Annotated in this window: 43 protein-coding genes and 1 pseudogene; 26 read left to right on the top strand and 18 right to left on the bottom strand. The window is 71.9% G+C overall.

From position 1 onward, the window contains the following. On the top strand, positions 1 to 743 hold a 743-nt coding region (locus FAF44_RS25145), incomplete at its 5' end, for a hypothetical protein (RefSeq protein WP_237105711.1). A gap of 24 nt (positions 744 to 767) precedes the next feature. Here the strand turns inward: FAF44_RS25145 and FAF44_RS25140 are convergent. Then, positions 768 to 1,841, bottom strand: coding sequence for a spore photoproduct lyase family protein (locus FAF44_RS25140; RefSeq protein ID WP_237105710.1), 1,074 nt, complete (start codon positions 1,839 to 1,841; stop codon positions 768 to 770). 58 nt (positions 1,842 to 1,899) lie between these two features. Next, the gene (locus FAF44_RS25135) at positions 1,900 to 2,598 is read right to left on the bottom strand and encodes a TetR/AcrR family transcriptional regulator (RefSeq protein ID WP_237105709.1); all 699 of its coding nucleotides are present in this window, start codon (positions 2,596 to 2,598) and stop codon (positions 1,900 to 1,902) included. 99 nt (positions 2,599 to 2,697) lie between these two features. Here FAF44_RS25135 and FAF44_RS25130 point away from each other — a divergent pair, with 99 nt between their 5' ends. Both FAF44_RS25130 and ilvD read left to right on the top strand, forming a co-directional pair. Beyond that, on the top strand, positions 2,698 to 3,918 hold the full coding sequence (locus FAF44_RS25130) for a saccharopine dehydrogenase family protein (RefSeq protein WP_237105708.1): 1,221 nt from the start codon (positions 2,698 to 2,700) through the stop codon (positions 3,916 to 3,918). A gap of 74 nt (positions 3,919 to 3,992) precedes the next feature. After that, the gene (ilvD, locus tag FAF44_RS25125; RefSeq protein WP_237105707.1) at positions 3,993 to 5,642 is read left to right on the top strand and encodes a dihydroxy-acid dehydratase; all 1,650 of its coding nucleotides are present in this window, start codon (positions 3,993 to 3,995) and stop codon (positions 5,640 to 5,642) included. 215 nt (positions 5,643 to 5,857) lie between these two features. Here ilvD and FAF44_RS25120 read toward each other — a convergent pair whose 3' ends face one another. The 6 genes from FAF44_RS25120 to FAF44_RS25095 all read right to left on the bottom strand — a co-directional run bounded on the left by FAF44_RS25120 (position 5,858) and on the right by FAF44_RS25095 (position 10,501). Next, positions 5,858 to 6,235 (bottom strand): hypothetical protein, encoded by a 378-nt coding sequence (locus FAF44_RS25120; RefSeq protein WP_237105706.1) that lies wholly within the window; start codon positions 6,233 to 6,235, stop codon positions 5,858 to 5,860. A gap of 227 nt (positions 6,236 to 6,462) precedes the next feature. Beyond that, complete coding sequence (locus FAF44_RS25115) at positions 6,463 to 6,849, bottom strand: STAS domain-containing protein (protein ID WP_237105705.1); 387 nt, start codon at positions 6,847 to 6,849, stop codon at positions 6,463 to 6,465. Positions 6,850 to 6,891: 42 nt separating this feature from the next. Continuing rightward, positions 6,892 to 7,869, bottom strand: coding sequence for a phosphotriesterase (locus FAF44_RS25110; protein WP_237105704.1), 978 nt, complete (start codon positions 7,867 to 7,869; stop codon positions 6,892 to 6,894). A 58-nt stretch (positions 7,870 to 7,927) separates the two neighbouring features. Next, positions 7,928 to 9,202 carry an APC family permease gene (locus FAF44_RS25105; protein ID WP_308193370.1) on the bottom strand — a complete coding sequence of 425 codons (1,275 nt, stop codon included), beginning with the start codon at positions 9,200 to 9,202 and terminating at the stop codon, positions 7,928 to 7,930. A 152-nt stretch (positions 9,203 to 9,354) separates the two neighbouring features. Continuing rightward, on the bottom strand, positions 9,355 to 9,816 hold the full coding sequence (locus FAF44_RS25100) for a universal stress protein (RefSeq protein WP_237105703.1): 462 nt from the start codon (positions 9,814 to 9,816) through the stop codon (positions 9,355 to 9,357). 64 nt (positions 9,817 to 9,880) lie between these two features. After that, positions 9,881 to 10,501, bottom strand: coding sequence for a DUF998 domain-containing protein (locus FAF44_RS25095; RefSeq protein WP_237105702.1), 621 nt, complete (start codon positions 10,499 to 10,501; stop codon positions 9,881 to 9,883). Positions 10,502 to 10,716: 215 nt separating this feature from the next. Here FAF44_RS25095 and FAF44_RS25090 point away from each other — a divergent pair, with 215 nt between their 5' ends. Both FAF44_RS25090 and FAF44_RS25085 read left to right on the top strand, forming a co-directional pair. Continuing rightward, positions 10,717 to 11,073, top strand: coding sequence for a MerR family transcriptional regulator (locus tag FAF44_RS25090; protein ID WP_237105701.1), 357 nt, complete (start codon positions 10,717 to 10,719; stop codon positions 11,071 to 11,073). Beyond that, positions 11,070 to 12,044, top strand: a complete 975-nt coding sequence (locus FAF44_RS25085; RefSeq protein WP_237105700.1) for an aldo/keto reductase — start codon at positions 11,070 to 11,072, stop codon at positions 12,042 to 12,044. Before FAF44_RS25090 ends, FAF44_RS25085 begins: the two co-directional genes overlap by 4 nt. Before the next feature lie 4 nt (positions 12,045 to 12,048). On the opposite strand, the gene FAF44_RS25080 is transcribed toward FAF44_RS25085, so the two are convergent. Beyond that, positions 12,049 to 12,969, bottom strand: coding sequence for a sensor histidine kinase (locus FAF44_RS25080; protein ID WP_237105699.1), 921 nt, complete (start codon positions 12,967 to 12,969; stop codon positions 12,049 to 12,051). A 182-nt stretch (positions 12,970 to 13,151) separates the two neighbouring features. On the opposite strand from FAF44_RS25080, the gene FAF44_RS25075 reads away from it, so the two are divergent. After that, the gene (locus tag FAF44_RS25075) at positions 13,152 to 13,706 is read left to right on the top strand and encodes a DUF1707 domain-containing protein (protein ID WP_237105698.1); all 555 of its coding nucleotides are present in this window, start codon (positions 13,152 to 13,154) and stop codon (positions 13,704 to 13,706) included. On the opposite strand, the gene FAF44_RS25070 is transcribed toward FAF44_RS25075, so the two are convergent. Both FAF44_RS25070 and FAF44_RS25065 read right to left on the bottom strand, forming a co-directional pair. Beyond that, the gene (locus tag FAF44_RS25070; RefSeq protein WP_237105697.1) at positions 13,676 to 14,788 is read right to left on the bottom strand and encodes an SRPBCC family protein; all 1,113 of its coding nucleotides are present in this window, start codon (positions 14,786 to 14,788) and stop codon (positions 13,676 to 13,678) included. The genes FAF44_RS25075 and FAF44_RS25070 overlap by 31 nt on opposite strands. 62 nt (positions 14,789 to 14,850) lie before the next feature. Next, positions 14,851 to 15,942 (bottom strand): NAD(P)/FAD-dependent oxidoreductase, encoded by a 1,092-nt coding sequence (locus tag FAF44_RS25065; RefSeq protein WP_237105696.1) that lies wholly within the window; start codon positions 15,940 to 15,942, stop codon positions 14,851 to 14,853. A gap of 50 nt (positions 15,943 to 15,992) precedes the next feature. Here FAF44_RS25065 and FAF44_RS25060 point away from each other — a divergent pair, with 50 nt between their 5' ends. From FAF44_RS25060 to FAF44_RS25050, 3 genes are all read left to right on the top strand, one after another. Then, entirely contained in the window at positions 15,993 to 16,556 is a 564-nt protein-coding gene (locus FAF44_RS25060; RefSeq protein WP_237105695.1) for a TetR/AcrR family transcriptional regulator, read from the top strand. 89 nt (positions 16,557 to 16,645) lie between these two features. Next, complete coding sequence (locus FAF44_RS25055) at positions 16,646 to 17,008, top strand: hypothetical protein (protein WP_237105694.1); 363 nt, start codon at positions 16,646 to 16,648, stop codon at positions 17,006 to 17,008. A gap of 176 nt (positions 17,009 to 17,184) precedes the next feature. Next, positions 17,185 to 18,573, top strand: a complete 1,389-nt coding sequence (locus FAF44_RS25050; RefSeq protein ID WP_237105693.1) for a DUF2079 domain-containing protein — start codon at positions 17,185 to 17,187, stop codon at positions 18,571 to 18,573. On the opposite strand, the gene FAF44_RS25045 is transcribed toward FAF44_RS25050, so the two are convergent. Beyond that, positions 18,549 to 19,655: a glycosyltransferase family 4 protein gene (locus FAF44_RS25045; protein WP_237105692.1), complete on the bottom strand. Its 1,107-nt coding sequence runs from the start codon at positions 19,653 to 19,655 to the stop codon at positions 18,549 to 18,551. The two genes, FAF44_RS25050 and FAF44_RS25045, sit on opposite strands and share 25 nt — an antisense overlap. A gap of 38 nt (positions 19,656 to 19,693) precedes the next feature. Between FAF44_RS25045 and FAF44_RS25040 the strand changes: the two genes are divergently transcribed. The 3 genes from FAF44_RS25040 to FAF44_RS25030 all read left to right on the top strand — a co-directional run bounded on the left by FAF44_RS25040 (position 19,694) and on the right by FAF44_RS25030 (position 25,104). Continuing rightward, a complete protein-coding gene (locus tag FAF44_RS25040) occupies positions 19,694 to 20,512 on the top strand; it encodes a PIG-L deacetylase family protein (protein WP_237105691.1) in 819 nt (272 codons plus the stop codon). Positions 20,513 to 20,562: 50 nt separating this feature from the next. Next, complete coding sequence (locus FAF44_RS25035; RefSeq protein WP_237105690.1) at positions 20,563 to 21,624, top strand: lysylphosphatidylglycerol synthase domain-containing protein; 1,062 nt, start codon at positions 20,563 to 20,565, stop codon at positions 21,622 to 21,624. A 78-nt stretch (positions 21,625 to 21,702) separates the two neighbouring features. Next, positions 21,703 to 25,104, top strand: coding sequence for a BTAD domain-containing putative transcriptional regulator (locus FAF44_RS25030; protein WP_237105689.1), 3,402 nt, complete (start codon positions 21,703 to 21,705; stop codon positions 25,102 to 25,104). On the opposite strand, the gene FAF44_RS25025 is transcribed toward FAF44_RS25030, so the two are convergent. Beyond that, positions 25,073 to 25,585 (bottom strand): hypothetical protein, encoded by a 513-nt coding sequence (locus tag FAF44_RS25025; protein WP_237105688.1) that lies wholly within the window; start codon positions 25,583 to 25,585, stop codon positions 25,073 to 25,075. The genes FAF44_RS25030 and FAF44_RS25025 overlap by 32 nt on opposite strands. Before the next feature lie 166 nt (positions 25,586 to 25,751). On the opposite strand from FAF44_RS25025, the gene FAF44_RS25020 reads away from it, so the two are divergent. Continuing rightward, positions 25,752 to 26,279, top strand: a complete 528-nt coding sequence (locus FAF44_RS25020; RefSeq protein WP_237105687.1) for a DedA family protein — start codon at positions 25,752 to 25,754, stop codon at positions 26,277 to 26,279. Here the strand turns inward: FAF44_RS25020 and FAF44_RS25015 are convergent. Next, positions 26,276 to 26,476: a DUF1508 domain-containing protein gene (locus FAF44_RS25015; RefSeq protein WP_237105686.1), complete on the bottom strand. Its 201-nt coding sequence runs from the start codon at positions 26,474 to 26,476 to the stop codon at positions 26,276 to 26,278. The genes FAF44_RS25020 and FAF44_RS25015 overlap by 4 nt on opposite strands. 110 nt (positions 26,477 to 26,586) lie before the next feature. Between FAF44_RS25015 and FAF44_RS25010 the strand changes: the two genes are divergently transcribed. Next, on the top strand, positions 26,587 to 27,420 hold the full coding sequence (locus tag FAF44_RS25010; protein ID WP_237105685.1) for a D-alanyl-D-alanine carboxypeptidase family protein: 834 nt from the start codon (positions 26,587 to 26,589) through the stop codon (positions 27,418 to 27,420). A 22-nt stretch (positions 27,421 to 27,442) separates the two neighbouring features. Here FAF44_RS25010 and FAF44_RS25005 read toward each other — a convergent pair whose 3' ends face one another. After that, positions 27,443 to 28,018 (bottom strand): hypothetical protein, encoded by a 576-nt coding sequence (locus FAF44_RS25005; protein WP_237105684.1) that lies wholly within the window; start codon positions 28,016 to 28,018, stop codon positions 27,443 to 27,445. A 48-nt stretch (positions 28,019 to 28,066) separates the two neighbouring features. After that, the gene (locus FAF44_RS25000; protein WP_237105683.1) at positions 28,067 to 28,249 is read right to left on the bottom strand and encodes a hypothetical protein; all 183 of its coding nucleotides are present in this window, start codon (positions 28,247 to 28,249) and stop codon (positions 28,067 to 28,069) included. Positions 28,250 to 28,322: 73 nt separating this feature from the next. On the opposite strand from FAF44_RS25000, the gene FAF44_RS24995 reads away from it, so the two are divergent. Together FAF44_RS24995 and FAF44_RS24990 are read left to right on the top strand one after the other, a co-directional pair. Further along, the gene (locus FAF44_RS24995) at positions 28,323 to 29,381 is read left to right on the top strand and encodes a LacI family DNA-binding transcriptional regulator (RefSeq protein ID WP_237105682.1); all 1,059 of its coding nucleotides are present in this window, start codon (positions 28,323 to 28,325) and stop codon (positions 29,379 to 29,381) included. Positions 29,382 to 29,473: 92 nt separating this feature from the next. After that, complete coding sequence (locus FAF44_RS24990) at positions 29,474 to 29,770, top strand: hypothetical protein (protein WP_237105681.1); 297 nt, start codon at positions 29,474 to 29,476, stop codon at positions 29,768 to 29,770. 15 nt (positions 29,771 to 29,785) lie between these two features. Here the strand turns inward: FAF44_RS24990 and FAF44_RS24985 are convergent, their stop codons facing one another. Together FAF44_RS24985 and FAF44_RS24980 are read right to left on the bottom strand one after the other, a co-directional pair. Further along, positions 29,786 to 30,601, bottom strand: a complete 816-nt coding sequence (locus FAF44_RS24985) for an RNA methyltransferase (RefSeq protein ID WP_237105680.1) — start codon at positions 30,599 to 30,601, stop codon at positions 29,786 to 29,788. Beyond that, positions 30,594 to 31,364 (bottom strand): DUF4184 family protein, encoded by a 771-nt coding sequence (locus FAF44_RS24980; RefSeq protein ID WP_237105679.1) that lies wholly within the window; start codon positions 31,362 to 31,364, stop codon positions 30,594 to 30,596. The genes FAF44_RS24985 and FAF44_RS24980 overlap by 8 nt, the downstream gene beginning before the upstream one ends. A 148-nt stretch (positions 31,365 to 31,512) precedes the next feature. Between FAF44_RS24980 and FAF44_RS24975 the strand changes: the two genes are divergently transcribed. The 10 genes and pseudogenes from FAF44_RS24975 to FAF44_RS24930 all read left to right on the top strand — a co-directional run. Then, positions 31,513 to 32,151, top strand: coding sequence for a hypothetical protein (locus tag FAF44_RS24975; RefSeq protein ID WP_237105678.1), 639 nt, complete (start codon positions 31,513 to 31,515; stop codon positions 32,149 to 32,151). 277 nt (positions 32,152 to 32,428) lie between these two features. Further along, entirely contained in the window at positions 32,429 to 34,111 is a 1,683-nt protein-coding gene (locus FAF44_RS24970) for a substrate-binding domain-containing protein (RefSeq protein WP_237105677.1), read from the top strand. Between the two features lie 118 nt (positions 34,112 to 34,229). Beyond that, positions 34,230 to 35,780 carry a sigma factor-like helix-turn-helix DNA-binding protein gene (locus tag FAF44_RS24965; RefSeq protein WP_237105676.1) on the top strand — a complete coding sequence of 517 codons (1,551 nt, stop codon included), beginning with the start codon at positions 34,230 to 34,232 and terminating at the stop codon, positions 35,778 to 35,780. A gap of 266 nt (positions 35,781 to 36,046) precedes the next feature. Then, complete coding sequence (locus tag FAF44_RS24960; protein ID WP_237105675.1) at positions 36,047 to 36,418, top strand: hypothetical protein; 372 nt, start codon at positions 36,047 to 36,049, stop codon at positions 36,416 to 36,418. Continuing rightward, positions 36,415 to 37,545: a GNAT family N-acetyltransferase gene (locus FAF44_RS24955; protein ID WP_237105674.1), complete on the top strand. Its 1,131-nt coding sequence runs from the start codon at positions 36,415 to 36,417 to the stop codon at positions 37,543 to 37,545. Before FAF44_RS24960 ends, FAF44_RS24955 begins: the two co-directional genes overlap by 4 nt. A 154-nt stretch (positions 37,546 to 37,699) precedes the next feature. Beyond that, a complete protein-coding gene (locus tag FAF44_RS24950) occupies positions 37,700 to 38,533 on the top strand; it encodes a glycosyltransferase family 2 protein (RefSeq protein WP_237105673.1) in 834 nt (277 codons plus the stop codon). Positions 38,534 to 38,544: 11 nt separating this feature from the next. Further along, entirely contained in the window at positions 38,545 to 39,486 is a 942-nt protein-coding gene (locus tag FAF44_RS24945) for a glycosyltransferase family 2 protein (RefSeq protein WP_237105672.1), read from the top strand. After that, positions 39,483 to 40,286 carry a polysaccharide deacetylase family protein gene (locus tag FAF44_RS24940; protein WP_237105671.1) on the top strand — a complete coding sequence of 268 codons (804 nt, stop codon included), beginning with the start codon at positions 39,483 to 39,485 and terminating at the stop codon, positions 40,284 to 40,286. Before FAF44_RS24945 ends, FAF44_RS24940 begins: the two co-directional genes overlap by 4 nt. After that, entirely contained in the window at positions 40,279 to 41,595 is a 1,317-nt protein-coding gene (locus tag FAF44_RS24935) for a lipopolysaccharide biosynthesis protein (RefSeq protein ID WP_237105670.1), read from the top strand. The genes FAF44_RS24940 and FAF44_RS24935 overlap by 8 nt, the downstream gene beginning before the upstream one ends. Positions 41,596 to 41,684: 89 nt before the next feature. Then, a pseudogene (locus FAF44_RS24930) lies at positions 41,685 to 42,564 on the top strand (hypothetical protein); the annotation flags it as partial.

Raw genomic sequence — 42,564 nt, 5'->3', positions numbered from 1 at the left:
GGATGGCGGGGAGCCTGGCCGGGTGGGTGCGCCGGATGGGACGGGTGACCTGCGACGGCGCCTGGTACGGCAAGGCCGACCCCTACGGCGAGCAGGTCCTCGCGGTCCTGGCCTTCCGCTACGACAACGGCAAGGAGCCGCACGTCCTCGTCGTCGGCATCGACCAGCCCAACGGCCCTCTGGCCGTGGACGCGCTGGTGGAGGAGGCGAAGTTCCTCGACGACCTGGGGTTGCGGGAGGCGTCCCCCGGGGTGGTCGCGGGCCGGATCCTCGACGCGTTCGAGCTGGGCGACCGGATCATGGGGGCGGCCGTCGCCGGCACGCTGTCCGGCGTGCGGCCGTTCGCCCTGGCCCGCGCGCTGGCCGTGCCCGGCGCGGTACGAGGGGCGGCCGACGACACCGTGGCCGGGTTCCAGGAGTTGCCCGACCTGCCGGGCGCGGAGGAGGCGTTCGGGGCGCTGGCCGAGTTCGTCGGCGACCGGCCGTTGTGGTGGAGCCCGGCGAGGGCGTCGAGGTTCCTCACCCGGTGGCTGCCCAGGGAGGCGCTGCTCACCGACGAGGCGATCGCGGCGATGCCGGAGGTGGTGCGGGCCTGGAGCCGGTACCACGGCGACCTGCCGGAGGTGCTGCGGCAGGTCGACGCGGACGCCCCGGGCCTGCCGCTGCTGATGGCCGACGACTCCCTGGCGTCTCTGAACAAACGCCTGGCCCGCGCCGCCCGGACGCGACCCGGCCACGACTGACCGCACTCGGCAGCCCCGAGGCGGTCAGAACGCGTACCGAACCCGGCAGTACGGCAGCCGCTCGGCGATCAGCCCCGTCAGCGCGGCGACGTACCGCCCCTTGTGGCCGGTGCGGTAGCGCACGTTCCATCCGCCGTTCTCCGACCGTTTGGCCTGCTGCAGCTCAGGCCGCCACAGCACCTCCTCCGCCTTGGGATGCCAGCCGAGGTTGACCTGGTGCAGCCGGTCGTTGTGGGTCAGGAAGACGACCTCGGCGGCGAGCTGCCGGCGGGCCTCGGCACTCAGGGCGTCGTCGAGGCAGCCGAGCAGTTCGGCCCAGTCGCGCAGCCAGCCGTCACGCACGACCACGGGGCTGAGGTTGACGTGCACCTCGTATCCGGCCGCCACGAAGTCGTTGATCGCCTCGATCCTGGCCGCGATGGGCGAGGTGCGGATGTCGAGCAGCTTCGAGTCGGCCGCCGGCATGAGGCTGAACCGCACCCGGGTGCGCCCTCGCGGCTCCCAGGAGAGCAGCTCCCGGTTGACGTACTTGGTGGCGAAGCTGGCCTTGGCGTTGGGCAGCCGGGCGAACAGCTCCACCAGGTCCCGGACGTTGCCGGACACCGTGGCGTCGAGGGAGCAGTCGGAGTTCTCCCCGATGTCGTAGACCCAGGCAGCGGGGTCGGTCTGGCTGGGCTCGGGCTTGACGCCCTGCCGGGCGGCGTGCCGCTCGACGTAGCCGAGGATGCGCTCGATGTTGGCGAAGACCGTGATCGGGTTGCTGTAGCCCTTGCGGCGCGGGACGTAGCAGTAGGCGCACGCCATCGCGCAGCCGTTGGCCGTGGAGGGCGCGATGAAGTCGGCGGAGCGGCCGTTGGGCCGCGCGGTCAGCGACTTCTTGACGCCGAGCACGAGGGCCTCGTTCTTGATGCGCACCCAGCGGGCCACGTTCGCCTCGTCGCCGTACAGCTCGGGGATGCGGTGGTGGCTCTCGATCTCGACGCGTTCGGCGGCGGGGAAGCGGGCGAGGATCTCGCGCCCGCGCGGCAGCTCGGCGGCGGCTGGCTCGACGTAGACGCGGCGGATGTCGAGCGGCGGGTCACTGTTCGTAGTCGTCATGTCACTCCGCCGCCCATGCTACCGGGGACGGGCACCACAACAGCCGGGACGCGACGATCTACCCGGGGAGCTGGGTCGCCGCGCTCGACAGGAGCATGTCGAGCGCCGTCGGGTACGCGCTGTCGTTCATCCTGGCGACCAGCAGCGGCGCGGTGGCCGCGATGTGGGGATGGGTGCCGGCCGGCAGCCGCGCGTACGTGTCGCGCCACACCTCCTCGTCGGCCTCCCGCGCCGCCTTCGGCAGGGCGAGCGTGGCGGCGTCGAGGATGGCGAAGGCGAGGCTCTGGTCGATGAAGGCGTGGTAGATGCGCACCGCGTCCGCGTCCGCGAAGCCGGCCCCGCGCAGGATCCCGAGGATGGCCTCGTCGCCGGCGACCTCGTTCGGCCGGCCGGTGACGCGGCTGGCGGTGAGCACGGCGGCCTGCGGATGCGCCAGGTAGGCGTGGTGGATGCGCGATCCCAGTTCGCGCAGGTCGGCCCGCCAGTCGCCGGTGGGCGTGAAGGAGGCGATGGCGTGGCCGAAGAGTTCGTCGGCGATCGCGAGGACCAGGTCGTCCATGCCGCGGAAGTACCGGTAGACGGTGCTGGCGTCGGCGCCGAGGGCCAGGCCCAGGCGGCGTACGGTGAGCCCGGCGGCCCCGTGCTCGCGCAGCATGCGCAGCGCGGTCCTGACGATGAGCGCGTGCGTGAGCACCTGCCCCTGCTTGGTGGGACGCCGCCGCCGGCGCGCCGCCTCCGGCACCACCCGCTTGGCCATCAGGGACTCCTTATGCCAACACCATTGACGTTGACAACCCTACAAGCGTTTGATGTACGACACACACCCCGAAAACGCCATAAAAGGGGATTTATCGACATGCGTATCCTTCTTGTGGGAGCCGGCGGCGTGGGAACCGCCATCACCCGGATAGCCGCACGCCGCCCGTTCTTCGACCACATGGTGGTCGCCGACTACGACCTCCCCCGCGCCGAGGCCGCCGTCGCCGCCCTCGGCGAGCGGGCCGCCAGGTTCACCCCGGCCCGGATCGACGCCGCCGACGCCGCGGCCGTCACCGCGCTGCTGGCGGAGCACCGGTGCGACGTCCTGCTCAACGCCACCGACCCGCGTTACGTGCTGCCGCTCTTCGACGCCGCCCTCGCCGCCGGGGCGGACTACCTCGACATGGCCATGTCGATGTCCACGCCGCACCCCGACCGCCCGTACGAGGAGGTCGGGGTCAAACTGGGCGACGAGCAGTTCGCCCGCGCGCCCGAGTGGGCCGAGAAGGGCGGGCTGGCCCTGGTCGGCATGGGCGTCGAGCCCGGCCTGGCCGACGTCTTCGCCCGCTACGCCGCCGACGAACTGTTCGACGAGATCGAGGAGATCGGCATCAGGGACGGCGCGAACCTGACCGTGGACGGCTACGACTTCGCCCCCTCCTTCTCCATCTGGACCACGATCGAGGAGTGCCTCAACCCCCCGCTCATCTATGAGAAGGAGCGCGGCTGGTACACCACGGAGCCGTTCAGCGAGCCCGAGATCTTCGACTTCCCCGCCGGGATCGGCCCCGTGGAGTGCGTGAACGTCGAGCACGAGGAGGTGGTGCTGGTCCCGAGGTGGATCCCGGCGCAGCGGGTGACGTTCAAGTACGGCCTGGGCGAGGAGTTCATCGGCACGCTCAAGACCCTGCACGCGCTCGGCGTGGACCGCACCGAGCCGGTCGCCGTCCGGACCGACCGGGGCACCGCCCGCGTGTCCCCGCGTGACGTGGTCGCCGCCGTGCTGCCCGACCCGGCCGGGCTGGGCGCCCGCATGCGCGGCAAGACCTGCGCCGGCACCTGGGTCAAGGGCGTCAAGGACGGCCGGCCCCGCGAGGTGTACCTCTACCACGTGGTGGACAACCAGTGGTCGATGCGCGAGTACGGCTCGCAGGCCGTCGTCTGGCAGACCGCGGTCAACCCGGTCATCGCCCTGGAGCTGCTGGCCGGCGGGGTGTGGCAGGGCACGGGCGTGCTGGGCCCGGAGGCGTTCGAGCCGCGCCCGTTCCTCGATCTGCTCGTCGAGTACGACTCGCCGTGGGGCATGCGCGAGCAGTGAGGGGGCCGGGGGCCGCCGGCAGATCCGGACATTGGATCATTGAGGTGCTTCAACCCGTACATCGGAGGATTCCCTTGAGCATCGCCGACGACCCGGACCGCGCACCCGCCCGCTCCCACCTGTACGCCATGGGACTGTCGGAGGAGGAGATGCGCCGCCCCGTGGTCGGCATCGCCTCCACCTGGACCGGCACCATGCCGTGCAACCTCACCCACCGTGAGCTGGCCGCCGAGGTGGCCGAGGGGGTGCGCGCGGCGGGCGGGCTGCCGATGGAGTTCAACACCATCGCGGTCTCCGACAACCTCACCATGCACACGCCCGGCATGCGCACCTCGCTGATCAGCCGGGAGGTCATCGCCGACTCGATCGAGCTGATGGGCCGGGCGCACGAGTTCGACGCGCTGGTGGCCATCGTGGGCTGCGACAAGACCGTGCCGGCCGCGATCATGGCGCTGGCCCGGCTGGACGTGCCGTCGGTGGTGCTCTACAGCGGCAGCATGATGCCGGGCCGCTGGCGCGGGCGCGACGTCACCATCCAGGACATGTGGGAGGCGCTCGGCGAGCGCGAGGTCGGCCGGATGGACCAGGCCGACCTCGACGACCTGGCCAGGCACGCCTGCCCGGGAGCGGGCACCTGCGCCGCCCAGTACACCGCCAACACCATGGGCACGGTCGCCGAGTTCCTCGGCCTGGCGCCGTTCGGCATCGGCGACATCCCGGCGGTGGCCGGAGAGAAGGCCGGCGCGGCCCGCCGGGCCGGGGAGATCGCGATGGACGCGCTAGCCCGCGACGCCCGCCCCTCGCGGGTGCTCACCGAGGACGCCCTGCACAACGCGATCGTGTCGGTGGCGGCCATGGGCGGCTCGACGAACGCGGTCCTGCACCTGCTGGCCATCGCCCGCGAGGCCGGGCTGCCGCTGGAGATCGACCGGATCGGCGAGGTGTGCCGCCAGGTCCCGATCATCACCGGGCTCAAGCCGAGCGGCGGCGACGCCACGGCGCTCGACCTGTGGCGGGCCGGCGGCACCTCGCTGGTGGTGCGCCGCCTGCTGGAGGCGGGGCTGCTGCGCGAGAGCGTCACGCTGGTGGACGGCCGCACGCTCGCCGACGTGGCCGGCCAGGCCGAGGAGCGGCCGGGCCAGGAGGTGGTGGCGAGCGCGGCCAAGCCGTTCAAGCGGCGCGGCGCGCTGGCCGTCCTGCGCGGCTCGCTGGCGCCCGACGGGTGCGTGCTCAAACTGGGTGGCAAGGACGACTTCCGCCACGAGGGCCCGGCGAAGGTGTTCGACTCGGAGAACGACTGCTACGCCGCCATCCAGGAGGGCCGCATCGTGGCCGGGGACGTCATCGTGGTCCGTTACGAGGGCCCGGCGGGCGGTCCCGGCATGCGCGAGATGCTCTCGATCACCGGTCCCCTGGTCGGCCGGGGGCTCGGCACGTCGGTGGCGCTGGTCACCGACGGCCGCTTCAGCGGCGTCTCGCACGGGCTGGTGATCGGGCACGTGGCGCCGGAGGCGTACCACGGCGGGCCGATCGCGCTGGTGCGCGACGGCGACACGGTGCTGATCGACAGCGCCGCCGGCACCCTCGACCTGCTGGTGCCCGAGAGCGAGCTGGCCGCGCGGCGGGCCTCGTGGACGCGGCCGGAGCGGGCGGTCGAACGGGGCGTGCTGACCAAGTACGTGGCCACGGTCGGCTCCGCCTCCGACGGCGCCGTCACGGCCTGAGGCCGCGGACCGAGCAGCGGGCGGGGACGGCTATGCTGCGCATTGACGCAATCCCCGCCCCCTGACGCAAGGAGACTTACGCGATGTACAAGGAGTTCGCGGTCGAGGCCGTGATGTGGGTCGTCCCGGTCGTGGTGCTGATCGGAGTCGCGCTCCTCGTCACCGCGTGAGCCCTCAGGGGCCGCGCCGCCCGGCCCGGCCCCTGCCGCTCGTCCTCAGCGGTAGTACTTGTACGACACGTAGGTGTTGGCGTACGGCCGGAACGAGGTGCGTCCGTCGAGGTAGGCGTTCCACATGTCCGACAGCCGCTCGGTGCGGACGGTGCAGGAGGCCCACTTGACCTTGCGCGCCCTGATGCTGCCGACGCTGTCGTAGCAGGAGCCGACCTTGCGGCCGTTCACCTTCAGCCGCGCGTTGAGCTTGACGTAGTAGAGGTTCTTGCGAGAGATGTTCGTGATCTTGACGCGGATGCGGCAGGTGTCCTCGCAGTGACCGGAGTAGATCTTGGTGCGGATGAGCTTCGCACTCGTGCTCGCGGCGGCCTGCGCGGGCGTGGCCATGAGCGAGGTCGCGGTGGCGGCCACTAAGGCCACGGCGGCAAGGCTTTTCAACATTTCGCCCCCAAGTCGAGACTGTCGCTCCCCCCTGTCGGCAGCGACACGTACGTGTCCGACTACTACCAGGCAGCACACTCGCTCGGGTTCGGCGTCGATGATCCGATATTAAACGGTTATCCCTTTATTTCGGACTTATCCGCCCACGCCACAACCCTGATCACGACGTCCACTCCGGTGGCCGGAGAGCGCCCCCGCACCCGGCACTACCCGGTGAACGGCGGTGCACCGCCCTCCTCGTTGAGCTCCGCGATGGCGAGCTCCGCCGTGCTGCGGATGTCGAAGAACTTGTCCAGGGCGGTGATCGCGAACAGGTGCTTGCACCTGCCGTTGAGCCCCGACAGCAGCAGCCGGCCGCCCGAGGCCGTGACCGCCTTGTGCAGGTAGACCAGCACCGAAAGGCCCGAGGAGTCGCAGACGCTGACCGCCTGCATGTCGATGACGAGCAACGGGGGTTGCGTGAGATCGAGGGCCTTGGTGACGCGGTCGCGCACCTCGGCCGCGGACCCGAAGTCGAAATCACCCGTCAGCCGCGCGATGACGCAGGGGCCTTGGAGTCCGAGGCTTATCGACAAGGCCTGCTCCGAAGTCACCCAGCTCCACCTACCCGCGTCGCTCTCCCGATCCACCCCACTTTACGAGAAGTAGCGCTTCGGGTTGAACACCAGCATCTGCTCAATCTGGTCATCGGTCACACCCGAGCCAAGCAGTGCGGCCAAGACGTCGTCGTGTATGTGATCGTAGCGCCAGTTCGGCGCCAGCGTACGGCGGGCCTCGTCCCAGGCGTCGCCGAAGTAGTCCATGAAGCAGGCCGCGTCGTGGCTGAGGACCATGCGATCGGCGTATCCCCGCTGGCAGAGGGCCGCGATCGTGGCCACGCGCTGCGGCGTCGGGTTGTAGACGTCCAAGCCGAAGCGGTCCATGCCCAGGATCGCTCCGGTGTCGGCCAGCCGCATGAGGTAGTCGAGGTCGTTGCTGTCGCCCGCGTGCCCCACGACGACCTTCTCCAGGTTCACGCCCTCCTTGGCGGACAGGTCGAGCGCGATCAGTCCGCTCTGCGTGAACGCGTTCGTGTGCACGGTGATCGGCGCTCCGGTGAGCACGTGGGCCCGCGCGACCGCCCGGCAGATGCGCTCGACGCCCGGCGTGAGCCCCTTGGCCTCGACCACGCACTTGAGGAAGGCCGCCTTCACCCCCGTGTCGGCGATGCCCACGGTCAGGTCGCGGACGAAGTCGTCGATCATCGGGTCGGGGCAGTCGATGAACAGGCCGGGGCCGCGGTGCTCGTACTGGTGGGGCAGTTCCTCGAAGGCGTAGATGCCGGTGGCCACGATGATCCGCAACCCGGGCACCTGCTCGGCGATCCGCTGGACGCGCGGGACGTAACGGCCCAGCCCCCACACGGTCGGGTCCACGATCGTGCGCACGCCCTTGGCGGCGACCGCGTTGAGCTTGGTGACGGCGTCCGCCACCCGGAACTCCTCGTCCCACCAGGCGCCCCTGCCGTAGTTGTCGAGGTGCTCGGTGGCCACCACGAAGACGTGCTCGTGCATCAGGGTCTGCCCGAGGTCGCCGACGTCCACGGGGCCGCGCAGGGTTTCGACGGTGGGCATCGCGCCTCCATACCGGCTGGTCGGTGTGGCGCCAAACTAGGCTCTCCTCAGACCCCCGTCAACAGACCCGCCGGTGGCGTACCGCGTAGATCGCCAGGCCGGCCGCGAAGACCGCCAGCCCTGACAGCACCGAGGCGGCCGGCAGCGTGGCCGCCAGGAGCACGCACAACGCCAGCCCCAGCACGGGCACGGCGCGGGGCGGGGCGCCCTCGTCGCGGCGCAGCGTGAGCGCGCACGCGTTGGCGACTGCGTAGTAGACCAGCACGCCGAACGAGGAGAACCCGATCGCCTCCCGCAGGTCGGCCACGAGCAGCAGCACGATCACCGCGCCGCCGACGGCCAGCTCGGCCCGCCTCGGCGTCTGCCGTACCGGGTCCACAGCGGACAGCGCGGCCGGCAGGTCGCGCTCGCGCGCCATGGCCAGCACCGTGCGCGAGACGCCCAGCAGCAGCGCCAGCAGCGCGCCCAGGGCCGCCACCGCCGCCCCGGCCCGCACCACCGGGGCCAGCCCGCCGAAGCCCGCCGCCACGACCAGGTCGGCGAGCGGCGCCCTGGACGCGGCCAGCGACTCGGCCGGCAGCGTGCGCAGCGCGGCCAGGGTGACCAGCGCGTACACGGCGAGTGTGACGCCCAGCGCGATGCCGACGGCCCGGGGGATGGTGCGGGCGGGGTCGCGCACCTCCTCGCCGAGGGTGGCGATCCTGGCGTACCCGGCGAACGCGAAGAACAGCAGCCCGGCCCCCTGCAGCACGCCCCACCCGTCGGCCGCGACGTGCGCGGACGCCGGCGCGGGGGCGACCGGGCCGCCGCCCGCCAGCCCGGCCACGATCACCAGGGCCAGCACGGCCAGCACGAACGCCACGATGACGCGCGCCACGCCCGCCGAGCGGCGCACGCCGTACAGGTTGAGCAGGGTCAGCACGGCCACCGCGACGATCGCCAGCGGCCTTTCGAGGCCGGGCAGGACGTACGAGCCGAACGTGAGCGCCATGGCCGCGCAGGAGGCGGTCTTGCCGACCGTGAACCCCCAGCCCGCCAGGTAGCCCCACAGCGGGCCGAGGCGACGCCGGCCGTAGACGTAGGTGCCGCCGGACTCGGGGTGGCGGGCGGCCAGGCGGGCCGAGGAGGTGGCGTTGCAGTAGGCCACGACGGCGGCCAGCGCGAGCGAGGCCGGCAACCAGGGGCCGGCGGAGGCGGCGGCGGGCGCGAAGGCGGAGAACACGCCCGCGCCGATCATCGCGCTCAGGCCGACGACCACCGCGTCGGTGGTGCCGAGCCGCCGTGCCAGCTCGCCGGGCAACGCCCGCCCCTCTCGCCGTCTCCAGGAGGTCACCACTCTGCCGTATCGCGCCGACGCCGGCGTGAACGCCCGGCGGCGGGCTCGCGGCGAGAGGGACGCGCCCTGCCGCCGGAACCCGGCACCACCGTCGTGGCCGGGCCAACCACTCTCCCCGTCGGAGCCCGGCACCACCGTCGCGGCCCGGGTCAGCCGCTCCTGCCGTCGGGGCCCGGCACCACCAGCACGGGACGGTGCGCGTGGTGCAGCACCCGGTCGGACGTGCTGCCCAGCAGCAGCGATCGCACCCCGCCCAGCCCTCTGGTGCCGGTCACGATGAGCTGGGCGTCCAGTTCGTCGGCCACGTCCACGATGGTCGACCAGACGGCGACGGAGTCGGCGTCGCACCGCGGCGTCGCGTCCAGCCCCGCCTGCCTGGCCAGTTCCGCGCCGTGCTCGGCCAGCTCGCTCATCGCCTGCCTGATCGCCTCGTCCTCCGCGCCGGACTGGTCGAAGGCCACCATGAGCCCGGCCGACGCCCTGGCCGAGGTCATCGCCAGCCGCTCCCACACCGTCAGCACGACCGTCTGCTGCCCGGGGAACAGCGCGCCCGCGAAGGTGATGGCGGCCTTCGCGTCGTCGGACCCGTCGTACGCGATCAAAATCGTCATCTCGGTCACTCCCAGGAACTAGTTTCGGGGCCTTACCCCTTACCCGGGCCGTGCGATTCAAGCGTCAGGCCATGATCGGCGACACGCGGCGCCGGACGGCGGGATTCAGCATCGACAGCCCCGCCAGCGCCAGCACCCCCAGCTCGGTGACGACCACGGCCCGCTGGGTGAGCCCCGCCGGGATGTCGTCGTTGCTGAGCGGGATGCCGAGCATGCGCACCACGTACGGGATCACGACCAGCACCAGCACGCCCAGCGCCAGCCCGCTGAGCAGCCGCAGCGCCCTGGCGTAGCGGATCTGGGCCCTGGCCAGCAACATCCCGGCCACCGGCATCACCAGGAAGGCGACGAAGGCGGCGTACCGGTGGATGCCGCCCGACAGTGACAGCGGCACGCCCGGCCGGTCGGTCGGGAAGGCTCCGATGAGGAACATGCTCGCCCCCCAGGCCAGCAGCAGCGCGACGGCCCAGCGGCTCGCCCCGGCCCGCCGCAGCGCCTCGGCGATCAGCGCGGAGCCCGCGGCGAACAACGTCAGCGAGGCGGGCAGCAGCCAGCCGGCCGGCTGCCAGACGTACTCGCTGATCACACTGTGCAACGGGTCGAGCGCGGATCCGGCGTGCAGGGTGAGCATCGCGCCGCTCCCGGCGGCGATGGCCGCGAAACCACTGACAAGCAATCCCTTCATGCCTCTAACCTGGCGGGACGCCGACTTTCCGAACATCGGAGAAAAACCCGAACGTGCCCTGACACATCCCTTAAGACGTTGGTCGGGGGCACCCTGGGCCTTGGCCGTTGACCTGCCCCTTCGTGACCCTGGGTAGGGACAGCCCCCTCAGGGTGCGGGCGGCGGGCCACCCCCGGATTTGACTTGGAGCGCACTCGAAGGGTGACCCTGTAGGCATGACGATCCAGGAGGCCGCGCGGCGGTCCGGCCTGAGCGCTCACACGCTGCGCTACTACGAGCGCATCGGGCTCATCCACTCGGTGGGCCGCAACAGCAGCGGCCACCGCGACTACGCGGAGGAGGACCTCCGGTGGCTGGAGTTCCTCACCAGGCTGCGCACGACCGGCATGCCGATCGCCGAGATGTGCCGGTACGCGGAGCTGCGGCGGCGGGGCCCGCACACCGCCGACGAGCGCAGGGAACTGCTGGAGTCGCACCGTGAGCGCGTCAGCTCCAGGATCGCCCAGCTCACCCAGGACCTGAAGGTGCTCGACTACAAGATCGACAATTATCGCGAGGGACGGCAGTCATGAACAGGCGGACCCTGGGCCGGCAGGGCCTCCAGGTCTCGGCGCTCGGGCTCGGTTGCATGGGCATGTCCGAGTTCTACGGCCAGGCGGACGAGAAGGCGTCGATAGCCGTCATTCACCGCTCTCTCGACCTTGGCATGAATTTTCTGGACACCGCAGACATGTACGGCAACGGGGCCAACGAGGAGCTGGTCGGCCGGGCCATCCGGGACCGGCGCGACGAGGTGGTGCTGGCCACCAAGTTCGGCGTCAGGCGCGACGGCGCCACCCGCAGCATCGAGAACAGCCCGGAGTACATCAGGACGGCCTGCGACGCCTCGCTCCGCCGCCTCGGCGTCGACCACATCGACCTGTACTACCTGCACCGCCGCAACCCGGACGTCCCCGTCGAGGAGTCGGTCGGGGCCATGGCCGAGCTGGTACGCCAGGGCAAGGTGCGCCATCTCGGCCTGTCGGAGGTGAGCGCCGGCACCCTGCGCCGGGCGTACGCCACGCACCCGATCGCGGCCCTGCAGAGCGAGTACTCCCTGTTCACGAGGGGTCTGGAGGCGGAGATCCGGCCCACGGCACAGGAGCTCGGGGTCGGGCTGGTGGCGTACTCGCCGATCAGCCGGGGCCTGCTGACGTCCGCGATGCCCCAGGCCGGCGAGCTGGCCGACGACGACTTCCGCCGGCACATGCCACGCAACACCGGCCGGAACGCCGAGCACAACCGGGCCCTGGCGGCCGGGGTGCAGAAGATCGCCGACGCGGCCGGCCTGACGACCGCGCAGATCTCGCTGGCCTGGCTGCTCGCCCAGGGCGAGGACGTCGTGCCGATCCCGGGCACCAAGCGGCTGGCGTACCTGGAGGAGAACGCCGCCGCCGCCGACGTGCGGCTCACGCCCGAGCAGCTCGACGCGCTGGTCGCGGCCGTGCCCGCGGACGCCGTGCGGGGCGAGCGCTACCCGAGCATGCACGGCATCGAGAGCTGAGGAACTAGGGCAGGTCGAAGTAGACGCGCACCGCGGTCGCGCCGACGCGGGTGTGCACGCGTACGAGGTCGCTCAGCAGGTTGACGATGAGCAGGCCGCGCGAGCCCGCCTGGCGCGGATCGACCGGGCTGCGGCCCACCAGCGGGTCGGTGATGTGCCCCGTGTCGCTGACCTCGCACACCAGCCGGCCGTCCGCGGACCACACCCGCAGCAGGCCCGAGCCGCCGCCGTGGTCGAGGCTGTTGGCCCCGAGTTCGGCCACCGCCAGCCGGATGTCGTCGAGCCGGTCGCCCTCGAACCCCATGGCGGCGGCCTCGTCGGCGGCCAGCGTCCGCGCCGCCGCCAGGTTGGCGCGGTCGAAGCGCAGCGAGGCGTACCTGCCCGGCTCGTCGAGCGGCCGGTTGTGGCCGTCCACCACCAGGTCGGGCGCGTAGCCGGTGCTGGCCCGCTCCCCCGCCGCGTCACGCAGGACGGGATGGGTGCGCTCGGCCTCGCGGACGATCTCGTCGCTCAGCCCCGCCAGGTCGTACGGGCACAGGATCGTCGCGCTCCGGCCGCGGAACGAGCGGTTGATCAGCGCCTCGTGCTGGGCGCAGGCCGGGTACTCCGTCGCGCTGCGCCCCGGCCAGACCGGCTCGCCGATGATCCGCACGCGGCGGCCGGGATGCTCATCGGCGAAGGCCCGCAGCACGCCGGGGATGATCCGCCCCGGGTTGCGCCCTTCCCGGGTCATGTCGAGCAGCAGCACGTCACCGGCCTGCGGGCCGAGCGCCGCCTCGATGAGCGCGAGATTCCAGGGCGGCACGGCCACCGCGACAGGCTCGCGCGCCGCCAGGCCCTCGCGTACGAAGGCCGCGGTCGCGGCAGCGTACTCACCGTCGCCCCGGTAGAAGAGCGCCGGATGTACGAACGGTTCCCCCCACATCGCCCACCACGCTACCCAAGGTTGGTGACTTCAAGACAATTCCGTTGGGTACGTATGGGATTGTGAAAAGAGTCCAGGTCATCCAGCGCCCCCGCCCCGGACACCGCCCGCCGCCTCTCGACCTTCGCACCCCGTCCGGCCGACGTCTCCCGTTCTGATCGACGCGACCCTATGCTCGGGACATGTCGGAAATGCAGATGCGGGTCTCCGACGAGGACCGGGAGCGCACCGCACAACAGCTTCAGCAGGCCTTCGCCGAGGGCCGCCTCACCCAGGCGGAGCTCGAGGAGCGGCTGGAGGCGGCGCTCACCGCCAGGACCTACGGCGACCTGCTCGACCTGATCACCGACCTGCCGGCCGACCGGCCGCAGGACAGTGACGTGGTCGAGCTGGGCTCCAAGAACGCGAACGTCAAGCGCTCCGGCGACTGGAACGTCCCGCGCCGGCTCCGCGTGACCTCCAAGTACGGCAGCGTCGAGCTCGACTTCACCCAGGCCGTGATCCCCCATCCGGTGGTCGAGGTCGAGCTGGACCTCACCTACGGCTCCGCCAAGATCATCCTGCCCGAGGGGGCGGTGGCGAACGTGGACGGCTTCCAGAGCGACTGGGGGCATCCGTCCACGACGAACGTGCCGAGCCGGCCCCGCCCCGGCGTGCTCTGCGTGATGGTCGTCGGCCGGGCCAAGTTCGGCGGCCTGACCGTGCGCTACCCGCGCAAGCGCTGGTTCACCCACTGATGGAACAGGGCGATGTGGTGCTCGCTCGGCACGAGCACCCCGCCCTCCCGGTACGCCCGTGACGACATGCCCGGCTGGGTCCGCTCGCAGGCGTCGAAATCCTGCTCGTTGACCCGGTGGAACAGCTCGACCGAGCGCGTCAGGTCGGCCCCCGAGGCGACGACGTCGGGGTGGTAGAGCCAGTCGCACTCCACCACGGTCCGGTCCGCCGCCATGGGGAACATCCGGTGCAGGATCACGTGGTCGGGCACCAGGTTGACGAACACCTGCGGCTTGACGGTGATCGCGTAGTAGCGGCGGTCCTGCTCGTCCACCACCTCGGGCAGCCGGTCGAACCCGGGGCTGCCGTCCACGGTGAACCCCTCGGCCCGCTCGGCGAACGCGGCGCCGTGGCCCACGTAGTACTGCGCCGCGTAGCCGCCGGCGAACTCGGGCAGCACGGCGGTCAGCTCCGGGTGGATGGTGGCGCAGTGGTAGCACTCCATGAAGTTCTCGACCAGGAGCTTCCAGTTGGCCTTGACGTCGTAGACGATGCGGCGGCCGAGCGCGAGCCGGTCCACCTGGTAGTGCTCGATGGCGGCGGGGTCGCCGAGGCGCTCGGTGGCCGCGGACGTCACGCCGTCCTCGAACGAGGGCGGCTCGGCGGCCAGGCACACCCAGGCGTAGCCGAGCCACTCGCGCAGGTGCACGGGCACCAGGCCGTACTCCACGCGGTCGATGTCGGGCATCTTGGCCAGGTTCGGCGCGGCGGCCAGGCGGCCGTCGAGCTCGTAGGACCACGCGTGGTACGCGCACCTGATCGTGCGCCTGACCTCGCCCGCCTCCTCCAGGCACAGCCGGGCGCCGCGGTGGCGGCAGACGTTGAGGAAGGCGCGGAGCAGCCCGTCGCGCCCGCGGACCACGATGACGCTCTCGCGGCCGACCCGCACGGTCCTGAACGCCCCCGATCCGGCCAGGTCACCGGCTCTGACGGCGCAGAACCAGAGGTTCTCGAAGATCTTGGCCTGCTCTTCGGCGAAGATCTCGGGGTCGGTGTACGAGCGGCCTGGAAGGGTGGAGATCAAGCTCGACGTGGTGGTCAACCGGCACCCCTTGTTGCGTATTACGCACCGAGTTGCTCTATCTGCGTCATCGTCAGACGGCCTCAGGAGGCTGTCAAGAGGTAGTTGCTGTAGCCGCGCAGCATCGAGGTGTAGACCCGGGTCGCCAGGCCGTCGGGGATGAGCCGGACGATCGGCCCCTGCCTGTCGGTGAGGTTGGCCCCGGCCATCCTGGCGGGCTTGCGCACCACCCTCGACCGGGCCCGCTCGTAGCCGCGCAGGTCCCCGATCGACCGGGTCAGCAGCCAGGCGTCCTCCAGCGCCTGGTTGGCGCCCTGGGCCATGGTGGGCGGCATGGTGTGCGCGGAGTCGCCGGCCAGCGTGGTCGGGCCCCTGCCCCAGACGCCGGGGATCGGCTGCTTGTGGTGCGGGAAGAAGTCGGGTTCGGCCATCGTGCCGAGGATGCCGGGCACCGGGTCCGCCCAGCCGCCGAACCGCTCGCGCAACCGCCCGGCCACGTGGGGGTCGTCGGCCCAGAAAGGCCGGCCGGGGGCCGACCTGACGTCGAACCACCACAGCAGCCGGCCCTCGCCCGCCGGGATCAGCCCGCACACCCCCTGCCCGCCGGCGATCATGACCGCTCGCCGGGCGTCCGTCAGCGCGGTGGGCATGGTGGTGAAACCCTGCCAGGTGACCCAGCCGCTCAGTTTCGCGCGGTCGTCGCCCAGCAGCGCCGCGCGCACCGCCGAACGCCGGCCGTCGGCGCCCACCAGCACGTCGCCGCGGACCGTCCGGCCGTCCGCGAGCCGTACCTCGGCGCGGTCCGGCTGCACGTGCTCGGCGCGCGCGCCGTAGGTCACGGGCACGCCGTCGGCGAGCAGTTCGACCAGTTCCCTGCGGGCGACGTGCACGTTCGGGTGGCCGTAGCGGCGTTCGGCGTCGGTGAGATCGACGGTGAGCAGCCGCCGCCCGTCGGCGGCCCAGGACTCCAGGGTCTCCAGCCGCCGCCCGACGCCGGTGCAGTCGGCCCCCAGTTCCCTCAGGATCGCCGTGCTGCCGGGCCACAGGGTGACGGAGCCTCCGGCCGTACGCGGTTCCGGGGCCTCCTCGTACACCTCGACGGCGTGCCCGGCGGCGAGCAGGCCGCGCGCCAGGGCGAGCCCCGCGACGCCCGCCCCGATCACGATTACCCTCATGAGGTCTCCCCATAATGAGACTCCGGATATCAGATACGAGGAGTATCACAATGTCTGCGCGCGGCCGCAAGCCCGACCCCACGGTGGACCACCGCATCAGGCAGGCCGCGGCCGGGCTGGTGCTCACCCACGGCCTCGACTTCACCATGGACGACGTCGCCACGGCGGCGGGCGTGGGCCGGGCGAGCGTGTTCCGCCGGTACGCCTCCAAACGCGACATGCTCCTCGAGACCCTGACCGGCCTGATGAACACGTACGTCGCCATCCCCGACACCGGCAGCCTGGCGGGCGACCTGCGCGTGGTCGTCGCCGACACGCTCGCCCTCTGGCAGCAGCCGGGCGTCGCCCGCATGGCCAGGCAGGTGTACGGCGAGGCGGGCCGCGATCCGGCGGTGGCCGAGCTCATCCGCACCTCGATGCGCTCCCGGATGGAACGGTCGTGGGCCGTGTACGAGCGCGCGATCGAACGCGGCGAATTGCCGGCCGATGCCGACCTATGGATGCTCACCGACATGTTCGCCGGGTTCGTCGCCTACCGGGGGCTCCTGGATCTTCCGCTGCCCGTCGCGGAGGAGATCGTGCAGGTCCTGCTGCACGGCTTTACGCCCGCTTGATACGGGTGGTGTTAGTGGGGTGCAAGTGACGATCAAGTCAGACGGCATAATGTTCCCTTCGTTCGTCAAACCTACGAAGGGCACGGAAAATGACTCCCCCTCGTCGCCTCGCCGTCGCGGCCGCGACGCTGACTCTTGCCGCTCTCACCACCGCTTGTGGTGCGATCGGCCAGGCCGTCGACTGCAACACCGCCGCGGCCGACGCGACCAAGATCGCCACGGACTTCAGCTCGTCGATGACGGCCGACGCCGGCGCCATGGAGACCGCGGCGCAGACCGCGGCCGACAAGACCAAGGAGCTCGCGGGCAAGTACGACGGCGAAGTCGCCTCGGCGCTGAACGATCTGGCCGCCGCGTACGAGTCCATCAAGCCGGGTGACGTCGCCAGCCTCACCAGCTTCAGCAGCAAGGTCAACGGCTTCACCAGCAAGATCACAGCCGCTTGTAGCTGATCCCGGACCGCGGTCGCCGCTCCACCTGTGGGGGACAGGACGGACGGCGACCGCGGCACACCGGGTGAGAACTCGCTCTAGTCTTGATCTCCGTGACGGGTGAGACGGTTGTCGCGCGACCAGGGGGCAGCGCAGGCGACCTCGTCCGGCGGAGACTCACGGGCCACCGTGCGCGGGTGGGCGTCATCACGCTCCTCGCCGCGGTGGCCTACGCCGTTCTGGGCCTGGCCAAGCTGGCCACGTACCAGGCCACCACGTTCGACCTGGTGATCGTCGACCAGGCCGTACGCAACTACGCCGGGCTGCGCCCGCCCTACGTCCCCGTGCTGGGCACCTTCCACGGGCGGGGCCTCGACTACCTCCAGCTCGCCGACCACTTCTCCCCCGTCTACGCGCTGCTCGCGCCGCTCTACTGGATCCACGACGGGCCCGCCACGCTGATCGTCGCGCAGGCGGCGCTGTTCGCCGCCGCGATCCCGTTCCTGTGGCGGCACACCAGGCGCGTGCTGGGCGCCGCGCCCGCCTACCTCGTCTCCGTCGCGTACGCGCTGTCGTGGCCCATCGCGCAGGCCGCGGCCTTCGACGTGCACGAGGTGATGTTCGTCCCGCTGCTCACCGCGATCGCGATCGAGCGCTACCACGCGGGGCGCGTCCTGCCCGCCGCCCTGGCCCTGTTCGGCCTCCTGCTGGTCAAGGAGGACATGGGGCTGATGGTGATCGGGGCGGGCCTCTACCTGTTCGCGATCGGCGACCGGTGGCGCGGCGTGCTGGCCGCCGCGTCCGGGCTGGGGGCCGTGCTGCTCGTCCGCGGCCTGCTCATCACCGCCTTCGGCGGCGAGGCGACGGATTTCTGGGCCTATCGGCATCTCGGCCCCGACGCGCCCGCCGCGCTGCTGACCCTCGTGAGCGACCCCGTCGCCGCGCTGACGCTGCCGTTCAGCGCCGAGGCCAAGGTCGACACGCTCTTCCTGCTCGCCTGGCCGACGCTGCTGTGCTGCCTGCTCTCGCCCCTGTCGCTGGCGGCGCTGCCGCACGTGCTCGAACGCCTGCTGTCCGACCGCGAGCAGTGGTGGCAGGCCGACTACCACTACAGCGCGTTCACCGTGATCGTGCTCTTCTGCGCGGGGGCCGACGGGCTGGCCAGGCTGCTGCGCCGGGTGCGCCGCGCCGACGACGCCGCGCTCAAGCTCGCCTGGGCGGCGGCGGTCTGCGCGGTCGCGATCACGCTGGTGCCGGGATACGGCCTCGACCGCCTCTACCACGCCGACCTGTACCGCGAGCCCAGGGCCGCCGCCGCCGCCGCGGCCGAGGCCGTGCGCCAGGTGCCCGAGGGGAGCACCGTCGAGGCCGCCAACTCGCTCGGCCCGGCCCTGACCTCCAGGGCCACCGTCCTGCTGTGGCGGCGCGAGCCGCACGGCGCGCCCTGGGTGGTGGCCGACCTCGGCCGCTGGGAGTACCCGTTCGGCTCGCTGGACGACCAGGTCGTCGCGGTGAGCGAACTGCTGTCCGCCGGCTACACGCGGGTCTTCGAGCGCGACGGCTACCTGGTGCTGCGCCGCGACTGATCGAGCGCCAGCTCGTAGGCCCCGTCGAAGCCCGCCAGCACCGTGGGCCACGACCCGGCGACGGGCGGCACGGCCCGGTTGTGCGCGGCGATCGACCCACGCAGCTCCGGGTCGGCGCACAGCCGCGCCACCGCCCTGGCCAGGTCGCCGAGCGTACGGCCGAGCAGCCCCTCGGAACCGTCCCTGACGAAGTCGGCGACCCCGCTCTGCGCCCTGGCCACCACCGGCAGCCCGGCGGCGCGCGCCTCCAGCGCCGCGATGCCGAACGACTCCCGCGGCGCGGGCGCCACGAACATGTCGGCGGAGTCGAGCACCTTCGCGATCTGCTCGCGGGTGTAGCGGCCCGGCAGCGACACCCAGCCCGCCATGCCGTGCCTGGCCAGGAAGCGCTGCATCTGCCCGCGGGCCGGCCCGTCGCCGACGATCGTGGCCCGCATGGGGATCCGGCCCGGCACCCGGGCCCTGGCCGCCCGGAGCAGCTTCAGCAGGCGAACGGGTTGCTTGCGCGGCGCCAGCCGGCCCACCGCCACGACGTGCACCTCCGCCCGCGCGCCGGGCCCGGCCGCGCCCGGCTGCGGCGCCCAGCCCGACAGGTCGAGGCCGTTGGAGACCACCCGCACCGGCACGCCGGGACCGGCCACGGCACGGATCGGCGCCGCCGCCGCGTTGCTGACCGTGGTCGCCACCAGCCGCCAGCGCTGCCAGCCGTAGGCCAGCCGCAGCAGCCGGTAGAGCGCCCGCGTGACCGGGTCCCACATGCTGTGCACGGTCACCACGCACGGCGTGCCCGCGCGGAAGGCCGCCCGCACGCCCATCCACGCGAACGGCGAGACCGCCCCCATGTGCACATGGACCACGTCGGGACGCGCCGCCACGATCAGGCGGGTGAGATGGCCCACTCCGAACGGGTGCACCGGCAGGTCGAAGGGCATCCTCGCGACGATCCTGCGCACCCCGGGCAGCGGCTCCCCCCGGGTCGCCGTGGCCACCGAAACCTCGTGGCCCGCCTCCCGCTGCATGCGCACGAGATCGGCGACCTGGACCTCGATCCCCCCGAGTCGCGGCAGGTAACAGTCACTCACGTGAAAGATCCGCACCCCTCCCACACTAATCTGGGCTTGTGCCTCCACGTACCGCTGTGTTCTTCCACGCCCATCCCGACGACGAGGCCCTGCTGACGGCGGGCACCATGGCGATGCTCGCGGCCGAAGGACACCGCGTGGTGCTCGTGGTGGCCACCGCCGGCGAGCGCGGCCTGGCCGAGATGGAGCCCGGCGACGCGCTGGGCGAGACCCGGATCAGGGAGCTGTACCAGTCGGCCGCGCAACTCGGCTGCGCCCGCGTCGAGTGCCTCGGCTACGGCGACTCCGGGCTGAGCCCCAAGGGCGGCAGCGCCGAGGAACGCCCCGACAACGCCTTCATCGACGCCGACACCGAGGAGGCCGCCAAGGCGCTGGCCGCGATCCTCCAGGAGGAGAAGGCCGACCTGCTGGCGATCTACGACCCGGCGGGCGGCTACGGGCACCCCGACCACGTGCAGGTGCACCGCGTGGGCAAGCGGGCGGCCAAGATCGCGGGCACGGAGATCGTCCTGGAGGCGACGGTCAACCGCGATCCGCTGCTGTGGCTGCTGCGGGTGGCGGGCCGGTTCTACAAGTTCCCGCCGGAGTTCGACGTGCGCACGTTCGAGAGCGCGTACTCGCCGGGCGAGGCGATCACCCACCGGGTCAACGTCAGGAAGTACGCCAAACAGAAGCGCGCCTCCATGGCCGCGCACGCCTCCCAGGCCAGCGGCGGCGACAGCGACCGCACGCTCGCCGTCATGCTGAAGGTCCCCCGGCCCTTCTACCGCTACGTCTTCGGCACCGAGTGGTACGTCCGCCGCGACCTGCCCCCCGGCGCCCGCCTCAGTCATCCCTTCGACCGGTGGCCCGCCTAGTCCCGCAGAACGACGAGGCCGCCGGCCGCCACCCGGCAGACTGGACCCCGATGAAGAACAAGTGGCTACAGATCACCTTGTCCGCGCTGTCGCTCGGGCTGGCAGTGCTGCTCGTGGTCTACCTCCCCCAGATCGTGCAGGCGTTGACCGGCAAACCGGTCTCCTGGGCCGAGATCGGCAGGGTGTTCGGCTCGCTCGACGCGGGCGAGGTCGCGCTGATGACCGCGTTGTGGCTGCTCAGCCTGCTCGCCTACACGTTCGTGCTGACCAACTCCCTGCCCGGCCTGAACAACCTCCAGGCCCTGACGCTCAACGCGGCGGGCAGCGCGGTGAGCAACCTGCTGCCGTTCGGCGGGGCCGTCGGTGTGGCGGTGTCGTGGGCGATGACCAAGGGCTGGGGCTTCACCAACCGCGCCTTCGTGGTCATGACGCTGGTCAGCGGCGTGTGGAACACGCTGTTCAGGTTCGTGCTGCCCGCCGTCGGCATCATCGGGCTGCTCGCCGCGGGGCAGGCGCCCAACCCGACCGTCGCCAACGCGGGCTGGACCGGCGCGATCTCCATCCTCGTGCTGTGCGTGGTCGTGGCCGTCGCGCTGTACTGGGAGCGCGCGGCCACCTGGCTGGGCAAGGGCCTCGACGCGGTGACGCGGGTGCTGCGGCTGAAGTTCCACGCCTCCGACGCGTTCCACCGGCTGCGCGCCGACACCGCCGGTGTCGTACGCACGCGGTGGCCCGGACTGTCGCTCGGCATGGTGTTCTTCCTCGGCTTCCAGTGGGCGATCATGGCCGTCTGCATGCAGGCCGTCGGGGCCTGGCCTGGCCTGGCCCAGTCGATCGCGGTCTTCGCCCTGTCGCGCGTGCTGACCAGCGCGCTGATCACCCCCAGCGGGGCCGGGATCATGGAGGGCGGCGTGGTGCTGCTGCTCACCTCGGCCTTCGGCGTGCCGGTCGCTCCGGCGACCGCGACCGCACTGCTCTTCGGCTTCTGGACTTACACTATCGAGATCCCGTTCGGCGGCCTGGCACTGGGCGCATGGGCACTGCTGCGCAGGCGCAACGGCCGGAACGCCGGCGCGGAGCCCCCGTCCGCGATCTCGAAGGCCACTCAGTGACAATCCCAAACCCTTCACGCGCTATTCGACCACGGGCCTTGTGCGTGATTCGCAGGCCCGCATAGCGTGGCGGCTGACATGGTGGCGTTCCGAGTTCTGGGGCCAGTCGAGGCGTACGAACACGACGACGAGCTCGACCTCGGCGGGTTGCGGCAGCGGGCCGTTCTCGCCCGGCTGCTCGTGGCAAGAGGTCAGGTCGTTCCTGTTGACACCCTTCTTTACGATCTGTGGGACGACGACGCGGCCAAGGGCGCGCAGTCGGGGCTGCAGGTCTACATCTCGCGGCTGCGCCGGGTGCTCGAACCGGGCCGCCCGCGCGGGGGTCCCAACCGGCTGCTGGTGACGGTCGCGTCCGGCTACGCCCTGCGGGTGGCCCCCGACCAGGTCGACGCGCTGCGCTTCGAGCAGCTCGTCCGGGCCGCGGGCGAGCACCTCGAAGAGGGCGACCCGCAGTCCGCCCGCACCCGCCTGGAGAAGGCGCTGGGCCTGTGGCGCGGCACCCCCTACTCCGACTTCGCCGACCAGACGTGGGCCGAGGCCGAGGTCAACCGGCTGACGGAGCTGCGGCTGGTGTCCCGCGAGCGGCACTCCGACACCGGGCTGCGGCTCGGCCTGCACGCCGAGACCGTGCCCGACCTCGAGGCGCTCACCACCGAGCATCCGCTGCGCGAGGAGGGCTGGCGGCTGCTGGCGCTCGGCCTCTACCGCTGCGGCCGGCAGGGCGACGCGCTGGCCGCGCTGCGCCGGGCGCGCAACATCCTGGCCGACGAGCTCGGCATCGACCCGGGGCCCGCGCTGCGCAAGCTCGAATCCGACATCCTGGCCCAGGCCCCCGAGCTGGAGCTGGCGCCCGCGGCCGCGCGGGCGCAGCGGCCCGCCACGCCGGTCGGCGACACCTGGCCGCCGCGCCCCGCCACCCACGTCGAGCCGCCGCCGCTGGAGCCCGAGCCGTTCGTCGGCCGCGACGCCGAGCTGTCCAGGCTCACCACGGCCGCCTCGCGGACCGGCCGCTTCCAGGTCGCGATCCTGACCGGGGTCGCCGGCGCGGGCAAGACCACGCTGCTGCGCCAGCTCGAGGGCAGGCTGGCCGCCGACGGCTGGATCACCGCCTCCGGCGCCTGCCCCGACTCCAGCGCCACCCCGCCCGGCTGGGCCTGGGTGGAGATCCTGCGCGCGCTCACCGCGATGACCGGCGCGGGCGAGTACGCCCAGCTCCTCGCGCCGCTGCTCGACGACACCGCCCCCGACCCCGACGAGGACGAGGCGTCCGGCGGGTTCCGGCTGCACCGCGCGGTCGGCGGTTACCTGGCGGGCGTGGCGCGGCGCGGGCCCGTCCTGCTGACGCTCGAAGACCTGCACTGGGCCGACGACCAGACGCTCGCCCTGCTGCGCGCGCTGCCGAGCCTGCTGGCGACCAGCCGGGTGCTGCTCGTGGTGACGTGCAGGGAGAGCGAGCTCGACGACCGCCAGTCCGACGTGCTGGCCGCCCTGGCCCGGCTCAGCCCGGTGCGGGTCGGGCTGTCGGGGCTCGACCCGAAGGCCGTGGCCGAGCTGGTCAAGGCGACCTGCGTACGCGATATCGACGAGGACGCGGTCGAGTCGATCGTCGAGCGCACGGGCGGCAACCCGTTCTTCGTCCGCGAGACCGTGCGCCTGCTCGACGCCGAGGGCGCGGCCGACCGGGCCAGCGCCACCGAGGTGCTCTCGCGGGTGCCGTCCGGGGTGCGTGACGTGCTGCGGCGGCGCATCTCCCGGCTGCCCGCAGGGGCGCAGCAGATCCTGCTCCAGGCCGCGGTGATCGGCCGCGACGTCGATCTGGACGTGCTGATCGCGGTGGCGGTCGACGCCGAGGCGGTGATCGAGGCCGTCGAGGCGGCGCTGCTGGCGGGGCTGGTGACCGAGCCGGGCCCCGGGATGCTGCGCTTCGATCACGACCTGGTGCGCGACACGATCTACTCCGACGCCTCCAGGCTGCGCCGCACCCGGCTGCACGCGAGCGTGGCGGCGGTCATCGAGCAGCGCACGCCGTCCGAGGTGTCGGCGCTGGCCCACCACTACTTCCTGGCCGACGCCGCCGGCAAGGCGGTGCACTACGCGGGCCTGGCGGCCGAGCAGGCCGAGCGGCGCTTCGCGCACCGCGAGGCGGCCACGCTGTGGGAGCAGGCCATCGCCGCGTTCGACCGGTCGCGCGGCGACGAGCAGAGCGGCGAGCAGCGGCCCGAGCGGGCCAAGGAGCGGCTGCGGCTCATGCTGCGCCAGATCAGGGCGCTGGCGTTGTGCGGCGACATGACCTCGGCGCGGGTGCTGCGCCGTCAGGCCATGGACGCCGCGCTGCCGCTGGGCGACCTGGAGATCACCGCGAAGGTGGCGGCGTCGCTGGCCGTGCCGCACAAGGGCATCGCCCGCGACTTCACCCGCACCGCGTGGGAGATCGTGGACGTCACCGAGAAGGCGCTCATGGAGTTGCCCGCGGGCGAGCAGCGGCTGCGGGCGAGCCTGCTGACCACGCTGGCGCTGGAGCTGGAGGGCTCCTCCTCGCCCGAGCGGGGGCGGCAGGCGTCGCTGGAGGCGCTGGAGCTGGCCCGGCAGAGCGGCGATCCGACCCTGATCGCGGCGGCGCTGAGCGGACGGCTGCGGCAGTCGTACGACATCCCCGCGGTCGACTCGCGCGAGAGCATCGGCCGGGAGCTGCTGGAGGTCGCCCAGCGTTCCGGGCAGATGGCCACGCAGGCGCTGGCCCACCTGGTGCTGCTGGAGTGCGCGGCGGCCAGGGGCGAGTTCGCCGTGGCCGACGAGCACGCGGCGGCGGCCGACCGCCTGGCCAAGCAGTACGACCTGTCGGCGCCCGCCGCGGTCGTCGTCTGGTACTCCGGCCAGCGGCTGATGATCTCCGGCGACTACGAGGGCGCCGAGCGGGCCTACCGGGAGGCGGCCAGGATGACCGCGCGGGCGGGCATGCTGGAGGGCCGCCAGGACCTGCCGCTGATCACCACGTTCTGCCTGAACCTGGTGGCGGGCCGGGCGGCCGATACGGTGGACCTGCTGGCCGAGAAGCATCTGCGCGGCGCCAAGTGGACCCTCGACGCGTACGCGCTGGCGCTGGCCTCGGCCGGGCACCTCAGCGACGCCAAGGCCGTGGCCGCGACCCGGCCGCCGGTGCGCCCCGACTTCCTGTACGAGCTGGCGATGACCTGGCGGGCGCTGGCCGGGATGCTGCTCGACGACCGGGAGCGGATGGTCGACTGCTACGACAAGCTCAAGCCGTTCGCCGACCGGGTGGCGGGCGCGGGCACCGGCGTGGTCGCGTTGTGGCCGGTGGCGCTGACGCTCGGCGACCTGGCCATCCGGCTGGGGCAGCCCGACGCGGCGCGCGAGCACTACGCGAAGGCCCTGGAGGTGGCCGAGCGGGTGGGCGTGCCGCGCTGGGTGGAGGCGGCGCGGCAGTCGGTCAGCAGCTCACCTGGAAACGATCGCTCCTGAGCGTCCCGGCGCCCTCGACCGTGAGCTCGACCCGGTACCAGCCGGGGTTGGCGGAGATGTGGGGGCGCCACTCGACCGCGCGCCGGGCGGCGGCGAAGCTGTCGTGGCCGGCCAGGTAGGTGCGCCACCCTTTGGTCGTGGGGCTCCAGCGGGCCAGCTTCCAGCGCAGGGCGACGGCCTCGGCGGGCCGGGGGTTGAGCACGAGGCTGCGGGCGACGTACGTCCTGAGGCAGCCCGCCGCGGCGTCCGCCCGGATGCCCACGGTGACCTCGCCGGCCGTGGCGGGCTGCCCGGCGGCGGGGGTGCTGATGGGCAGTTCGCGGGCCGACAGGGTGATCGTCGTGGCGGGCGGGGCAGTGGTGCCGGCGTGGCCGTAGGCGGACAGGCCGACGTAGGCGCTGGTGAAGGCGAGGGCCGCCACGAACAGCTTGGCGGCGGTGGCGGTCCCGCTGGCCAGCACGGCCGCGCTCGTCGTCGGCATCGTCAACACCCCTTTGTCTCACCCATAGAGTGGGGCCAGGTGGTTGAGCGCTGGTTGTCGGCCGGTTGCACCCGTTGCGGGTGGGTTGCAGCCGGTGTGGCCATCGGCATTGCCGTGACGTAAGGTAAGCCTGGCCTAAGGCATGCGGAGGGGTGGTGGTCGGACGATGCACGCGTTGGTCGCCGTCCCCGCGCCGACCGAGCCGTTCTGGCTGGGGCTGCCGTACTGGCTGGTCGGGGCCATTCTGATCCTGGCGCTGTTCGGGGCGTTCCAGGTGTACTACTGGGTCGGGCGCAAGCTCGGCGAGAAGCTCTACGAGTCGCGCATCGGCGTGAAGGCGGGCCGCGCGCGGATCGAGAAGATCGAGCGCGTCGTCGAGCGCTGGGGCGCGCTGGCCGTCTACGGCTGCTTCTGGGTGCCCATGCTGCGGCACACGCTGCCGTGGGTGGCGGGCGCGCTGCGCGTGTCCTACCCCTGGTACGTCGTCGCCAGCGCGCTGGGCTGCCTGACGTGGGCCCCGCTGTGGTGGTTCGGCGGGTCGGCGGCCGTGTTCGGCTGGCTGGAGCTGGCCAGGCACTCGCCCCTCACGGCGGCGGCCGTGGCCGTGCTGGTCGTCGCGCTGGTGGCCTGGCTGGCGGTCCGGCGCAGGCGGAAGCGGCGGCGCGCGGCCGACGACCAGGCGCTCGCGTCCTAGATCTCCCTGGAGCGACCCCCGCTCCGGTCGTCGATGACGGCCCCGGGGGCGTTCCTGCGTACGGTCTCGATGCCGTTCACGCAGGCCACCTTGCTCGGATAGCCCTCGCCGACCGCCAGGGTCTGGCCGTTGTTCGCGACGAGTGCGAAACGGTATCCACCCTGTCCGTCCTCGCTGATGACGAACCTTCCTGCCATGGCCGACGCCCCCCGCCATATCGGATCTATCAATGATTTACCCCCATCTATAGGTGGCGCGTGGCCGCGTTCGGCAAACGAAAGCTCGATCTCCTGCCAACATGATGGTCATGCGTATTGGGCGTTTGATAGGCGCTGTCGTGGTGTCCCTCGTCGTGGGGGCCTCCCCCGCCGTGGCCGCGCAGGAGCCGGCCGTGGGGGCCAAGGCGGCGTACGTCGTCGATTCCGCCGGAACGGTCCACCTCGGCAAGCGGGAGACCAAGCGCCTGCCGGTGGCCAGCCTGGTCAAGGTGATGACCGCGTACGTCGTGCTCCAGGAGGGCCGGATGAGCGACACGGTCACGATCGGCGCGACGGACGTCAGGTACGCCGCCCGCGGCGGGGCCGCCACGGCGGGCCTGCGCGCGGGCGAGCGCCTCACCACCAGGGACCTGCTGTACGCGCTCATGCTGCCCTCGGGCGCCGACGCGGCCAACGCCCTGGCCCGGCACTACGGCCCCGGCAAGACGGCCTTCATCGCCAAGATGAACCGCGCCGCCCGCGCGCTCGGCCTCAGCGACACCCGCTACACCAACGCCGACGGCATGCCCACCCCCGCCAACGGCGGCTACTCGACGGCCGCCGACCAGGTGAAGCTGGCCCGGCTCGCGCTGGAGAGCAGCGTCTTCGCGACCGTGGTGGGGAGCACCAGCCACAAGGTGGGCAAGACCAAGGTGCACCGCGCGCACACCTGGCGCAACACCAACAAGCTGCTCACCCGGGCCGACGACGTGCTGGGCGTGAAGACCGGCTACACGAACGCGGCCAGGTACTGCCTGCTGTTCGCCGGTGAGCGCAACGGCCTGCAGGTCGTGGGCGTGCTGCTGGGCGACCAGGACGAGCGCCGCTTCTCGACGGCGGAGAAGCTGCTCGACTACGCGGGCGAGCAGGTGGCCTTCGGCTGATCCGGCACGGCGTCGCGGACGGTCAGCCGAACTCGATGCGCCCGCGCCCCGGGATCGAGGACATGCCGTTCGCGGCGCAGCCGAGGATCGCCGCGGCGGGCGTGATGTCGCCCCTGACACGCGACTTCGCCAGCCACCCGGCCGCGACGGTGCCGGTGAGCAACGAGTCCACCGGACGCTGGGCCACGAGCCGATCGGCCCTGACCCGCAGCCTGGAGGTGCCGACGGGCCGCCCGCTCGCCCCGAACCAGGTGATGACGGCGCTGCCCCGCACGTGACGGGCGCTGGTGCAGGACGCCTCGACGGTGGCCTTCACGGTGCCCCACCCCGAGCGCAGCGCCGGGGCCGTGCCGTCGGGCGAGGCGCATCCGGTGAGCTCCAGCAGGCCGCGCGCCTCGACCCGGCGCGGCGTGAGTCCGACCTTGGGCGTGAACTCCAGCGGACGCCCGGCCGGGGTGGCGACGGCGCAGCTCAACGCGGCGGCCGGGGCGGATCTCGGGCGGGGCTTCGCGCGCCCCGCGCGCCCGTCGCCGTCCGCCGCCCAGGGGCCCAGGACCCCCGCCGTGGCGGCCAGCGCCACGATCCACGCCACCTTCATGGGATCCTCCGCACACACCCCGTGATCAATCGATCACATTGTGCATCATCACGCGGCCCGGCACGCCGGGTCGAGCCGGTCGGCCGTCCATCTGAGCGAGTACGCCAGCCGCAACCGCACCCTGATCGCCGGCCGCCGGTCCGGGCGGCGCGGCGCGCCGGGCAGCGCCTGCCCGAGGGTGTCGCGATAGCCCATCGCGGCCTGATGGGCGAGCACTTGCATGGCATCCATCCGAGCCTCCTTAATCAATTAAGATCTTAATCAATTAAGAAAGCTTGGGCAAGCGCTCCGCTACGGTTGGACCATGGCCAAGGTCACACTCCAGACGATCGCCGACCGCCTCGGCGTGTCCCGGGCCACCGTGTCGTACGCCTTCTCCCGCCCCGACCAGCTCAGCGACGGCCTGCGGCGGCGCATCCTGGAGGTGGCCGGCGAACTCGGCTACGCCGGCCCCAACCCGACCGCCCGCTCCCTGCGGCTCGGCCGCGCGGGCGCGCTCGGCCTGCTCTTCAGCGAGACACTGGCGTACGCGTTCGCCGACCCGTACGCGATCGGGTTCTTCCAGGGGCTGGCCACCGCGGCGGAGGACGCGGGCGTGGGCCTGCTCATCCTGCCGCTGCCGCACGGCGACCGGCGCAGCGACCCGGTCAGGGACGCCGTGGTGGACGCGTTCTGCGTGATGTCGCTGCCCGACGGGCATCCGGCCCTCGCGGAGGTGCTGGCCAGGAAGCTGCCCGTCGTGGTGGTGGACGAGCCGTATGTGGCGGGGCACCCGTTCCTCGGCATCGACGAGCCCGCGGCGGGCGCGGCGGCGGCGCGGCACGTGCTCGACCTCGGCCACCGCCGGCTCGGGGTGGTCATGGTGGGGCTGCACGAGGACGGCCACTCCGGCTGGGCCGGCCCCGAGCGGCAGGAGACGGCGTCGTTCGCCGCCATGCGGGCGCGGCGCGGCGGCTACCAGCGAGCCTGCGAGGAGGCTGGCCTCGACTGGGCGGCGGTGCCGTTCTACGAGGTGGCGCGCAACTCGCGCGAGGCGGGGCGGCGGGCGGGGCACGCGCTGCTCGGCCGCGACCCGCGGCCGAGCGCGATCCTCGCCAACACCGACGTGCTGGCCCTCGGCGTCCTCGACGCCGCCGCCGACCTGGGGCTGCGGGTGCCCGCCGACCTGTCGGTGGTGGGCTTCTCCGACAGCGCGGCGCAGGAGGCGGGCCTGACCACGATCCGCCAGGCCAAGCAGGAGATGGGCGCGGCCGCGGGCCGGCTGCTCCTGGCGGGCAGCGCGGCGCGGCCCGAGCGGCGGCTGTTCCCGCACGAACTGGTCGTCCGGGCCTCCACCGCCCCTCCCGCCCACCGGCACCCGTGACACCAACTATGGACGAATTACCCGCGAAATCCGGTCCCTTTCTCGTTTCCGCAGGTAGGGTGTTGCCCCTCCCCTCTGTTAAGGACAACCTCATGGCGGAATTCTTCGAGGTCCGCATGACGACCGAGACTCACACGAGGGCGGCCGAGCTCGCGCACGGCATCCTCCTGACGGGGCTCGCCACGTCGATCGACATCGCCGCGCTCCCCCGCCCGGCCGCCCAGCACGACGACCCCGCCTGGCAGCTCACGCTCATCTCCACGGACGAGCACCTGCCCGCCCTGCGCCGGCACCTCGGCGCCGCCGGCGCCGCGACCCCGATCGACTTCGAGCCGGTCAGCCACGACATCGACAACTACCCCGAATGGCTCAAGGACGACCACCCCTGACCCCGAGCCCGCCGATCACGCGCCCGCCGACCTCATCAGCCCGTGGCAGGCGATCGCGGCGGCGGCCACCACGTTGAGCGAGTCGACCCCGGCCTCCATGGCCACGGGGCTCATGGGGATGCACACGGCCTGGTCCGCCTCGTGCAGCCAGTGGGAGGACAGGCCGTCGCCCTCGGCCCCGAGCAGCAGCGCCACCCGCTCGCGCAACACGACGGTGTCGATGGGGGCGGCGCCCTGATCGGGGGTCAGGGCCAGGCTCTGGTAGCCGGCCGCGCGGAGCCGTTCGAGGCCGGTGAACCAGTCGTCCATGCGGGCGTACGGGATGGAGAAGACCGCGCCCATCGCGACCTTGACCGCCCGCCGGTAGAGCGGGTCGGCGCAGCGGGGGGACAGGATGATCGCGTCCACCCCGAGCGCGGCGGCCGACCTGAAGATCGCCCCGACGTTCGCGTGGTCCACCAGGTCCTCCAGGACCAGGAGGCGGCGGGCGGGGCCCTTCACGAGGGACTCCATGGTGGGCAGCGGCAGGCGTTCCATGGAGGCCAGCGCCCCCCGGTGGACCGGGAAGCCCGCGACCCGCGACATGACCTCGTCGCCGGCCACGTAGACGGTGGCGTCCCCGAGGACGTCCTCCAGCGCGGCCAGCCAGCGGCGGGTGGTCAGCACGGACCGGATCGGGTAGCCGGCTCCGACGGCCCGCCTGATCACCTTCTCCCCCTCGGCCAGGAACAGGCCGCGCTCGGCTTCGAGGCTCTTGCGCAGTTCGACGTCCCGCAGGCGGGTGTAGTCGGACAGGCGCGGGTCGTCGGGGTCGGTTACGTACTCAAGCACTTTCCGATACTGCCACGCGCCGCCTGACCTGCCAGACCACCGCGTAGCAGAGCAGCACCAGGACCAGGCCGATCACCGTGCCCGCGCCGGTCTTGGTGATCACGGCGGCGATGCCGAACTTCGGGTTCGGCTCGTCGATGAGGGGCCAGAGCACGGCCCCGGCCACGACGCCGAGACCCGACGCCACGAGGACGGCCAGGCGGGCGCGGGCCGGCAGGCGCAGCCGGTCCGGCACGGGGGCCGCCGCCATGCGGGACAGGCCACGCCATCCCCACCACACGAGCACGGCCAGGCCGGCCGCGGAGGAGACGTACTGGAGCAGGCGGAAGAGCCTGATCACGCCGAAGACGGAGACCGACAGCCACGCGCCCCACTCGACGGAGGCGGTGGAGTGGGTGAAGGAGTCCCACAGGACGTGGGTGGCCGCGCCGGCCACGGCGCCGGCCGCCATCGGCAGCAGCCGCAGGCGGCGCGGCGCGAGGAGCGCGGCGCGGCCGGCGAGCGCGGGCGGCAGCAGCGCGATCAGCGGGTCGCGCAGCACGAGGTGGAAGAGCGGGAGCAGGATCAGCACCGCGAGCGGGTCGATCGTGACCACGCCGAGCCAGGAGTGCCAGTCGCTGTAGTCGGGCAGGAACGTCAGGAAGACCGGCAGGTCGGGCACCATCGCGCCGAACGCCAGCGCCCACGGATCGACGAACCTGCGGACGCGGTGCGACCCGATCAGCGGCAGCACGGCGGCGATGTGGCTGGGCGTGAACGGCAATGATCTCTCCCCCCGGCGGATGATCCCCGGTGAGCATTATGCGGCCGAAACTTGACCCCGCTTTGCCCTCGCCGTTCCTGGCCACGGTGCGTAGTGGGTACGGTACGTATCGCTGTCGACGGCCGGGTTGCCGGGAGTTCGGGGGTTCATGGTGCCTGATCAGCGGATTCAGGAGCATCCGGCCGCGTCAGCCGAATGGTTGCGGGCCGCGCGGACCGCTCGTCGGCTCTCCGTCGCCACGCTGGCCTGGCTGGGGGTGGAGAGCGCGCTCGGCCTGGCCGCGGGGCTGGCCGCGCACTCGGTGGCGCTCATCGGGTGGGGGACGGCGGCGCTCGTGGAGGCGGCGGCCAGCCTGATCGTGGTGTGGCGGTTCACCGGCGCGCGCACCCTGTCCAAGAGCGCCGAGAGCACCGCCAGGAAGGCGGTGGCGCTCAGCTTCTGGCTGCTGGCGCCCTATCTGGTGATCCACGTCCTGCACGACCTCGACGCGGGGCACCGGGCGGCCCCGAGCGCGCTGGGGATCGTGGTGACGACGTTCAGCCTGGTCAGCATGCCGGTGCTGGGGATGGTCAAGCGGCGGCTGGGCGTGCGGCTGGCGTCGGCGGCGACGTCCGGCGAGGGCACCCAGAACCTCATCTGCGCGGCCATGGCGGCGGGGGTGCTGGCCGGGCTGTGGCTGAACACGATCGGGTGGTGGTGGGTGGATCCGGCGGTGGCGGTGGCGCTGGCGGCGGTCGCCGTACGCGAGGGCGGACGGGCCTGGCGCGGTCACGCCTGCTGCCACTGAACGATCACGCCGGCCGCGCCCGGGAGCCGTCACGCTGGCCGGAAACTGTCACCACAGAGGGTAATCGTCGCACCAAAAGGGCTGTTTTGCCACACAGACCGCACCGAGTATCGTTCCCGGAGTATTGCGGAGCAACTCCCGCTAGGGTCTCCGGAAGGTCATAAAAAACACCTAAGAGGACACCGTGGGGCGACACCGGACAGACGATCTCGACGGCGGATACCGAGCCAGCGAACCACCACCACCGCGCAGGCGCGCCAGACGCGGTCGCGGCAGGGTGCTCGTACCGCTGGCCGGAGCCGTCGCCCTGGCCGTGCTCCTCGGCGTCGCCGCGTTCGTGGTCTTCACCCGCGAACACGACTGCACCGCCGGCAAGCTGCCGCTGCGCGTGGTCGCGACCCCCGACATCCAGCCCGCGCTGAGCAAGATCGCAAGTAACTATAACAAGGCCATGCACTCGATCGACAGCAAGTGCGTCGAAGTGACGGTGGCCAAGGAGGCGGCGGCCAGGACGGCGAACGCGCTCGCGGCGGGCAAGGCCGAGGCCGACTTCTGGGTGGCCGACTCCAGCCTGCTCATGGAGAGCCTGCGCGACACCCCGTCCGGCGACCTGCTGCCGCAGGTGGAGGGGTCGATCGCGAGCTCCCCCGTGGTGCTGGCGGCGGCGCGGTCGGCCGCCTCGAAGCTCTCCGGCGCGCTGGAGCCGAGCTGGGTCGCCATGGTCTCGGCGGCGAACGTGGCCAACGTGGACGGCCCCGGCAGGAAGGTCCGGGTGCTCGCCCTCGACCCGCAGAAGAACTCCGCCGGGCTGGCCGCGCTGCTCGCCGCGGCCGGCACCGCCAGGGAGGCGAAGCAGGACCAGGCGCTGGTGGGCGCGTTGAAGGAGCTGTCGGGCCAGCTCGCCTCCGACGCGACGGCGCTGCTGGCCAGCCTCACCGTCAAGTCGGGCTCCAGGGTGCCGGTGGGCGTCGCCTCGGAGCAGGCCATCTACGCCCACAACACCAGGAAGCCGGAGTCTCCGGTGGTCGCCCTCTACCCCAAGGAGGGCACGCTCAGCCTCGACTACCCGGTCACGATCCTCACCAAGGACCCGCAGGTCCGTAAGGCCGCCGCGGACTTCAAGCAGAACCTGACCGGCGAGTCGGCCGGGAAGATCCTGCGCGACGCCGGCTTCCGCGGCACGGACGGCAAGGCCGGTGACGCGCTGTCGGAGGACAAGGGCTTCACCCCCGAGACCCCCGCGGCCCTGGAGCCGCCGGACGGCCCGACCGTGACCCGCATGGTGCAGACCTGGACCCGGCTGAACCTCGGCACCCGCCTGCTCACCCTGCTCGACGTCTCGGGCACGATGGCGCTGCCCGTCCCCGGCACGAACATGACCCGCATGCAGGCCATCAACCGGATCGCCACCGAGGGCCTCGCGCTCTTCCCCGCCGGGTCCGAGATGGGCCTGTGGTCCTTCTCCACGCATCTCGACGGTCAGGGCAAGGACTGGAAGGAACTCGTCTCCGTCGGGCCGCTGAGCGAGTCGCTCGACGGCACGCTGCGCAAGGAGCAGATGGTCCGGACGTTCGCCACCCTCCAGGCCAAGGCCACGGGCGACACCGGGCTGAACGACACGGTCAAGGCGGCCTACACGCAGCTCACCAAGACGTTCGCCGAGGACAAGGTCAACACCCTGCTGATCCTCACCGACGGCGCGGGCAACGACGACCCCGACGGCGGCGTCGGGAACGCCGAGCTGCTGCAGTTCCTGAAGAAGACCTACAACCCGAAGCGGCCGATCAGCATCCTGCTCATCGCCTTCGGGCCGGACGCCAAGCAGGGCAAGCAGGGGATGGAGGCCATGGCCAAGGCCACCGGCGGCGAGGCGTACATCGCCGAGGACGTCCTGCAGGTCCGTGACTTCTTCCTGCGGGGCATGGAGCGCCGTCTCTGCACGCCCGACTGCGACGGCTGACCCGCTGACCGACCGGCCCGCCATGCCTGTTGGGCATGGCGGGCGAACCCGGCCGAACGAGGCCGCGTCCTCTCCGCGTGGGGCTTGACCGAGTGTCCGACCGCGGGGAGGGGAATCCGTGCCCGAATGGCCGACCGTCGATCGCGCGCACGACCAGGAGCTGGTCGAGGCCCTGCGGCGCGCGGACACCGCCGCTCCCACCACGCTCTACGACTCCTACGCCGAACGCCTGCACGCCTACGCCTTCCACCTGTCCGGAGACGCCGACCTGGCGGCCGACTCCGTGCACGACGCGCTGGTCACCGCGCACGGCTGCGCGTCCCGGCTGAAGGAGCCGGCCCGGCTGCGGGCCTGGTTGTACGCGCTGACCCGGTTCCAGGCACGCGCCAGGACGGCCCGCCGCCCCGGCGGCACCCCGGCCCGCGGCCTGCCGTCGCCCGAGTTCGATCGGCACGAGGATCCCGAGCTGGCCGGCATGGTCCACGAGGCGCTGGGCGAGCTGAGCGGGGGCCAGCGCGAGGTGCTGGAGCTGTCGTCGCGGCACGGCCTGACCCCGTCGGAGGTCGGGGCGGTGCTCGGCCTGACCTCCCGGCAGTCGGCCACCCGGCTGGGCCGGGCGCGCGACCACCTGGAGAACGCCGCGGCGGCCGTGGTGCTGGCCAGGACCGGCCGGGCGCACTGCCCCGACCTGTCGGCGATGCTGGACTCCTGGGAGGGGCCGCTGACCCCGCTGCTGCGTCGGCGGCTGTCGGGGCACATCGGCGGGTGCGAGGTGTGCACCGAGCGGCGGCACCGTCTGGTACCGGCCGCGCGGCTGCTGGACCTGGCGCCGGTCGCCTACCCGCCGATCTCGCTGCGCCTCCGGGTGATCGACACGTGTGTCCGGCCCGAGCTGGACCAGACCCGGGTCCTGATCACGGACCGGAGCGACGGCCTCGACCGGTCGGGCTTCCCGGTGGCGGCCGATCGCCGCTCGCGCCGTCGCCGGCCGCGGCGGCTGGCGCCGATCGTGCTGGCGGGCGCGTGCCTGCTCGCCGCGACCGGCGCGGTGGTGATGGTCAGCGGGAGCGGCGCGTCCGACACGACCGCGCTGCGGCCGGTGCCCGTCTCCCCCACGTCCGCGCCGGAGGACGACCTCACGACGGAGCCGCCGATCGAGGCGGACGAGCCGTCGCCGACCCCCAGCCCGAGCACGCCGGCGAGCCGCACCCCGCAGGCCAGGGTGACGCCGCCGGCGGCGGCCCCGCGCCGGATCACCCGGCGGGCCCCCGCGCCCACCGCCACCCGCCGCAGGCCCGCGCCCGCCGCCCGGATCGCGGTGTCCTGCCCGGAGACGATCGACGGCGCGGCGGAGATCCGGCTCAGCGCCCGCAACGCCGCGGTCTCCTGGGTGGCGACGGCCTCGCAGGGGCTGGACACGCGTCCGGCGAGCGGCTCGATCAGGGCGGGCGGCTCGGAGACGGTCGTGGTGACGGTCGCCGTCCCGGACGAATCCGGCGACGGCCGCGTCACCTTCACCTCGAGCGCCGGCACCGCGACCTGCTCGCTGTCGTGGCCCGGCGACGAGCTGCCCGAACAGCCGTCCGACGACCCGCCGGCCTCGGAGACGCCCACCGCGTCCCCGACCTCGGACGCCGGGACGACATGGTCGAGTGACGACCCGCAGTAAGTCAGCACTTTAACCCGACAAACGGATATAAATCGGACCCTGACTCGTGAACCCTAGGCTACATAGGGCATTCTGGTGTGCTTGGGGACCGCGCCGGGGCAGGGCGATCACTTGACTGTGTGTTGAACATCACACGAGAAAACTCCGCCCATCGGTAAACCGGAGCACGTCGCCAAGCGTCGGCATTGACGTGTCGTAGCGTGGATTGGTCCCATGAACTGCGATCAATCGCGCTGTAACCAGCAAGAGCAGGAGAGAGACAGGAGATGCTGAAGCAGCACCGCAGAGCGCTGGCCTGGCTGGTCGCGCTGGCCTGCATCGCAGGAGCGATCATCGCGCTGTTCGATATCGACACGCCGCTGCGTCCGCTCCTGATCTCCCTGTTCCTTCTGGTCGTCCCAGGGGCGGCAGTGGTGGGACTGTTGCGCGATCGTGACCCCCTCGCCGCTCTATCCGTAGGAGCCGCGGCGAGTCTCGTACTCAACGTGCTCCTCGCCGAGGCCATGCTGCTCTTCAACGCGTGGTCGCCCCGGGCCGGTGTCGCGACGGTCGCCGTGCTCGGAGGGTTCATGTACGTGCTTCGGGTGTTGTACCGGGGGAAGAGCATGCAGACCGAACAGGGGGCCAAGGCAAGGTGAAGATCCAGGTAGTTCGGCCAGGAGAACTCGGGGACTCCGAGCGGGCCCGGTGGCGGGAGCTGCAGAAGGCCGACCGCAGTCTGGACAACCCGTTCCTGTCGGTCGAGTTCGCCGTGGCCATGGACCGTCTGCGTGACTACGTGCGGGTGGCGGTCATCTCCGACGGAAGCGGCATCACGGGATTCTTCCCGTACGAGCGGCACAGCTTCGGCATCGGCAAACCGCTCGGCGGCTTCCTGACCACATGTCACGGCCTGATCTCGGCCCCCGAGGTGAAGCTCGACGCCAAGGCCCTGCTGCGCGCCTGCAAGCTGAGCGTCTTCGACTTCGACCACCTGGTGGCCGGGCAGCCGACGTTCGCCGCGTACGAGTCCGACGTCCGGCCCGCGCCGGTCATGGACTTCACCTCCGGCTTCGACTCCTGGCTCGAGCAGGTCAAGGCCAACTCGCCGAAGAACCTCAAGACCGTGCGCTACAAGGAGCGCAAGCTCGGCAGGGAGCACGGCGACGTACGCCTGGAGTGGTCCTCGGCCGACCCGGAGGTGCTGCGCACCCTGCTCGCCTGGAAGTCCGACCAGTACCAGCGGACCGGCCGGGTGGACAGGTTCGCGCAGCCGTGGATCGTCGAACTGACGGACATGATGCATGCCGAGAACTCATCGGACTTCGCGGGTGTGCTGACCATGCTTTATGCCGGGGACGTACCGGTGGCGGGCCATTTCGGGCTCCGGACGGCGACCACGCTTGTAGGGTGGTTCCCCGCCTACGACACCGAGTACGCCCGTTATTCGCCGGGTATCGTCCATCACCTCCAGATGGCCGAGGCCGCCGCGAACGCGGGGCTGCACATGGTGGACATGGGCAAGGGCGGCAAGGAATACAAGGACTGGCTCAAGAGCGGGGTCCTGTACGTCGCCGAAGGCCGGGTCTCGCGACCGTCGGCGTCGGCGGCCGTTCACTGGATGGGCAGAACTCCTTTCAACAAGGCCCGAACAATTGTCATGGATCGGCCGTCTCTCTATAGGGCGGCCGACCGTGTCCTGAAGGGCTTCGGTCGGGTGCGCACCTCGATTCAACGTCAGGAGCCATCCAACGCAGTAAGTCAGGAACCGACGGGAGCACGTTAGAACGCTCCCGGACGACCCCCCGGCACAGCACGACACCCTCACACTTCACACAGGACCCTTCGATGCACCGCTCGCCGGTTTCGCCGTCCCCGCAGCACCCGGGGATGGTTCCGTCCGGTCCGCAGCGCGGGGTCTCGGAAGGATTTCCCTCGCCATGAGTCCCGAGATAACCAAGCACAACGGCAAGGTCCACGCCGCTCCCCTCAGGTCGATGCCGCCGCCCTCGAGCTTCACGCCGGTCACCCCGCACCTGGCCATCTCCCCGACGGTCAGCGTGGTCGTGCCGGCGATGAACGAGGCGGAGAACCTGCCGCACGTCTTCGCCACCATTCCGCAGTGGGTCGACGAGATCGTGCTCGTCGACGGCAACTCCGTCGATGACACGGTCGCCGTGGCCAGGCGGCTGCGGCCGAACGTCAAAGTGGTGGCGCAGACCGGCAAGGGCAAGGGCGACGCCCTGGCCATCGGTTTCGCCGCCTGCACCAGCGACATCATCGTGATGATCGACGCCGACGGCTCGACCGACGGCCGCGAGATCATCAACTTCGTGGGCGCGCTGGTGACCGGGGCCGACTTCGTCAAGGGCTCGCGCTACGCCGCCGGGGGCGGCAGCGACGACCTGACGATCAACCGGCGCCTGGGCAACAAGGTCCTCACCGGCATCGTCAACGTGATGTACCGCACCCAGTACACCGATCTCTGCTATGGCTACAACGCGTTCTGGGCGCGCCACCTCGATGTGCTCGACCTCGACTGCGACGGCTTCGAGGTGGAGACACTGATGAACGTGCGCGCGGCCAAGGCCGGGTTGAAGGTGCACGAGGTGCCGAGCCACGAGCGCAACCGCATCCACGGCGAGAGCAACCTGCACGTCGTACGAGATGGCTTCCGCGTGCTCAAGACCATCCTGAAGGAGTGGCGTCGCCAGCCCACTCCGCCTCAGCCTGAGCCCGCCGCCACTCCTGCCGCTGACCGAGGCGTCGCTTAAGAAGGATCGTTGTGAACACGTCTGTTGTCATCTGCGTCTACACCGACGAGCGGTGGGAGGACATCAGGCAGGCAGTCGAGTCGGTCGAGAACCAGACGCGCCCGGCACACGAGCTGATCCTGGTGGTCGACCACAACCCCGACCTGCACCTCAAGCTCAAGCGCGAGTACCCGCAGGCCATCGTGGTGGAGAACACGCACGAGCAGGGGTTGTCCGGCGGCAAGAACACCGGCGTGGCCACGGCCAACGGTGAGATCGTCGCCTTCCTCGACGACGACGCGGTCGCCGACCCCGGGTGGCTGGAGGCTTTGGAGGAGGGCTTCCAGGAACCCGGCGTCGTCGGCGTCGGCGGTCGCACCGACCCCCTGTGGGCGTCGGGCAGGCGGCCGCGCTGGTTCCCGTACGAGTTCGACTGGACGGTCGGCTGCACCTATCGCGGCATGCCCGCGGTCCGGGCGCCGATCCGCAACGTCATGGGCGGCAACGCCGCCTTCCTGCGTGACGCCGTGTCGGAGGTCGGCGGCTTCCACAGCGGTATCGGCCGCAGCGTGCAGGGTCGCAAGTCGCGCCCGCTCGGGTGCGAGGAGACCGAGTTCTGCATCAGGCTGTCGCAGCGCAGGCCGGGCTCGGTCATGCTGTTCGAACCGCGCGCGGTGATCGGGCACAAGGTGTCCGGCCAGCGCGAGAGGTTCGCCTACTTCAGGTCCAGGTGTTACGCGGAGGGGCTGTCGAAGGCGCTGGTGACGCGGGAGGTCGGCACCCAGGACGGGCTGTCGAGCGAGCGCGCGCACGCGATGAAGACACTGCCGCTCGGCGCGTTGCGCGGCGTCGGCGACACCTTCCGCGGCGACGTGGGCGGGCTCGGCAGGGCCGCCGCGATCGTGATCGGGCTGGCCTGGACGACCTGGGGTTACGTCGTGGGTTCCGTACGGCTGAAGGTGGCACGGTCATGATCCGCGTACCGATCCTCATGTACCACTCGGTCACCGACTCGCCCAACGACGAGACCAAGCCGCACGCGGTGCGGCCCTCCGACCTCGCCGAGCAGCTCGCGTACCTGGCGGAGAGCGGCTTCACGCCGCTCACGCTGGGCGACCTGGTGGCGCGCTTCAACAAGAACAACGGGCTGTCGCTGCCGGACAAGCCGATCGTCGTGACGTTCGACGACGGCTACGCCGACTTCCACAGCCACGCGCTGCCGCTGCTCGAACAGCACAACTTCCCGGCCACGGTCTTCCTGACCAGCGGCTGGGTCTCCGACGCGGGCAAGGACGCCGCGGGCCGGCCGCTCGACGACATGTTGTCGTGGGGCCAGGCCCGCGAGGCGGCGCAGACCGGCGTCGAGATCGGCGGCCACAGCCACAGCCATCCGCAGCTCGACCAGCTCCGCACCGAGGAGCTGCGGCAGGAGCTGCGCCGGAACAAGGGGCTGCTGGAGGAGAAGATCGGCACGCCGGTCGCCACCATGGCCTATCCGTACGGGTACTCCAGCGCCCGCGTACGCCGCGAAGTCCGTAAGGCCGGATATTTCGCAGCTTGTGCGGTCAGCAATACGATCGCCGCCGACCGTCATGACATGCTGGCCATCCCCCGGCTGACGGTCGGCAAGGGCACCACCATCAACATGTTCAGGCGCGCCGTCGAAGGCACCGCCGTCCCGCTCATCTACATGCGCGAACGCATCCTCACCAAGGGGTACGCGGTCGTCCGCCGGACGAGGTACGGGCTGCAGCGGGTGCGGCGAAATGTCTAGCGTCTGGGCAAAGATCCTTCGCGACCTGCGTAACCCGCTGTTCCGCCAGGGCTACGCGCTCATGGTGAACACCGTGGTCACCGGGGTGCTCGGGATGGGCTACTGGCTGCTGGCCGCGCACTACTACTCGCCGGAGGAGTTCGGCCGCGGCCAGGCCGTGATCACGGCCATGCGGCTGTTCGCGTCGCTGACCGCGCTCGGCTTCGTGGGCGCGCTGGCCCGGTTCCTGCCGGTGGCGGGCCGCCGCACGCCCGAACTCATCCTGCGCGGCTACGGCCTGGCCGCCGCCACGGGCGGGGTCGCCGCCCTGGGCTTCCTGCTGACGCTGCCGATGTGGGGGCAGACGTACCAGGTGCTGGGCGGGTTCGGGCCCGGCCTGTTCTTCCTGGCCTCCGTGGTGGTGTGGGCGGTCTTCACCCTCCAGGACGTGGTGCTGACCGGCCTGCGCAGAGCCACCTTCGTACCGCTGAACAACCTGGTCTTCGGCCTAGTCAAGATGGGCCTGCTGGTGGCCCTGGCGGGGGCGCTGCCGACCGGCGGCATCTTCGTCTCGTGGGTGATCCCGACCGCGCTCGCCCTCATCCCGGTCCAGTGGCTGATCTTCGGCGTCGTCGTGCCCCGGCACGTCAAGCAGGCCGCCACCACGCAGGAGCCGCCCAGGCTGCGCGAGGTCGGCCGGTTCCTGGCCGGCGACTTCCCCGGCACGCTGTCGATCCTGGCGATCGTCTACCTGGTGCCCGTGGTCGTCGCCACCCAGGTGGGCGAGGCCACGTTCGGACGCTTCTCGATGGCGCACACGCTGGCCAGCATGATCGAGCTGCTGGCGATGAACATGGCGGTGTCACTGACCGTCGAGGGCTCCTTCGACCGTGCCAGGCTGGCCGAGAACTGCCGGCGGGCGCTGCGCCGGGCGTTCATGATCGTCATTCCGATCATCACGGTGGTGATCCTCGGGGCGCCGCTGATCCTGCACATCTTCGGCTCCGCGTTCGCCGAGGAGGGCACGACGCTGCTGCGGCTCATGTCGCTGGCGGTGCTGCCGCGGGTGCTGATCGAGGTGTACCTGAGCGCGCTGCGGGCGCAGAGCCAGGCGCGCACGCTGGCGATCGTCCAGATCGGGCTGGCGGTGCTGGTGCTGGTGTCCACCCTCGCGCTCTTCCCCTCCTTCGGGGTGAACGCCGTGGGGTACGGATTGTTGTTCAGCGAGGTGCTTGTCGCACTTTTGATCTTCGGAAATCTCCGCAAAATTCTCAAATTCGGCGAAAGCGGTAGGCCGACTGTCACCCAGGGGTCGTCCGGGGCTTCATGATGGTCAACGTGAGGCAACGGGACGGCGATGGCATGCAATCGGGGATCACGGGCTCCTCGGAGGTGCGTGGCGACAAGGAGGAGTCAGACGTGCCCTTCGATCCGGAAGCGACGGGAGTCATCCCCAAGCTGACCTTCCCGCCCCCGGGCGAGCAGGCCGGCTCGGCCGAGGACCCTCCGAAGAGCGCCGCCGGTGAAGGCGCCGCCGAGCCGGAAGCGGACCGGACCACGGCCATCCGGCTGCCCGGCCCGCTGCACATCGGGCGTCCGCCGACGGCCGAGGAGGGCGACGACCCTTCGACCGCCGGCACCGTGACCATGTCCGTGCAGCCCGCCCCCGAGGCGAAGCCCGATGCGGCCGACGCGAAAGCGGACGCGGCGGGGGCCGAGACCGCGACCCGCGAGGCGAAGTCCGAGGTTGCCGGGGTCAATCCCTACGCCCGCGAGGCCAAGCCCGGGACCACCGGAGCCAAGCCCGAGACCCCCGAGGCGAAGCCTGGTACCGCCGAGGCGAAGCCTGGTATCGCTGGGGCCGAGCCTGGGACCGCCGAGGCGAAGCCTGGCACTGCTGGGGCCGTATCTGAGGCTGTCGGGGCGGAGACCGGTGGCTCCTCCGGGGCGAAGCCCGGGGCTCCTGGCCGCAAGCCGGGGCCGGGTGCCGGGGCCGAGACCGCGCCGCCGGGTGCTCTGGTAGCCGGCGCGCCCGGCAAGACACCGGCGTCGCCCGCCAAGCCACCCGCCAAGCCACCCACCAAGTCACCCGCCGGCCCCGCGGCCGGCACCGGACCGACCGCCCCCGGGCCCGGCGTCCCAGGGCCCGGCGTCCCAGGGCCCGGCGTCCCAGGGCCCGGCAACTCGGGACCGGGCGTCCCAGGACCGGGCGCACCGGGCTCCGGCGCGTCAGGACCTGGCGGCTCAGGACCGGGTGCACCGGGGCCGGGCGCATCGAGGTCCGGGGCCTCAGGGGCGC

Source organism: Nonomuraea sp. MG754425 (assembly GCF_021699195.1).
GTDB lineage: Bacteria > Actinomycetota > Actinomycetes > Streptosporangiales > Streptosporangiaceae > Nonomuraea.
The sequence above is the reverse complement of the archived record's forward strand: the minus strand, read 5'-3'. Positions and strand labels throughout refer to the sequence as shown.

Bases quoted from the DNA above. Each gene is read 5' to 3' on its own strand.
- FAF44_RS25140 (WP_237105710.1), bottom strand. From the start codon at position 1,841: ATGACGACTACGAACAGTGACCCGCCGCTCGACATCCGCCGCGTCTAC.
- FAF44_RS25135 (WP_237105709.1), bottom strand. From the start codon at position 2,598: ATGGCCAAGCGGGTGGTGCCGGAGGCGGCGCGCCGGCGGCGGCGTCCC.
- FAF44_RS25130 (WP_237105708.1), top strand. From the start codon at position 2,698: ATGCGTATCCTTCTTGTGGGAGCCGGCGGCGTGGGAACCGCCATCACC.
- FAF44_RS25110 (WP_237105704.1), bottom strand. From the start codon at position 7,869: ATGCCCACCGTCGAAACCCTGCGCGGCCCCGTGGACGTCGGCGACCTC.
- FAF44_RS25100 (WP_237105703.1), bottom strand. From the start codon at position 9,816: ATGACGATTTTGATCGCGTACGACGGGTCCGACGACGCGAAGGCCGCC.
- FAF44_RS25095 (WP_237105702.1), bottom strand. From the start codon at position 10,501: ATGAAGGGATTGCTTGTCAGTGGTTTCGCGGCCATCGCCGCCGGGAGC.
- FAF44_RS25090 (WP_237105701.1), top strand. From the start codon at position 10,717: ATGACGATCCAGGAGGCCGCGCGGCGGTCCGGCCTGAGCGCTCACACG.
- FAF44_RS25085 (WP_237105700.1), top strand. From the start codon at position 11,070: ATGAACAGGCGGACCCTGGGCCGGCAGGGCCTCCAGGTCTCGGCGCTC.
- FAF44_RS25080 (WP_237105699.1), bottom strand. From the start codon at position 12,969: ATGTGGGGGGAACCGTTCGTACATCCGGCGCTCTTCTACCGGGGCGAC.
- FAF44_RS25075 (WP_237105698.1), top strand. From the start codon at position 13,152: ATGTCGGAAATGCAGATGCGGGTCTCCGACGAGGACCGGGAGCGCACC.
- FAF44_RS25065 (WP_237105696.1), bottom strand. From the start codon at position 15,942: ATGAGGGTAATCGTGATCGGGGCGGGCGTCGCGGGGCTCGCCCTGGCG.
- FAF44_RS25060 (WP_237105695.1), top strand. From the start codon at position 15,993: ATGTCTGCGCGCGGCCGCAAGCCCGACCCCACGGTGGACCACCGCATC.
- FAF44_RS25055 (WP_237105694.1), top strand. From the start codon at position 16,646: ATGACTCCCCCTCGTCGCCTCGCCGTCGCGGCCGCGACGCTGACTCTT.
- FAF44_RS25035 (WP_237105690.1), top strand. From the start codon at position 20,563: ATGAAGAACAAGTGGCTACAGATCACCTTGTCCGCGCTGTCGCTCGGG.
- FAF44_RS25030 (WP_237105689.1), top strand. From the start codon at position 21,703: ATGGTGGCGTTCCGAGTTCTGGGGCCAGTCGAGGCGTACGAACACGAC.
- FAF44_RS25025 (WP_237105688.1), bottom strand. From the start codon at position 25,585: ATGCCGACGACGAGCGCGGCCGTGCTGGCCAGCGGGACCGCCACCGCC.
- FAF44_RS25020 (WP_237105687.1), top strand. From the start codon at position 25,752: ATGCACGCGTTGGTCGCCGTCCCCGCGCCGACCGAGCCGTTCTGGCTG.
- FAF44_RS25015 (WP_237105686.1), bottom strand. From the start codon at position 26,476: ATGGCAGGAAGGTTCGTCATCAGCGAGGACGGACAGGGTGGATACCGT.
- FAF44_RS25010 (WP_237105685.1), top strand. From the start codon at position 26,587: ATGCGTATTGGGCGTTTGATAGGCGCTGTCGTGGTGTCCCTCGTCGTG.
- FAF44_RS25005 (WP_237105684.1), bottom strand. From the start codon at position 28,018: ATGAAGGTGGCGTGGATCGTGGCGCTGGCCGCCACGGCGGGGGTCCTG.
- FAF44_RS25000 (WP_237105683.1), bottom strand. From the start codon at position 28,249: ATGGATGCCATGCAAGTGCTCGCCCATCAGGCCGCGATGGGCTATCGC.
- FAF44_RS24995 (WP_237105682.1), top strand. From the start codon at position 28,323: ATGGCCAAGGTCACACTCCAGACGATCGCCGACCGCCTCGGCGTGTCC.
- FAF44_RS24990 (WP_237105681.1), top strand. From the start codon at position 29,474: ATGGCGGAATTCTTCGAGGTCCGCATGACGACCGAGACTCACACGAGG.
- FAF44_RS24975 (WP_237105678.1), top strand. From the start codon at position 31,513: ATGGTGCCTGATCAGCGGATTCAGGAGCATCCGGCCGCGTCAGCCGAA.
- FAF44_RS24960 (WP_237105675.1), top strand. From the start codon at position 36,047: ATGCTGAAGCAGCACCGCAGAGCGCTGGCCTGGCTGGTCGCGCTGGCC.
- FAF44_RS24950 (WP_237105673.1), top strand. From the start codon at position 37,700: ATGAGTCCCGAGATAACCAAGCACAACGGCAAGGTCCACGCCGCTCCC.
- FAF44_RS24940 (WP_237105671.1), top strand. From the start codon at position 39,483: ATGATCCGCGTACCGATCCTCATGTACCACTCGGTCACCGACTCGCCC.
- FAF44_RS24935 (WP_237105670.1), top strand. From the start codon at position 40,279: ATGTCTAGCGTCTGGGCAAAGATCCTTCGCGACCTGCGTAACCCGCTG.